The sequence below is a fragment of the Flavobacterium defluvii genome, assembly GCF_900129555.1.
Taxonomy (GTDB): domain Bacteria; phylum Bacteroidota; class Bacteroidia; order Flavobacteriales; family Flavobacteriaceae; genus Flavobacterium; species Flavobacterium defluvii.
Map to the genome: position 1 here is coordinate 115,343 of NZ_FQWC01000008.1, position 56,149 is coordinate 171,491.

Genomic DNA, 56,149 nt, shown 5'->3' on the forward strand with positions numbered 1-56,149 from the left:
ACCTACTTTTTCGAGAATAGCAGTTGTTCTTTTTGCCAGTCTTAAAAAATAATCTTTTACTTCTCTGTATTTTTCAGGAGCCACATCTTCAAAAATCAAAATACTATCCTGATCTGTCAATAAAAGCTGTTCTTTACGCCCTTGACTACCAATGCTTAGCCATGCAAATCTGGCAGGAGGAGAGCCTAGATCTAAAATTGACAATTCTACGGCACGTTTTATAATAGCCAGATTAATTTCGCTGGCAATATTACTAACATGAGAAATTGGTATGTTTTTTTGAATCGAATTCTGAATCAAATCTGATAAACGATCGCGAATTTGTTTTAAATCTTTCGGAAGCTGAGAACGCTTAATTTCTTTAATTAAGACACCAGGGTTACTGGCTTGAGCTACAATAAGATCGTGTTCAGATATAATTCCTTTTACAGAAGATTTACTGGTTCCGTCTTTGGTTACGCACAAATGCGAAACATTATGTTTCAGCATAAGAAGCTGGGCTTCGGCTAAAGAAACATTTTCAATAACTGTTACAACCGGCGAAGACATAATTTTGTCTATCGTTTCAGTAATAGGATAGCGCCCGGTCGCAATTTTTGAAGATAAATCGGCGTGCGTAACAATTCCAATCGGATTATTTTTTTCACAGATAACAATATTATCAACCATCGATTCTGTCATCAAAATCGCAACATCTTTTACAATATGATGGGATTCAGTTGTTAATGGTGAATTGTTATAAGATAAAGACTGAATGTATTGCATTTCAGACTGTTGATCGATAAAATTACTGTCAGGGTCTAATTTTGCACTAGAACGTGAATTATCTCTCGTATGTCTTGAATTTACAGCAAAACTTTCTAATAAAAAGTTTAAAACATCTGAATTATTTGCTACAAATGGGCGGAATACAGCAATTGGAATAGCGTAAATAATGCTTTCTTCCCGTGCTTTTGCTGTCATCATATAGTTATTTTTGGCAAAAAACGGGCGTAAACCAAAAATATCACCTTCGTGGCATTTATTAATAATAGTTTCCTCAGCATCGGCAATTGTTGTCAAATTAATAACACCAGAAGCCACAACATAAAAACTGTCATGCAGCGGATCGTTGTTTTGAAACAATACTGCATGTTTTTCTAAATTGATAACACGAATATTTGTAGCAATATCTGATAATTCCTGAAAAGTCAAATTATCAAACGGCGGGTATTCTTTTAAAAAATCTGCAATATGCTCAGCAATTGTATTCATATATGGGAGAATATTTTTTGAAATATCAAATGTAAAAATAATAAAATAAACTCTTACAATGAAAGCATCTTAAGGAGAATCTGGATATTTTAAAGAAATGTTAAGAATTAATGAATACAAGGCTTTAAAATGCTTTTTTATGAATTCAATTTAAATAATTAAGTGATATTCATTGTTTTAAATTAAATGAATTAATTGTTTGAAATGCATCGTATTAAAAATGTTCTGTTTGAAGTGAGTGGCAGAATGTTATATTATAATAATCTAAAAGAGGAATTGGAAATGTATTCAGTATTTCATAATTTTCTATTTTACATAATATAAATTATAGTTCAAAATGAATAACCCTTAAAAAGGGCTTTATTCGTATAATTTCTTTAAAATTAGTTCTTTCGGCACCAAATCATTGCCACCGCGTTTTGTAAATTGTAATACTCCATCTTCGAATATTAAATATGCTCCAAAACTTGATCCGTCTTTTTCTATTAGTTTTATTTGTGCTCTGTCGCTTAATGAATAAACATATCCGGTTACATCTAAAACTCCAGAATTTAATTCTTTATCATTGCTTGTAACTTCTGCAGTTCCTGTAATCATATAATTTGACTGTGCAATTGTAATTCTAAAAAAATAATCTTTTTTGCAGCCTTTACATTTTTCTGCACCCCAGGTTCCGGTAAAATTATTGATTTGCGAATAAGATTGAAAATTTACAAAAATCAGAAATAAAAGGATTTTTTTCATAGAATTAAAAATGTGCAAAACTATGATTCAAATATAAACGAAAAAAAGCATCACAGAATTGCGATGCTTTATATTTCTCGTATTTGAAAAAATTATTTTATTGTTGTCAAATAAACCGATTTTCCGTTTAGTGAAACTTCGATTTGATTTGTTTTTTCTGAGAATGTTGTTCTTAAAACATTTCCTTTAAAAATCGAAACGTCACCATAAACTTTTCCGGTTTCATCAGAAACATATTCAAATAATAATTTTTTATTATCAGGTTCAATTCCTAATTTATAACTTGAAAATTTAGTCCCTTTTAAATCAAATTGCTGCTGCGAATCGATAATTTTTCCGTCGGCATAAAAATTTGTAATTGTTTTATTAAGCGTAATGTCCGGATAATACTGGTTAACTTTTGTTAGCAGCGCATATTGCTCAACATTTGCATCTTCTTGTTTAGAAGTAATGTTTTGTGCAAAAGAAACTGTTGTAAAAATTAGGGCTAATACTGATAGATACTTTCTCATATTTTTAATTTTTAAATTATAAATGTTACGTTTTTGATATTAAATTCGTTTCATATCTACTACAAGGTATGAAATCTTTACCTTTGCAAAAAATTATAAGCCTTTTTTTAAGAAAATGACAACAAAAAAATATATACAACTTATTCTCATATTAGGTTCTTTAACAGCACTTGGCCCTTTCTCAATCGACATGTATCTGCCTGGTTTTTCAGATATTGCAAAGGATTTGAACACATCTGTTGCTAAGGTCTCGATGAGTTTATCAAGCTATTTTATCGGAATTTCTGCCGGGCAATTGCTTTACGGACCATTATTAGATCGTTTCGGACGTAAAAAACCTTTATTTATTGGTTTGATGGTTTACATTTTAGCTTCGTTAGGCTGCGTATATGTTGCTGATATTGATATTTTTATATTCTTGCGTTTTATTCAGGCAATCGGAAGCTGTGCTGCAACTGTTGCTTCTGTTGCGATGGTTCGTGATTTATTTCCTGTAAAAGATATTCCAAAAGTTTTTTCTCTTTTGATGCTTGTTTTAGGACTTTCTCCGATGCTGGCACCCACAATTGGCGGTTACGTAACTCAGGATTTTGGCTGGCACATTGTGTTTCTTATACTATTTTGTATGGGGATTGCTATATTAATTGCATCACAGCTTGGTCTGCCAAATAGCTATAAACCAGACACTTCAATTTCGTTAAAGCCCAAACCTATTATTTCTAACTTTTTAAAAGTTATAAAAGAACCGCAATTTTATACTTACGCATTTACAGGTGCAATCGCATTCTCTGGATTGTTTACTTATGTTGCGGCATCACCTATCATTTTTATGGACATTTACCATGTAGATGCCAAAACATATGGATGGATTTTTGCCTTTATGTCGGTTAGTTTTATTGGTTCGAGTCAGTTAAATTCGGTTTTGTTAAAGAAATTTTCGAGTGAACAAATGATTTTTACAGCTTTAATTCTACAGTCAATCATTAGTATTACGTTTTTAATATTGTCGGTAAATAATCTGTTAGGGTTATATACAACAATTGTTATGCTTTTTCTGTTTTTAGGATGTTTAGGAATTTCAAACCCCAATACAGCTGGGTTAACGATGGCACCTTTTGCTAAAAATGCCGGAAGCGCATCTGCTTTAATGGGCGCAATTCAATTAGGTTTAGGAGCTTTGGCTTCATTTGCTGTTGGCGTTTTTGTGAAAGAATCTGTAGCACCTATGGTACTTATTATGACTGTAACAACCATTATTGCTTTTATAGTTCTAAATATAGGTAAACGCTTTATCAAAAATAAAGCTGAAATATCTGAAAATGATGATGTTATTGCTGGACATTAAGCAATAATTCCATTTTTTAATATTTTAAATTTTTGCTTTACATAATATTTTTATTTAAAAAGACATAAAAAAGCCAGAATCATTAGATTCTGGCTTTTTTAATATTCTGATAAATTCGAAATTTAAAACTTAAGATCTCTTATCAGGTCTAATTATCATTCTAAGAGACTGATCTCTTGCGAAATATGCAACCATCCAATTCCAAAATGTATTTAACCTGTTTCGATATGTAATTAATGAGATTAAGTGAATAAACAACCAAATAATCCAGGCGAAAAATCCTTTAAAGTGCCATTTTGGACTTGGCAAATCTACCACTGCTTTTGCTTTTCCAATAATAGCCATAGAACCTTTGTCTTTGTACATGAAAGGTTTAAGCTGTTTATTTTTAGCCATTGCTTTAAAGTTTTTTGCCAGATTTAATCCTTGCTGAATAGCAACCTGCGCTACCTGTGGATGTCCGTCTGGAAAATTTTTATCTCCGGCTAAAATCGCGGTATCACCAATCGCATATACATTATTTAATCCGTTTACTTTATTAAACTGATCTGTGGCCATTCTTCTTCCGCGTCCGTAGCTTTCTTTCGGAATTCCATCAAAAAGCTTTGCCGAAACTCCGGCTGCCCAAATTAGGTTTTTGGTTTTTATAGTTTCGCCGTTTTCAAAAAATACAGTATCATCTACATAATCAACGACTTTAGTATTTAATTTTACAACAACGCCTAGTTTTGTTAAAGCTTCTAAAGTATCTTTTTGAGATTCCTTGCTCATTGGAGATAAAAGTGCATCGCCGCCATCGACTAAATAAACATTACTTGCAGATGTATCTAATTCAGGGTATTCCTTTAAAAGAATACTTTTTCGCATTTCGGCAAACATTCCCGAAACTTCCACTCCGGTTGGTCCACCTCCGGCAACCACAATCGTTAATAATTTGCGGCGTTTGCGCATTTCTTTGCAAATTGCTGCTTTTTCAAGATTTTTAAGCAGTGTATTTCTCATTTCGATAGCATCGTTTAGAGTTTTCATCGGAATGGCGTTTTTCATAACATTTTCCATTCCAAAATAACTCGTTTCTGCACCCGTTGCAAAAACCAAATGATCGTATGATAATTCGCCGTTACTTAAAATAATTTTATTTTCGGCCGGAACAACAGAAAGTAGTTCGCCTAAACGAAACTGCAGGTTTTTTTTGCCTGCAAAGAATTTTCTAAAAGGATAACTGATGCTTGACGGCTCTAAAAAAGCGGTGGCAACCTGATATATAAGCGGAGGAAAAAAATTATAATTGTTTTTATCGACAAGGGTTACTTGTATATCTGGGTGGTTTACGAGTTCTTTTGCAAGGTTAATTCCTGCAAAACCACCTCCTATTATGACTATGTTCATATATATTGTGTGTTTAAGTGGTATTTATGAGTAAAAACTCTCTGTATAAATTTAACATTATAATTCCAAATAAAAAATCCATTTAGGGTTTTCTTTTGATTATTACTTAATTAATTTATAAGCTTAAGTTTCATCATAATATCGGTCTGTTCATCATTTCCTAACCTAAAAATATGTTTGTCAAATTCGACAAATCCATTCTTTTTATAAAAGCTTAAAGCTCTGTGGTTTTCTTCCCAGACACCTAACCAAACATAGTCTGTGTTTTTTTCTTTTGCTATTTGAATTGCCTTTTCATAAAGCAATTGCCCTACTTTTTTTCCATGAAATTCTTTTGCAACATAAATACGCTCAATTTCAAGAGATTTTTTATCCTGCAATTCGGTCTGCGATTCTCCGAAGTTTATTTTTAAATAGCCAATTGCTTTATTTTCAAGATTTGCAAAATAGAATTCAGAATTTTTATTAGTTAATTCGTCAGTTAATTTTTCTGTCGAAAAACTTTTTTCCAAATACTCTTTCATATTTTCTTCAGAATTAAATTCTGAAAAAGTTTCCTGAAAAGTCTGTCGGCCAATTCTTTGTAATTGTTCTATTTCGGTCAGTGAAATTTTCTTTATCTGAATATCTTCCATTATAATTTATTGCTGTATTTGGGATTAAAATTCCTTATAAAAATACAACATAAACCACCAATTTCATTAGCCTTAAGTACTACTTTTTGAATTTTTTAACAGGCTTTTCTGTTACTTCAATTTTGTTTTGCAAAACATAATTAGCCAGCAATTTTTCAATCAGTTCGTCTTTTGTAAGATGATGAAAGACGGTTTTTACTTTTGTTTTTAAATCAGCTGAAATGTCATGATTGGGTTTGGTTTTGAAGATTTGTTTTGCCCACAAAAGTGTGTTATTTTCTTCGATGCTCAAAGCAGATGGTTTTTGGAATTTCGTAAATGTAAGACCTAACTCCCTTTCAAAATCGGCAATTTCAAAAACCTCTTCTTCTTGTAAAACAGTCAAAGAAAGCCCCTTTGCCCCTGCTCTGGCTGTTCTTCCGCTTCGGTGAACATACGTTTCATAAGTATCTGGTAAATGATAATTTACAACATAAGAGATTTCTTTTACATCGATTCCTCTAGCTGCTAAATCGGTGGCAACCAAAATATTAATATGACCTTCGCGAAATTGTTCCATAATTCTGTCACGAATTCCCTGAGTTAAACTTCCGTGAATTGCTCCGGAAGAAAAACGATTTATAGCCAGATTTTTAGCCAGTTTATTAACAGCTGCTTTAGTTTTACAGAAAATAATACCACGTTCTCCATCTTTTGAGTTTAAAAAATGCATTAAAACATCTAGTTTTTCAATGGGGTCAACTACAATATATTCGTGATCAATTCCTTTGTTTCCGGTTATCTCCATGCTGGCACTTACCTGAACTGCATTTTTGTTTAGGTAATTTTGAACTAATTGCTTAATTGTTCCCGGTAAAGTTGCTGAGAATAATAAAGTGCGGTGTTTTTTTGGAATTTCAGCCAGAATTTCATCAAGGCTTTCTTTTAAAATCGAAACCATTTCATCGGCTTCATCTAAAACTAAATATTGAGTTTGTTTTAAATCAACTGTATTTCTCTGAATCAAATCGACCAAACGTCCAGGAGTGGCGACAATAATGTGTGTTGGAGCTGTAAGGCGCTCAATTTGAGGTTTTATTGGAATTCCTCCACAAGTTGATGCAATCGAAATATTAGGAATATATTTTGAAAAATCTTCCAGATTTCTAAAAATCTGATGTCCTAATTCTCTTGTTGGGACTAAAATAACCGCCTGAACATAATCTAGTTTAGTGTCAATTAATTGCAATAATGGCAATCCGAAAGCCGCTGTTTTTCCTGTTCCGGTTTTGGCTAAACCAACAACATCGTGATTTTCAGATAATAAAAGCGGAATTGTTTTTTGTTGAATTTCAGTTGGTTCAAGAATATTTAATTCGCTTAAAGCTTTTAAAATTGGTTCTGAAAGTCCTAATGTTGAGAATTGTTTAGACATATTTTTATTTTTTTGTTTCAGGTTTCATGTTTCAAGTTGCACAGAAACCCGATAAGTTTGACAAAAGGAGAAACTACATTAAAAATGCTATTTCTCCTTTTTAAATTTATTAATACTATTTTAGGTTCCAACAACTTGAAACATGAAACCTGAAACCTGAAACAAATAAAACCTTTAATTATCAATCCGGTTCGTTCATGATTTTTTCGCGGTATTTTTTACCTATTAATAAGGTCAGTCTTTGCTTGTAATCCTCAAGAAGCCATTCACGGTAATTTTTACTGCATTGGCTTAAGCATTTTGCAAAACGTTTTATACGATCTTCAATATCGTCTTCCAACTCTTTTGAAAGAGCCTTTGCTTCCGGTAGTAACTCAGTATTATCTACACACATTGCTGCGTGTTGTTCCAGTGATTTATCCAGTACGATTTTCGAACGTAAGTTTTGTTTAATCGCTTGTTTGTGTTCTTCATCTACATCAAAAGTAACATCAGCTGTTTTACTGAATTTTGCTCGTAATTCAGGCGGCATGCTGTACTTGAAATACATTTCGATTTCGGTATCATCTCTTAAATTTTCAAGATAAAACTCCGGAGATTTAAAAATGTGCTGCCAGTTTACAGGATCGCTCCATAAACCAAAACGAGCGGCATTATTACCTAAATCGATAACCGTAAACTCATCTTTTCCAGGTAATTTACGAGACCCGCGGCCAATCATCTGGAAATATAAAGTTAATGATTTTGTAGCTCTGTTTAAGATAATGGTTTCAACAGTCGGCTCATCAAAACCGGTTGTTAAGATTCCAACAGAAGTCAAAATCGCATCCGGTGTTTTCTTAAACCATTGTAAAATATCTTTACGTTCTTCAGAACTGCTTGTGTTATCAAGGTGTCTGATGTCGTAACCTGCTTCTCTAAAAGTATCATAAACATACAATGAAGTATGGATACCGTTATTGAAAATCAAAGTCTTTTTACCCAAAGAACGTTCTGTATAGGCATGAAGCAGCTTTTCCTGCATCATAGAATTGGTATACAAATCATCAGATGATTTTACGGTATAATCTCCGTTGATACCTACTTTTAATGAAGTCAAACCAACATCGTAACTGTACGTTGTTGCTCTGGCAAGGAATCCTTTGTCAATCAATGAACCAATAGTGTCTCCTACGATAAGCTCGTCGTAACTTTGGTGCATTGGTAATTTTATATTTGAACTCAAAGGCGTTGCCGTTACTCCAAGAATAAAAGCATTTTTAAACGAGTTCAATAATTTTCTGAATGAATTATAATGTGCCTCGTCGATAATAACCAAACCAATATTATCAAGGTGTAACTTTTCGTCGTTGATACGGTTTTTTAAAGTTTCAACCATGGCAACGAAACATGAATAATCATTTTGGTCTGGTAACTCTTTTACCTTACTGTTGATTATTTTATTGCTTACGCCAAAACCCTTCAGCATTTTTGAAGTTTGTTTGCAAAGCTCGATACGGTGTGTTAATACCACCACTTTTTTGTCATTATTAGATAAATAACGACGTACAATTTCTGAGAATATCACTGTTTTCCCGCCTCCAGTGGGCAATTGATATAACAAATGATGTTTTGGAGGAGCATTATCTAAGCGGTCAAAAATGGCATCAATATCGCCTTTTTGGTATGCATAAAGTTCTTTTTTCTCTTCTCTTTCTATTTCTAAAGTGTTTTGAGACATTGTTTATTTTTGGATTTTTGCAAAAATACATCGAAAAAACAGTTATTCATCTTATTTTAACCTAAAATAAATGTTTTTTTATAAATAAGATTTTTTATAGGAAATGTTTTTAAATATCAATTTTATCCAGAATTGCTTCAAAATCATACCTGTTTTTCCATTTTTGCTGCAAAGTCTGTTGGTAAACTGCCTCAATTCTTGCTTTAAATTCAGCGAAAATTCCATTAGAAATAACAAAATTTACTGCCTGTTCAAATGAATTAAATATACTTTTGTAAAACAATTCCTGCTTAATATAATTGTTTGCCGAATATGTTTGCGCAATTTCGATGTTGTAAAACATCAAATCGGCAATAATAAATGGGTCAACCCCCAGCATTATAAAATGTTTTATAATTTTTTGAGCAACAGAACGGCGCATTTTTGCTCTCGGACGCCATTTTGCATTCGGTTTTTTTACCGGAAAATATTCATGCGAAATTTTAACCTTAGATTCCTGTAAAAGTTTGTCTTCTTTCGGATTAAAAACAAAATCATAATATACTTTTACAGGGCTGAACTTTTCGTAAAGTTCGATTAGTTGTTCTTCGAGTTGTCCCTTAGTTAATTCTGTTAAATATTTTTTTAGATCGCGTTTGCTCATTATCAAAGTTTAAGAATACAAAAGTAAATTACTTTCCTGAGACATAACTTAAAAACCAATCCTAATACTTAATTTTGCTTATAATCTCAAAAAAATACATACATGCTCAAAATTTTTAAAGTTACTGCTATTTTAGAAGGAATCTCATATTTAGTTTTATTTGCCAATATGCTTATTATCAAAACTAATAATCCTGAACTTTATCATACATTACTGAGACCGTTAGGGATGACACACGGTGTTTTATTTATTGGTTATATCGTTTTGGCTTTCTTATTAAAAAAATCTCAAAACTGGGATTTAAAAACTTTTGCTATTATACTAATCGCTTCTCTTATTCCGTTTGGAACGTTTTATGTAGAGAAAAAATATTTAGAAAATAAAGCAAATGCTTAACCTTTTGGATAAAATATTCAATTTTTTATACCCACTTTTCAGACATTGGGGAATGAATCGCAATTTTGCGTCTTATATCAGTCTGATTTTTAATATAGCCATTATGGTGGCGATGGCGTATGCCATTTATTATATCGCAAAATTTGTTTTAGTTACGCTTACGGCGATTTTTGCACAGCGAACAAAAACTAAGTTCGACGATTATTTAATTCACAACAAAACCACAAAATATACTGCGTATTTAATTCCGTTTTTCTTTATTTATAAAGCGGTTCCTATTATCCTGGACAAGTACGAATATTGGGAGTTACTTTTCGGAAAAATCGTTGGTATTTATATCGTTCTTATTAGTTTATGGATTATTAGAACCATTTTTAATGCTTTACGGGATTATCTAAAGCAAAAACCGGAATATAGCGACAAACCAATCGACAGTTTCGTTCAGGTTATTATGATTGTGCTTTGGATTTTTGGGGTTGCGATGATTATTTCGACTTTATTCGGAATAAAGCAAAGTGAATTATTAACTATTTTAGGAACACTTTCTGCGATTATCATCTTGATTTTCAGAGATACTATTCTTGGATTTGTTTCGAGTGTTCAGGTTGCCATAAATGATATGGTTCGAATTGGCGACTGGATTACGATGGATAAATTTGGTGCCGATGGTGATGTTATCGAAATTAATTTAACGACGGTAAAAGTTCGAAATTTTGATAATACCATTACGACAATTCCAACCTATGCTTTGAGTTCAGATTCTTTTCAGAACTGGCGCGGGATGCAGAAGTCTGACGGAAGACGTATTAAAAGGCACGTTTTAATAAAAAGCAGTAGTATTCGTTTTCTTAACAATGACGATTTGAATCATATGAAAGGAATTCAGCTTATTACTTCTTATATAGAAACGCGTCAGGCCGAAATTGAAAAGTACAACAGCCTTAGAGGAATTGATAAATCACTTTTGCTTAACGGACGTAATATGACCAACTTAGGTTTGTTTCGAAAGTATATTATGCAGTATTTATTAGATCATCCAGGGTTAAATAAAAATATGCACATTATGTGCCGTCAGCTGCAGTCTACTGCACACGGAGTTCCTTTAGAAATTTATGTTTTTTCGAGCGATAAGCGCTGGGCAAATTACGAATATATAATGTCTGATATTTTTGATCATATTATGGCCTCGGTAATATATTTTGATCTCGAAATTTTTGAACTTCCTTCGCAGATTGGAAGATTGGATAGATAATTTTTGTTTCAGGTTTAAAGTTTTAAGTTATTGAAACGTGTTTAACCGCAAAGAGCGCTAAGGTTTACGCAAGGTTCGCAAAGTTTTTTTACAAAGCTTTGCGAACTTTGCATTTTATATTAAACCTCACAAATAAAACATTTTAGTGTTCTTTGCGTAAACCTTAGCGCTCTTTGCGGTTTAAATTAAGCGTAACGCAAATAAAAACTATTTCTTCACTTTTACAAAAACAAACTTCGGATCTTTATAATTCAATGTTCCCTGAATAAAACATGGCAGACTCATATAAGTGCCAATTACGCCGTTTCCTAAAATGAGTTTGTTATCTTTTTTAAGCAAAGCTAAAGGGATTCTTTTCCAGCTCCCTCCATTTGAGATAAAATGAAAATCGCCTCTAAAAGTGTCTTTCTTTATATCCCCTCTTACATCACCTGAATCTTTTCCAACTCCATAATACGAAATTTCATAACGTCCATAGAAACGTTTGTCGTTTATGTTGATGTCTAAAATTGCCGTGTCTTTATTATTTACGGCGCGATATAAAATGCGATTGTATTTGTCTTTTTCTTCTTTAGAATTACAGGAAACAACTACAGTTAAAATTAAAAAAGAGAAAAGAATAGATTTTAAGTTCATTTAAAATGTATATAGATATTTTTTACTGTTTAGTTTTTATCAGCAGAAATATTTGAACCAAGAGAACGCCAAACAGCACACCAATAGCAAAAATAGAAAGGAAATCGACATTGCGAATATTTGCTGCGGAATTGTTTCTAAAATAATTTCCCGAAGCAATAATCAAAAGAATAACAGTGAGTATAATTGATTTGTTTTTCATAATGTTGATTTTTAGTGAATTAAATTTTAATAAATGTATAAAAATTATTAAAAGATTTTTTCTAAATTTAAAGAAAAAACATGGCAGATAGAGACACTTTTTTAAGAGAATTCAGAGGCGAAACTTTAGGAACCGTAAGTGCTCAATCTTCTTCAGATGAGATCTTTCAAAACCAGACGATTAGACCTATTTTAAAACTTCAAAACGATTTGTTTATAGCGGTTTTTATAAACTATGTAAATAAAAATAAGCCCGATTTTTTCTCTTATTCAGTTGAGAAGAAATTATTGGCTATTGAAAATTCCATTCAAAAAGATATTAAATTCAGAAATTCATTAAAAGGAATTGTAATGGCGCTTTTTACACTTGAAGAATACGAAACTTATATTCAGAATTCATCAAGCTTAAACAAACGAATGATGAATTTATTGATTGAAAGATTGAAAAGTCAGGTACAGTTGTTTGAGGTTGAGTCAGATTCGAAGTAATTTTAAGGAAAAATAAATGGATAATAACTTTAGTAAAGTAATGTCTGTTAAAACAGACGAAGAATTAATTAAGATTGTAACTATAAATAGAAGCAAATATCAACAATTAGCCATTGAAGCTGCAGATCAAGAAATTGAAAGTAGAAAAATTGATATTTCAAGATTTGAAGAAGTAAGAACCAAATTTGAGGAAGAAAAAGAGTTGACTAAAAAAATCGAGAACAACTCAGTTCGTTCCAGAATAAGATTTATAAATTTTGTAATTGATTTTACGGTAATTTTTATTCTTTTTTTCTTACTTGTTCCAGTAGTTGAACAGTTTTTACCACTTGTAAACAGAATACAATTTTCAATTTACAGAATTGGTTCTTTATTATCTTTTATTGCTTTTTATTATATTCTTTTAGAATATAAAACTCAAAAAACTCTTGGAAAAATTATAACCAAAACTAAGGTTGTTAATTTTGAAGGAAACAAACCTGATCTTACAGATATAATAAGCAGGACTTTTTGCAGATTAATTCCTTTTGATCGTTTTTCATTTTTATTTTCTAGAAATGGATTTCATGATGCTATTTCGCGTACCAAAGTAATCAAAGATGTTTAATCAACTTCGAAATAAATTCCCTTTAACTGACGAAAAATGGAACGAATATACCAGTTATTTCAATCGTATTGAAGTTCCGTCTAAAACCGTTTTGATTGAAGAAGGTGAAGTTTCTAAAAAGCTTTTTGTAATCGAAAAAGGCTGTATCAGGGTTTGGTTTAATAATAATGGAAAAGATTTGACTTCGCAGTTTTTCTTCGAAAACCAAAGTGTGGCTTCTATAGAAAGTTTTATGAAAAAATTTCCCAGTCCGGTCGTGGTTGAAACAATCGAACCTTCTGTTTTATGGTGGATTTCTAAAAAAGATATCGACAAAATTCTGGAAGAAATAAAGGAAATCCCGGAGCTTCGGGATCGATTAATCAATATGCTTTTTCAGAGGACATTTGATTATATGAAACATTTTTTCTCTTTTATAAAAGACTCTCCTACTCAGCGTTATCTTAATTTAATTGAAGAAAAACCTCAAATTGTTCAGCGTGTTCCTCAACATTATATTGCTTCTTATCTTGGCGTAAGCACAGTTCATTTAAGCCGAATAAAAAGTAAATTATTGCACGAAAAATAATTAAAATTTCACCATATAAGTCATATAACAAATTATAAGCTAGGCTTAAATTAACTTATATGACTTATATGGTTTAAAAAAATCTTTAAAAACTTAATAATTGTTTCTTATTTCATTTGATAACAAATGTTATCGTATGCCCATAAGCGGCGCTCTAATTTTGCTTCATAAAATTTAATATTTATAAAAATTATGAAAGCAGCAGTAGTTTATAAAAAAGGTGAATCACCAAAATATGCAGAATTTCAAGAACCAATTTCTACTAATGAAAATGAAGTTTTAATTTCGGTTCAGGCCGTTGCCATTACCAATCTAGATAAAGGAATTGCAAGCGGAGATCATTATTCTTCTGAAAATGAAAATCAAAACGGATTTATTGTAGGCAGCGATGCAGTTGGATCACTTGAAGATGGAACGTTAGTCTATGCTCGTGGTATTTCGGGAACAATTGCAGAAAAAGCAATAGTTGAGAAAAACAGAATGGTAAAATTGCCGGTTGGTATTGACAGCGCTGTGGCGGCCGCATTGCCTAATGCTGTCGCAGGGTCTGCAATGGCACTTCGTTTTAGAGCCGGAATACAACCCGGAGAAACTGTTTTAATAAATGGTGCAACAGGATTTACAGGACAAATGGCCATTCAGATTGCTAAGCATTACGGAGCAAAGAAAATAATTGTTACAGGAAGAAATGTAAAAACGCTTCAAAGTCTTCTTGAATTAGGTGCTGACGAAATTGTTTCTTTAAAACAAAATGATGAATCGTTCATTTCCCAATTAAAAGAAATTCACCAAAATACACCTATTGATATTGTAATAGATTATTTATGGGGACATTCTGCAGAGTTGATTCTTTCGGTTTTAAAAGGTAACGGAAATTTTACGCCTAAAACGCGTTATGTTTCTGTTGGTTCGATGTCTGGAGATACAATTCAATTATCAGCACAAATTTTGAGAAGCGTTGATTTACAATTATCAGGTTCTGGTTTAGGAAGCTGGACAAAAGACGAAGTGAAATTGTTATTTTCTGAAATACTTCCAGAAATGTTTCTTTTGGTTTCTCAAAACAAATTAAAAGTAAATATCGAAAAAGTAAATTTAATCGATATTGAAAAAATGTGGAATGCAGAAGTTCCAGACGGGAAACGATTAGTTGCGATAATTTAATTGTTTTAAACACATAGAAGCATAGATATATTTCTATATATAAGAATACTAAAAGAAACTAGTTTCTAACACATAGCTATGGGTGTTTATAAAAAGTGAAACGCCTTTTACGGTTTCTAAAAACTATGTTTCTATGTGTTTAAATATTATTTATTTTGTATTAATATTTCAATAATTCAAGTAACGATTCCTCGAAACGATCTTTCGCTAAAAACTGATCTTCAAGAGCTTTTGTGAAAGGAATTGGCGAATCTAAACTTGCAACTCTTTTTACAGGAGCATCCAGATATTCAAAACAGTTTTCCATAATCAAAGCCGAAATATCACTTGCGATTCCACCAAATAGTGTGTCTTCCTGATAGATAATAGCTTTTCCTGTCTTTTTAACCGAAGCAAAAATGGTTTCGGTATCAAGAGGCTGCAGTGTTCTTAAATCAATTAAATCAGCTTCAATTTCCGGATGTTTTGCTAATGTTTCTAAAGCCCAGTGAACCGGAGCTCCAAAAGAGATAATCGTAACGGCATTTCCTTCTTTAATTAAAGAAGCTTTTCCAAATTGAATCGTGTAATAATCAGTTGGAACTTCCTGATAAACACTTCTGTATAATTGTTTATGTTCAAAAAATAATACCGGATTCGGATCGTTGATTGACGTATTTAATAAACCTTTTGCATCATACGGAAATGCCGGATAAACCACTTTTAAACCCGGAGTTTTGGTAAACCACGCTTCATTTGTCTGCGAATGGAACGGTCCAGCCTGAGTTCCGCCACCGCAAGGCATACGCACCACAACATCCGCTTTTTCGCCCCAGCGGTAATGCGATTTAGCTAATAAATTTACGATTGGATTAAAACCTGTTGAAACGAAATCAGCAAACTGCATTTCTACAATTGCTTTATATCCATTTATAGATAGTCCCATTCCAGTAGAAACAACAGCACTTTCACAGATTGGTGTATTTCGTATTCTGCCTTTTCCAAAAGCGTCAACAAAACCATCAGTGATTTTAAAAGCGCCGCCATATTCTGCAATGTCCTGCCCCATGATAACCAGGTTTTTATGACGCCACATAGATTGCTCTAAACTGTTGCGAATGGCATCAATAAATCGGATATTGGTTGTTTCAGAATTATGTGTATATTCATCATATTGAAATGGTTTATAAACATCATCTAATTCTCCGCTGTAAGTAGGCTCTATCTCTGGTTCGGCATTTGCCATTGCCCAGTTTTCATCAATTTCCTGTTTTATTTCACTGCGTAATTTTTCGTCAAGTTCATCAGTAAGAATACCAAGTTCAGTTAGGTATTTTTTATAATTATTTACAGGATCTTTGGCTTCCCATTCATCCATTAATTCCTGCGGAACATATTTTGTACCACTCGCCTCTTCGTGACCGCGCATTCTAAAAGTTTTAAATTCTAATAAAACAGGATGCGGATCAGCAATCATTTCTTCTTTTAAACGCGAAAGTTTGTTGTATACTTCAACAATATTATTTCCGTCGATAATCCAGCTTTCAATGCCGTAACCAATTCCTTTATCGGCTAGGTTTTCGCATAAATACTGCTCATTTGTAGGTGTAGAAAGTCCATAACCGTTATTTTCAATAATAAACATAACCGGAAGTTTCCAGACTGCGGCAATGTTTAAAGCTTCATGAAAATCGCCTTCACTTGTTGCGCCTTCTCCGGTAAAAACAGCGGTAATTTTTTTATTATCCTGAAGTTTATCAGCCAATGCAATTCCGTCTGCAATTCCTAACTGCGGACCTAAATGCGAAATCATTCCTATAATATTATATTCCTGAGTTCCGAAATGAAAACTTCTGTCGCGCCCTTTAGTAAAACCATTCGCTTTTCCCTGCCATTGCGAAAAAAGTCTGTGAAGCGGAATATTTCTTGTGGTAAAGACACCAAGATTTCTGTGCATTGGCAGCACATATTCTGATTTGTCCAAAACAGACGTTACTCCTACGGCAATAGCTTCCTGCCCTATTCCTGAGAACCATTTTGAAACTTTTCCTTGACGGATTAAAATGAGCATTTTTTCCTCGATTAAACGAGGTTTCAGAATTTTTTTATATAAATCTAATAATTTTTCGTCGCTAAGGTTTTGTCTATAGAAGATCATTGAAATATAATTTTTTATTCAAATATATAAAAATATAACAATTTTAACAGTATTTGTTAAATTATTAAAATTAAGATTGCATTAATAGATTCATAAAAATAGAAAAATAATTACATCATTTTATTTTTTAAAAAATCGAAAGCAAATATAACATCAAATATTGATCTATCTTTAAATATTTGTATTATTTTAGCTACAAAAATAAATATAATGATTTTTGAATATTTAAAAATTAATCTTCATTTTTTGTATTAAAAATTGCGTATACGCTAAATTATTTATCAAAACATTAAATTCAAATCTAAAATATTATCTACCTTTGTTATTGAAAGGTTTAGTGCCTTTTATTCTTATAATAAAAATGTAAAGTATGCAAAACATTCCTAGTGTAGACTTACGTGATTTCCTTTCGGACGACCCGAAACGTAAACAAAAATTTGTAAATGAAATCGGCAGTGCATTTGAAAACATTGGCTTCGTTGCCTTAAAAGGTCATTTCTTAGATGACAAATTGGTAGACGAACTTTATGGTGAAATTAGAAAATTTTTCGCCTTGCCAGTAGAAACTAAGCATAATTATGAAATTCCCGGAATTGGAGGACAAAGAGGTTATGTTTCTTTTGGAAAAGAACATGCTAAAGGACGCAAAGAAGGAGATTTAAAAGAATTTTGGCATTTTGGCCAGTATGTTGACAAAGATTCAAGATGGGCATCGGAATATCCTGACAATGTACAAGTTAAGGAACTGCCTCGTTTTAATGAAGTAGGAAAAGAAGCTTACCAAATGCTTGAAAAAACAGGTGTTTATGTTTTAAGAGCTTTGGCTCTGCACCTTGGTTTAGATGAGTTTTATTTTGATAAATATGCAAAAGAAGGAAACTCAATTTTAAGACCAATTCATTATCCTCCAATTACTTCTGAACCGGAAAATGCAATTCGTGCAGCGGCTCACGGAGATATCAATTTGATTACTTTATTAATGGGAGCGCAAGGAAAAGGGCTTCAGGTTCAAAACCACAACGGCGACTGGATTGATGCCATTGCTGAAGATGATGAATTAGTAATTAATGTTGGAGATATGTTGTCCAGACATACAAATAACAAATTAAAATCTACAATTCATCAGGTTGTAAACCCTCCAAGAGAATTATGGGGAACTTCTCGCTACTCTGTTCCATTTTTTATGCATCCGGTAAGCGATATGCGCCTGGATTGTTTAGAAAATTGTATAGATGAAGAAAACCCTAAAAAATATGAAGATATTACAGCGGGAGAATTTTTACACGAACGTTTAGTAGAATTAGGTTTAATCAAGAAATAACCTTTTTTACTTCAATATTATAAATTCCAAATTCCAAAACTATTTTTTTGGAATTTGGAATTTAATTTTTATGTATTTTTAAATATTGGAATTTAATAAAAATATGGACTTAAAAGATCAATTAAAAAACTTATTTCCTGATCATGTAGAATCAAACGAGTCTGAGGAAGTTCAGGAACAGGATCACGTTCTGTATGTACAGAAAGAACCAATGATCTGCAAATTTGAAAAGCGAAAAGGAAAACCTACAACCATTATTGAAGGTTACGAAGGAAGTGACGAAGATTTTAAAATACTGGCAAAAGAAATAAAAACAAAACTAAGCGTTGGCGGTACTTTTAAAGATGATTCGATCATTATACAAGGCGATTATCGCGACAAAATTATGACTATTTTAAAAGAAAAAGGATTTAAAACTAAAAGAGTTGGCGGGTAAAATAGTTTAAAGTTTCAGGTTTAAAGTTTCAAGTTACACAACATGAAACGTGAAACGTGAAACAAAAAAACTCAGAACCTCAGTATCTCAGAACCTTAGCAGCTTAAAAAAAATGATAAAAGAATCAGAATTAATACTTAACCCAGACGGAAGTGTTTACCACTTAAACCTTCGTCCTGAACATATTGCCAACGATATTATTTTTGTTGGAGACCAAAATCGAGTTGAAAAAATCACACAGTTTTTTGATTCAATAGAATATTCAACACAAAAAAGAGAGTTTAAAACCCAAACCGGAATTTATAAAGGAAAAAGAATTTCTGTAATGTCAACCGGAATTGGTCCTGACAACATTGATATTGTTTTAAACGAACTGGATGCACTTGTAAATATTGATTTAAAAACACGTAAGCCAAAAGAAAATTTAACGTCTTTAAATATTATCCGAATCGGAACTTCAGGGTCTTTACAGGAAGATATTCCGGTAGACAGTTTTGTAATGTCTAAATTCGGGCTTGGATTGGATAATATGCTTCGCTCCTATTTAATTGATGAAGTTTCGAATACAGCTCTCGAAGACGCTTTTGTTACACACACAAACTGGGATATTCGTAAAGGAAGACCTTATGCAATCCCTTGTTCTGAAAAACTGGAAAAAATTATAGAATCAGATAAAATATTCAAAGGAATTACGGCAACTGCAGGAGGTTTTTATGGACCACAAGGACGTGTTTTACGTTTGAATATCCAGGATGAAGAATTAAACAATAAAATGGATAATTTTGATTTTAATGAAAGCCGAATCACAAATTTAGAGATGGAAACTGCAGCAATCTACGGACTTTCTTCGCTTTTAGGGCATAATGCATTATCTTTAAATGCAATTATTGCCAATCGTGCATCTGGAACTTTTAGTGAAGATCCTTATAAAGCCGTAGATGCATTAATTACGTATACTTTAAATAAACTGGCTGGTGCTAAATAATGAAAACGGCTATTCTTAAATTTGAAAAATTACTGAGTGAAAACGTCGACTTATTTTCAAAAATAAATAGTGATGTTTTTACAGCGAAAGTTTCTGACAAGTGGTCTAAAAAAGAAATACTGGGTCATTTGACAGATTCAGCAATTCATAATTTAGTTCGTTTTACAGAAATTAATTATGTTGAAAAACCATATCATCACAGGCCATATAATCAAATAGATTTAGTAAATTTAAATCAATATCAGGAAATGGATATTGGCGAATTAATACAACTATGGTTTGTTATTAATAAACAGATCGTTAGAGTCATGAAATCTGTTGATGAAAAAGCTTTAGATTATAAAATAATTTTGAGTGATCAGTCTGAAATTGATTTAAGATTTCTCATGACTGATTATGTCGAACATTTAGAACACCATATTAACCAAATAAAGTCTTAAATTATGTTTTTAAGGGTTGCGAGACACACAAATGATTTAAAGAAAATCGAAGATTTTTATGTTGATATTCTTGGTTTTGAGCAATTGGGAGGTTTTGAAAAACATAATAACTACGATGGCATTTTTATTGGAAAATCAGGTTTAGACTGGCATTTTGAATTTACAAAATCAGATACAGAAGCCAGTCATTCATTTGATGAAGACGATGTAATTGTACTTTACCCTAAAACAATTTCAGATTATAACGAATTAATAAATAAGCTTATACTCCATAATATTGCAACAATAACTGCAGCTAATCCTTTTTGGAATGAAAACGGAAAAATGATTCAGGATCCAGACGGTTATCGTATTGTAATATCGCCTCTAAAAGCCATAATAAACGAAATAGAATAATGCAGGAAACACATAAAAAAATATTATTTAAATATTATAGCGATTATTTAGAAGAAACAGTTTCAGAAACCATGTGGGCCGAAATTGTAGATCTTGAAAAAGGGCTTTTTAAATTAGATAATATTCCATTTTTTGGACCTTTGATTGCTACAGATGATTTATTTTACGCCGAATTTGATGAAGCCGAAGGACGTTTGGTTTACAAAGAAACAATAGAAAATTCAGGTAATTCAATTGTTCAGGTTATCATATTAGAAAAAGAATTTGATAAAGAAATTATCAGAGAAAAATTAAAAGCAATAAACTGTTTATCAGAAGGCTTAAACGATAATTTTGTTTCTGTTGAAGTAGTTCGTGATGTGGATTATTCTATTGTGAGAAGCGTTTTAAACGAGTACGAATCTCAGGAAATAATTCAATATGCTGAACCTTGTCTTTCAGACAAACACAGGGCAGATTTATTAAAAAACTAAAACTTACAAACTTAAGAATACGCATACCAAACTTAACTTAAACTTAAACTATAATGAAAACTGTAAAAATTGCGGGTGTTCCTGAACACTTCAATTTGCCATGGCATTTATGCATTGAAAATGGCGAATTTGAAGCAGAAAATATTGATTTGCAATGGAAAAATATTCCTGAAGGTACCGGAAAAATGTGTCAGATGCTGCGTGATGGCGAAACTGATATGGCCGTAATCCTTACAGAAGGAATTGTAAAAGATATTACCGCAGGAAACCCAAGTAAAATTGTTCAGATTTATGTTCAGTCACCTTTAATTTGGGGAATTCACGTGGCTGCAAAATCAAATTTTGAAACGGTAAAAGATTTAGAAAATAAAAAAGCAGCTATATCAAGAATTGGTTCGGGGTCGCAATTAATGGCTTATGTAAATGCAAACGAACAAGGCTGGAACAGTGATACTCTACAATTTGAAATTATAAACACAATCGATGGTGCGGTCGAAGCACTTACAAACGGAACTGCAGATTATTTTATGTGGGAACGATTTATGACAAAACCCCTTGTAGATCAGGGAATTTTCAGGCGTGTTGGCGACTGCCCTACTCCATGGCCATCATTTGTCATTACAGTTCGCGATGAATTCCTGAAAAAAAATCCAAAAGTAGTCGAAAAAGTGTTGGGAATTATCAATAAAACCACACACGATTTTGCGCAGATTCCTGATATTGACAAAACTTTGGCTGATTTATTTAATCAAAAAGTTGAAGATATCCAGGAATGGCTTAAACTGACTCAGTGGTCTCAAAAACATTTAAGTGAAAAAGCATTTATCAAAATTCAGAATCAATTATTTGATCTGGGAATTATTGATAAAAAAAGTACTTTTGTTGAAACGGTAAAAGCGCTGTAAAAATACTGCTTTTTGATTCTTATGATAAATTTTCCTAAAATTGACCTTCCGCAATTAAAATCCAAATTACAGGTGAAATCACCTTGGGATAGGATTATTATTTCGCTGTTGAGTCTGTTGATAACGATTCCGATATTTATCATTTTGCATCAAAACCTGATAGATTTAGAATGGGCTTTTAACCTTGACAGGGTTTTTATATTCATTTTTGTATTTTCTGCGATTTTCTTCTTGCTAATGTATCTGCGAACCATAATTATTTTATGTGTTGCAGTATATTTATTGGTTTTATTTTATGGATCAGTAATAGGAAATTATGGTTTCAGCGAAATTTCCGAAGATTATAATTCGATGATTTATACCATGTCGGACAATCCGTATCCGCAGGATATAGTGGTTGCAAAACTGCTTCCGTTTCCAAATAAATCAAAAATTATAAGTGCGATTGAATATCAAAACCCGAAAGTGCGCAATTTTGCTATTATGGCAACAACAAAGCATTTTAAGGGAATAAAAGGCTACTCAAACTACAGAACCATTATTCAGTGTTTTGCTGTTTTTAAAGAAATAAACGGCCGCTGGAATTATGTAAACGACCCCAAAGACGGTGACTACATTGCCACTGCCAGCGAATCTCTTGAATATTTTTCGGGAGACTGCGACGATCATTCTATCTTGATGGCGGCAGCAATTCGTTCTATTGGCGGAACTCCAAGACTTATTCATACAAAAGGCCATATTTATCCGGAAATATTAATTGGTTCAATGATAGATCTTGAAAAAGTAAATTATCTCATCAAAAATGTACTTTTTATAAGAGAAAGTTATGGTAAAAAACTTCATTACCATATAGATGAGCGTGGTCAGGTCTGGATGAATCTTGATTACACAGCTACTTATCCGGGCGGACCCTTTATGTATGAGGAAATTCTTGGAGCATTAACTTTGAATTAATTTGTCAGAGTATTTTATTTGATATTTTGTTTAAAATATTAGAAATCAGTTACATTAAATTAACTTTCTGTGGCTATAATGTAAGAGTAATACTTTTTTTTTGTATCTTTTCCTATCTAATTTTTAATCACATAACCATGAAAAATTCTAAATTACTTATCTTCGGGCTTGCGTTGGCAGCAGTTTTAATGATTTCATGTTCTAAGGGTAGAAATAAATTGGTAAACTCTTGGAAAATAACAGCGGTAGAACCGAAAATTCCCATGTCGGATTCTCTAAAAACCGTTATTTTAACCGATGGAACTCTTACGTTTACAAAAGACGGACATGTTACCGGATATTTGACAAGAGAGATAACAAATGGGACTTATGCATTGACAAAAGGTGGAAAAAGTTTGGTGATTAAAGATGAAGTTGGAACTCCTTATCCTTGCGAAAGTACTATTACAAGCGATCAGTTAATTCTGGATAGTAAAGAATTAAAATTGACACTCAAGAAAATAGAATAACACAAAAATTTAGATCAAAAGCCGTTTTTTTTAAGTAAAAAAACGGCTTTTTTTGGCTCAACATACTTGAAACAATCAAGTTTTTAAATTTTAATATACCAATTATGAAATTGAAAAATAAATTATCAGCAGCTTTGGCTTTTTTGTGTATTTTACTTTTTTCTGAAAAGGTAAATCCATGTACACGAATAGTTTACGAAGGTTTGAACGGTACAATTATTACAGCGCGTTCTATGGACTGGCGAGGTGAAATTCCGGCAAATTTGTGGCTTTTTCCCAGAGGGATTGAACGATTTGGAGAAGCCGGAAATAATTCTGTAAAATGGAAGTCAAAATACGGAAGCGTTATAACCAGTTCATGGGATATAGCTTCATCTGACGGAATGAACGAAAAAGGACTTGTTGGAAATCTTTTATGGCTGGTAGAATCTACATATCCTAAGTTTGTAAAAGACAGTCAGCAAAAAGGACTCGCGGTTTCATTATGGCTGCAATATGTTTTAGATAATTTTTCAACTGTTTCTGAGGCTGTAAGCGCTTTAGAGAAAAAGGATTTTGTAGTAGCATCATCTCATATTCCGGGAACAGATATTTTTGCAACCGTTCATTTATCATTATCAGATGCTTCGGGCGATAATGCTATTTTTGAATATATCAACGGAAATCTCGTTATTCACCATGACAGAAAATATGTAGCCATGACCAACTCTCCTATTTTTGAGCATCAGCTGGCGATAAATACATATTGGCAGAGTATTCCGGGAACTATTATGCTTCCTGGTACAAATCGCGCGGCAGACCGTTTTGTAAGAGCTTCATATTATATAGATGCAATTCCAAAAACAGATAATATAAGAACGGCACTTTCCAGTGTTTTTGGTGTAATTAGAAATTGCTCTGTTCCGCTTGGTATTTCTTCTGAAACTGAACCTAATATTTCATCAACTCGCTGGAGAACCGTTGCAGACCAAAAAAATCTGGTTTATTATTTTGATAATGTTTTAAATCCAAATGTGGTTTGGGTAGAATTTAGTAAACTGGATTTTAGTGAAAAAGGTAAAGTGAAAAAACTGAGTCTGGCAAACAACGAAAATTATTCCGGAGAATCTTCTATGAATTTTAAACCTACGCCGCCATTTAAATTTGCAGGTTTAGATTAAATCTCAAAACAATAAAAAACAAACCCTCAAAAATTTCATTTGAGGGTTTGTTTTTATTCTCTTAAAATCTTTTCCATTTTTTTCCCTTTTGCCAATTCATCAACAAGTTTGTCCATATAGCGAATTTTTTGCATCAGCGGATCTTCTATATCTTCTATTCTGTATCCGCAGATTACTCCCGTAATTTTAGAAGCATTCGGATTTAGTTTTGGTGCTTCGGCAAAAAAAGTTTGTAAATCAGCTTTCTTTTCTATTTGATTTCTAAATTCTTTATCTGTATAACCTGTAAGCCAGAGAATCACTGTATCTACTTCTTCTGCAGTACGGCCTTTTTTTTCTGCTTTTTCCTTATATAATCGATAAATACTCGCAAATGAGTATTCAAAAACCTTCGTATTATTCATCTTCACTTTGATTTATATAGATTTAAAATTATAAAAAATAACCTGTATTTTCTAAGGATTTAAAAAAATATAAAATAATTCGTAAAAAATATTGCGCAGTCAAATAACTGCATTATATTTGCAGTCAAATAACTGCACAATGGAAATACGTAGAGATGTTTTTCAGGCAATTGCCGATCCAACGCGAAGAGCGATTTTAAATTTAGTTGCAATTCAGGCTATGACACCTGGTACAATAGCCGACAATTTTGATTCGTCGAGACAAACTATTTCAAAACATATTAAAATTCTGACCGAATGCGAACTACTTGACCAGCAGCAAAATGGCAGAGAGATTTATTATTATATAAATCCAAAAAAAATTAAAGAAGTGGCTGATTTTATTGAACCGTTCCGACAAATGTGGGAAGAACGTTTTAATAAATTAGAAAGTATAATGAAGAACTATAAACCAAAAAAATAATGGAAAAGAAAACTAAAATTAGTGCCCAGGAGGGCCAGCAGGAAATTCTGATTACAAGAGAATTTGATCTTCCGCTGGAATTACTTTTTAAGGCTTACGCCGAAGCCGAAATTGTAGAACAATGGATGGGAACGAAAGTTTTGAAATTAGAAAACAAAAAATCTGGCAGCTGGCAGTTTGAAACCAAAGATCAAAACGGAAATATCATATTTAGTGCCAATGGTGTTATTCATGATTTTGTTCCCGAAAAAAGAATTGTGAGAACATTTGAAATGGACAATGTCAATTTTGCACCTCAATTAGAGTTTTTAGAATTCGAAAAACTGACTGATGATAAGAGCAAATTAACCATTCAAACCATCTATAAATCGGTTGAACATCGAGATTTTCAGCTAAAATTACCATTTGCACAAGGTCTGAATATGGCGCACAACCGCTTAGAAGAAATCGTAAAACAATTAAAATAAATTATCATGAGCAAAAGAAACAAAATTATCTACTGGATTGCGACGCTTTGGCTTGCATTAGGAATGACTTCAACAGGAATAGTACAGGTTTTAAAAATCAAAGAAGAAGCCGATATGATGACACATTTAGGTTATCCGCTTTACTTTTTAACTATTCTGGGCGTTTGGAAAATATTAGGCGTAATCGCTATTTTAATTCCGAAATTTCCTTTATTGAAAGAATGGACTTATGCGGGTTTCTTTTTTGCTATGAGCGGTGCTATTTTTTCTCATTTTGCAGTTGGAGATTCAGGAATCGAGTATTTTGGCCCATCATTATTGTTGGTTTTAACAATACTCTCATGGTATTTTAGACCTGCTGAAAGAAAATTTTAGTTTATAGTCGCAGTCTCAGTTTGCAGTTTTTTTAAGACTGAAAACTGAGACTGAATGCTGAGACTGAATGCTGCGACTGAATAATTCAATTTAAATAACTTCTTTAAAAAAATCCAATAAAAGTTTTAAATTATTTTCATCATGCATTGCTTCGGTTTGCTGAAGTGTAATTTCTGTAATTTCAGAAGTTCTGGCGCACATTTTTTTCTCGAAGAAACCTATTGCATCTTCCATGTTTGCAAATAAATCAGAAGTTAGTATTTCGTATAATTCCAGCGCGTCTGCCAAAGCCTGATTTGCTCCTTCTCCTGTGTACGGCGGCATACGATGTGCTGCATCACCAATCATTGTTAAATTTGATAAAGGCTTCCAGTATTGGTCTAATGGAAAATGATACATTGGACGCGGAATTATGGAAATTTCATTTGACTGAAAAAGTTCTTCGTATTTGGAACTCCAGTTTTTAAATTCTTCTTTGAACCATTCAGAAACAGATGTTTTATTTTTAAAATCAATTCCTGAATTTTTAACCCAGTTTTGTTCAGTTTTCATTCCAATTAAAACTGTAAGTGTGCCATCCCCTTTTGTACTAAATAAAATTGTTTTTCCGTGTTCCAAAGCAAAAACTTTTCCGTCATTTACCAATTTCCATAAATTTGACGCATTCTTTTCAGCATTATAAATATTAATTTCAATTGCTGTAACACCTGAAAATATGGGCTCAATATCTGTAATATATTTTCTAATTTTTGAATTTGCTCCATCAGAAGCAATTACAAAATCAGCATAAGCAGTTGTACCATTTTCAAAAAAAATTTCCCAGCCCTTTCCAGAAGATTTCATTTCTGTAAATTTTGAATTCCAAACCACATTATCTTCTTTTAGTGAAGCAATCAATAAATCGCGTAAAGGGCCTCGATCTATTTCCGGACGAAAATGTTCATTTCCAAAATCTTCTTGAGGTTTTTCAGTGTGATCGTTAAATACAACATTCAAATTACGATCTACTATTTTCATTTTGTCTGCACCGGGACGATAATATTTTTTAAATTCATCCATTAAACCGGCTTCCTGCATCGCTTTTAAACCCGTATCTTCATGTAAATCAAGTGTTGAACCCTGCTGACGAATGTTTTTATTCTCGTCTCTTTCATATACTTTTACATCTACACCTTTTTCCTGTAATAATCTGGCAAGAGTTAATCCGCCAGGACCGCCACCTATAATGGCTATTTTTTTATTATCTAATAACATAATTTTTTCTTTTTTTGTTTGTTTAAATTTTCATTACAAAATTATATTTACCTTTATAGATAAAATACCCATTTTTGATATTAAAATAGTCGTAAATGAAAATTGAAGTTGTAGATAAAAACGGTTCAGGAATACTTCAAAAATTTGCAGATGCAATTGGAGCTTCTGTTCGGGGGCGTTTTATTGACATTCCAAAAAATCTTGGCGAAGGCTATATGACCGGTTTTACCTGGGGAAATGATTTGCGTATGATGATTCGGAATTATTATTTGAAAGAAGAAATTGTTCTCGAACGCAAAAATGAAATCCCTGAAGGTCAGGAAAATGTAATCTTTTTTCTCAGCGGAATCTTCGATTCTGCAGCGAAACAAAATGAAACCCTAAAAGCAGAACAACCAAATGTTTTTATTGCCATGCAGTCAGTTTCATCTGTAATTGCAATGCAGCAGAATACTTTTTTTAGAAGTATAACTATTTCAGCATCAAGAGAATATTTAAAGCATACATTTGGAGAGTTAAAACATTCAATAGTTTCAAATATACTTTCTTCAAAAGATACTTTTGTTTACGAAATAGGAATTTCTCAGGCAATGATCACAGCAGCGAGCGAAATGATTCATCAATCTGTTCCCGAAGGTTTAGATAATCATTTTCATAAATTAAAATGCGAGGAATTGTTGTGTCATATTTTTGCTTTGCTTTTGCAGCGCGAAGAAAGTCCGGCGAGCGGTATTCACATTAATGATATTAAAGCTTTGTATGCCATAAAATATCATTTACAGTCTAATCTTGATAAAGCTCCGGATATTGCTACACTGGCCAAAAAAGCCGGAATGAGTGAACCCAAACTTAGAAAATTATTCAGGCAGACTTTTGGAAAAGGCGTTTTTGAATATTATCAATCTATGCGAATGCAGGAAGCTGCCAGACTTTTAAGAGAAAGCCATTTATCAGTTTCAGAAGTGGGTTATCAACTTGGATTTTCTAATTTAAGCCATTTTTCAAGGGTTTTTGAACAATATATTGGTTTGAAACCAAAGAAATATTCTGTTCTCTAATAGTAATATTCACGTTTATAAAACAATTTCTGAAAGAAGTAAAATCTAATCTAAATTCTATGTTTCTATGTGTTTAAAATTAATTTTACAGAAATATTCTAGAAAATGAGCTTAATAATTCAATCAGCCTTACCTGATGATTCGATTTCGCATTTTGTGCACAGCTTTTGGATGCTTGAAAACAATACCGGAAAAGATATTCTGTCGACTATTTTACCAAACGGAATGGTCGATTTGGCTGTAATGAAAATTGATTCAGATAATTGGACAAAAACAATCAGAGGTTTAGATACAATTCCGAGTCAGATTACTATTCCTGCTGGAACCAAGATGTTTTCTATTGGTTTTAAATTGCTTGCCGTTGAATATTTATTTGGAGATTCTATAAAAGACGTTTTAAATACCGGAAAGGTTATTTCTGATGAAATCTGGTATTTTGAAAAAACTGATTTAAGGACTTTTGAGAATTTTTGCAAAAGAGCTTTTCAAATCATAAGAGGTATTTCTATTGAAAATATTGACAGCCGGAAAAAGAAATTATTTGATCTTGTTTATTCTTTCGAAGGTTCGATCACAGTAAAACAACTCTCTGAAAATGTGTTTTGGAGCAGCCGCCAAATCAATCGTTACTTTAATCAGCAATTTGGTATTTCGTTAAAAACATATTGTAATATTCTGCGTTTTGGCTCATCTTTCAAACATATAAGCGAAGGAAATCTTTTTCCGGAGCAAAACTTCACAGACCAAAACCATTTTATTAAAGAAATTAAAAAATATTCGGGCGTAACGCCAAAAGAATTAAGTAAAAATAAAGACAATCGTTTTATGGATATTGCAGCTATTAAAAAAAGTAATCCAAAAAACGACTGATTTTTACTATTCTGCATTCCCGCTGTTTTCCAATTTTGTAACATAATTTAAAGAATAAATATATGTTACTTACAAATAAAAAAACAGCCATTATAGGCGCCGGTCCAGTTGGTTTAACGATGGCAAAATTATTACAGCAAAAAGGCGTTGATGTCACTGTTTATGAGAGAGACAAAGATCCTCAAGCCAGAATTTGGGGCGGAACACTTGACTTGCATAAAGGTTCCGGCCAGGATGCTATGCAAAAAGCAGGATTACTGGAAAAATATTATGAAAAGGCTATCCCGATGGGAAGAATTATGACCGATTATCTTGGAAATGTTTTATTTAGTAAAGAAACTTCTGTGGAAGAGCAATATGATGCTCCTGAAATTAATAGAAATGATTTAAGAACATTATTAATCAATAGCTTAGAAAAAGATACAATTGTCTGGAACAGAAAACTGAACGAGATAAAAGAACAAAATGGAAAATGGATTTTATATTTTGAAAATGAAAGTATCGAAAAAGCTGATTTTGTTATTGGTGCAAATGGCGGAATGACTTCGATTAGAAAATATATTACACATTCAGCAGTAGAACTTACAGGAACATATATAATTCAGGGAGAAGTTTCTGAACCTGAAATAAAATGCCCTGATTTCCTAAAGTTGTGTGATGAAAAAATACTTATGACTTCAAATAATGGAAATTTATTGGTTTCAAATCCTAAAAACACTAATGTTTTAAGTTATAATGTGATTTTTAAAATGCCTGAAAATCTGGAATTAGATTTTAAAGATGCAGAAAATATTATTGATTTTTTGATGAATAAATTTTCAGATTGGGCCGAGTCCTATAAACAATTATTTCGTGCAACATCTTTCTTTACAGGATTGCCAGCTAAAAAAATAGCTGTTGATAAACCGTGGAAAAATGATCGTCCCTTACCTCTTACACTTATTGGCGATGCAGCGCATTTAATGCCTCCTTTTGCCGGACAAGGTGCAAATATCGGACTTCTGGATGCTTTAATTTTATCTGAAAATCTATTAAACGGAGATTTTGAAACCATAGAATCAGCAATTTTTGATTATGAAAAACAAATGTTGATTTATGCTCAGGAAGCGCAGAAACAAACGAGAGAAAATGAAATAGAAATGCTTAAACCAGATTTTTCTTTTTTACGATTTGTTGATTAATTTTTACTGTTTTGTGAGGAAAATAATTCTATCTTAGTAACAAAAAAAGAACCCGATTATTTATATCAAAATATGGAAAACTCACAAAATCAATCAGATGATTCAATTCCGAAAGTGACAGGAATTGGCGGTATTTTCTTTTTTCTTGAAAATCCGAAGGAAACTAAAGAATGGTATGCCAGGAATTTAGGATTAGAAATTAACGAATGGGGTTCTGCAAGTTTTGAATCTAGAAATCTTGACAAACCAGACCAGATAGAATCTACGCAATGGTGTCCTTTTAAGAAAGGAGATGAATATTTTTCGCCCTCAAAAAAAGATTTTATGGTCAATTATCGTGTTCAGAATATAGAAGCTCTTTTAGAAAAACTGCGAGCAAACGGAGTTACGATTCTTGATGATATTGAAACATATGAATACGGAAAATTTGTTCATATTATGGATACCGAAGGCAATAAAATAGAGCTTTGGGAACCTGTTTACTAACGATAATTAATAAATTAAATGAAAACAAAAGTTCAAATATTGAGAGAAGAAAAACATCTTACTCAGACTGAACTTGCCGAAAAATCGGGACTTTCATTACGAACTATACAAAGAATTGAAGCAGGAAATATTCCGAAAGGTTTTACGCTTAAAGCTTTGGCTAAATCATTTGAAGTTGAACCTGAAAATTTAATTTTAAATTCAGAAATCGATCCTGAAATTAAACGTGCCAAACTGATTAATTTTTCTGCTTTGTCTTCTCTCATTATTCCTTTCGGCAATATAATTTTCCCTTCTATACTTACTTATAAATCAACAGAACCAAAAGCAAAAGAATTAGGTAAAAGTATCTTGACAGTCCAGATTATTTACACTTTTGTTTTAGGAATATTGATGATAATAAGTCCGTTTATTCAGAAAGCATTTGCTATAAAATTCCCTTTATTTATTATCTTTTTAGTATTGCTAAAGATTATAAATATCTTCATAATCTTTAAAAATGCATTTAACTTAACTCACAAATCAGATTTATATATAAAACTGAAATACAGTATTTTATAAGCTTTGTCATCATATTGACGTAAAAATGTCATATCGTTTTTAAAGCCAGAATGCATAACAATTCTCAATATTGCACAAAAAAATTGTAATGAGAATAATTAAAAAAATTGTATTGGCTTTTTTAGCAGTTATTGTGCTGTCTTTAGCGGGAGGTTATTTTTATTTTGATAAGAATTTTTCGCCTCCAAAAAACTATCTTACAGTAAAAGGAAACGTTGATAATGTTTCTATAAAATGGATTTCGGATGGAGGAAATCCTTATTCAGCTCTGCTTCTGCCTATTCAGATTCAGGGAATTGAAAAAACATTTTATATGCAGCTGGATTTTGGTTCTCCTGTAACGGTTTTCTATAAAAATTCACTTGAATCTTTTGGCGGATTTTTTTTAAAACAAATTCAATTTGATACAAAAGATGAAAATGTTTCATTAGACTTCAAAATTGAAAATTTAAATATTTCTTCAAAGAATTTTCAATTATTAAATTATGGGAAGAAAGTTGATTTTGAAAATCCGGATTCTGTGGATATTATTGGAACAATTGGAACCGATTTGCTTGAAAAAAGAACTGTTTTTCTGGATTTTAAAAATAATACAGTTTCATTTACTGAAAATGAAATTGGCAGCAGATTTCAAAAATTTGAATTCAAAAAACGAAAACTTTTATTTACGGCAAAAGTTGACAAACAGACTTTAAAATTGCTTTATGATTCGGGTACAAGCGGTTATGAACTGATTGTCAATGAAGAAGAATGGCAAAAATATAGAATCAAAAACAGTAAAATTAAAACCGAAAAAGGAAATTCCTGGGGAAATGTTCTAAAAGTAATTTCGGCACCAGCCAATACAAAAATGAAATTTGGAAATTCAGAGCTTAAAATTTCTGAAATAACCTATATAGAAGGAATTTCAAAAATGCAGGTTTTCCTCATGAAACGCTCTGGAATGCAGGGAATGATTGGAAATAAAATATTTTTAAATCATAAACTGATTATTGATTGTAAAAATGAGAGGTTCAAGGTGGAATAAATATTTCTATCTTAGCTGTAAAATCAATCAAAAAAACAAAGATGGCAAATCAATACGAAGATTTAATTCATAAAGCTTATTCTGCTTTTAATGAAAGAAATATTGATAAGGCATTATCAACAATGCAAAAAGATGTTCAATGGTCTAAAGCCTGGGAAGGCGGATATATAATTGGACACGATGAAATTAAACAATACTGGACAAGACAATGGACAGAAATAAATCCGAAAGTTGAGCCGGTTGGTTTTGAAAAAAGAGAAAACGGAAGTCTTGAAGTTAAAGTGCATCAAAATGTAAAAGATTTGCAAGGCGGTTTAATTTTTGACGGTTTGGTAAAACATGTTTATACTTTTGAAGATGGTTTAATAAAAACTATGGATATTGAATTGATTGAGAATTAAGGAATCAGAAAAATAAAATGAATAATAAAATAATTCATAAAAAAAGCTCTATTATTTCTATAGAGCTTTTTTTTACATTCCCGGCCAATATAAAAAATTGAATTTATGTCCGTCTGGATCGGCAAAACCAAAAGTATAGCCTTTTTCAAAATTTTCAGGTTCAGAAAAAATAGTACCGCCGGCTTTTTTAACCTTTTCAAGCCAAAGATCTACTTCTTCCCTACTGTCTGCAGATAAAGAAAAGATAGATTCGTTTTCGGTTTTCGTATTCGCCAGTTTTCCTCTCATAGCATTTTCAAATCTTTTGGCAGTAAAAAAATTGATTATAAAATGATTTTCTGCAAAAATGAAACTTACCAGTTCATCTGTTTCTTTTCCATTTTGCTTAAAACCTAAATCGGTATAAAATTGTATTGTTTTTTGTATATCGTGTGTGACGAGGTTTCCCCATATTAATCTAGTTTTCATAACTTTAATTTTTGAATTAACTAAAGTTAATGAATTAATTTTTGTTTTTTAGTTCTCAGTTTTTAAATCGACAAATTTAAAATAGCAAAAAAAAGCTGTTTCAATCCTGAAACAGCTTCTTCTTTATCGTATAATTTTAAGATATGCACTATAAACGTTATCCTTAATCGAAGTTCGCATATAGTATAAATCTTCATCTTTAGTGCTTAAATCAAATTTAATTAAACCGGCATCGCAGTAATAGAAAATAGTATCATCAACAGGAAATTCAATATTCGAAATAGGCTGTGTGGTTAGTTTTATTTCCATTGCAATTTCACCATTGTTTATATCAATTTGAAAAAGTTTTGCTTTACGTGTATATCCCCAAATATTGTCATCAGCTTCGGTAATGTATTCGATATTATCGCCGCCGCTAAAATCTCTTTTCCAAAGCTGAGTTCCTGTTTTTGAATCAACTGCATATAAAGATGAAACGGCATCTCCTTGTGCTGCAAAATATATTTTTTTGTCTTTGGTAAATATGCGTTCTTTAATATTATATTGATTTTCGTCTAATTTAAATTGCCATACAATATCCAGTTTGTCAGGAGTTAAGGCAAAAAGTATGTCTTTTTCGCTGGCAATAAATACATTTTCGCCATCAGTTACAGGCTTTGTCTGCATGTTTTGCTCAAACGTCTTTTGGCTCAGAACTTTTCCTGTATTGGCATCAAAGCTGTAAAAACTGGATGCACTAGGAACAAAAATTTTGTTATTAAAATAAAGAGGCTGAATATCATTATTTACAGAATCAAGTTTATAATTCCATGCTAAACTGCCATCTTTTGTATCAAGTGCATAAATATTACTATTCCCATTTTGATTTTGAGCAATTATATACAGCTTTCCATTGTTTACAACAGGAACCTGATCTTTTAAAACAATTTGATCTGTAATATTCCCCAATCTTGATTTCCAAAAAACATCACCGCTTTGGTTATCGACTGCAATAATTTCACCATTTACAAACGGAATATATACTACTCCATTGTTTATTGTTACTTTATTTGCGCACATTTCAGTTTTAGGGTCAGCAGCTTTTACAGTCCACCCAATTGTTTCCGATTCTAAATCATAAGAAAAAAGAGCGCCGTCATAATCATAAATTAAGATAGATGCTTCATCTAACGGAATTTTTTTAAGCGCACTTACCACTTTATTAGTCACCATTTCGCTTGGCGGTAAAGCTTTGTTGTTTGAATTGGCAGTAGTAGGTTTGGGTGTTACCGGCGCTTGTCCAAACATATTTATAATGGCAGATATAAATAAAAGGGTTAATAATTTTGTTTTCATTTTTGAGATTTGGGTTTAAATAAATGAATTTATCGCTGCAAATGAGGATATTTAAGCAGGTAATAAAGATAAACGTTTATTTGATATTAGAAATAGACAATTTTAAATCAATAAAGATTAAACATTTTATCTATTTATTAAAACTTAAAAGTCAGCAAAAAATTATTTTTCAATGATTTTTTTTCGATGCTCAATCCCCCACTCAGTCAAATTATTTATAATAGTTTGTAATGTTTTGCCGTGGTCAGTAAGAGTATAATGAACTGTTACAGGCTGTGTATCAATAACAGATCTTTTAATGAGCTTATTTATCTCCAATTCTTTCAGTTCTTTACTGAGCATTTTGTTTGAAATACCAACTACATCATTCAAAATATCAGAAAATCGTCTTTGGTTATAATAGCAGATAGATGACAGAATAGAAATTTTCCATTTTCCGCTCAATACGTCCATAGAATCCTGTACTGCCATCATATTTTTTTTGCGCTGTTCTTTTTCAAAAGGAGTACATTCCATAAGGTTACTTTGTTACTTGAAGATTACTGTTACTTTTAGTTACAAAGTTACTAAAATAAATAAAACCATCATAAATTTGCTGTTCTAACAAATTAAAAAATATAGAAAAATGAGTAAACTAAATAATAAAGTTGCAATCGTTACAGGAGCTTCAAAAGGAATTGGCGCTTCTATAGCTGTTTTTTTTGCTGCAGAAGGCGCAAAAGTGGTCGTTAATTATGCATCAAGCAAAGAGGACGCTGATAAAGTTGTAAAAACTATAACAAATAAAGGCGGAACAGCAATTGCGGTACAAGGTGATGTTTCAAAAAAATCAGATGTAATCAGACTTTTTGAAGAAACAAAAAAAGCATATGGAACATTAGATGTTTTGGTAAACAATGCCGGGATTTATCAGTATTCCCCAATTGAAGAATTAACAGAAGAATCTTTTCATTCTCAATTTAATATTAATGTTTTAGGTTCTTTATTTTCTATTCAGGAAGCCTTAAAATTGTTTGATAAAAAAGGCGGTAACATTATCAATATAAGCTCCGGAGCAAGTAATACGCCACTGCCGACAGGATCTGTATATTCCTCAACAAAAGCAGCTCTTGATGCTATTACAATTGCACTTTCAAAAGAATTCAGCGGAAGAAATATTAGAATCAATTCTATTTTACCTGGAGTTGTTGAAACTGAAGGTTCGCATAGTGCAGGATTTATCGGTAGTGAATTCGAAGCAAAACTAGTTCAAACTACACCACTTGGGCGTACTGGACAGCCTGAAGATATTGCCAAAGTAGCAGTTTTTCTTGCCTCTGAAGATGGAGGATGGATAAATGGAGAGAAAATAACTGTATCAGGTGGTATTTATGGTATATAATTGTATGAGTATTTTTTAACTTGACAATTTTGTAAATTAAAAATAAACAATAGTAATTTTCTAATAAAAAAACTCCAAAATCAAGTGATTTTGGAGTTTTTGGATTTGTGGGCGATGAGGGGTTCGAATCCCCGACCACTTCCGATGGAATCGGAATGCTCTGAACCAGCAGAGCCTAACTTTTGCTTTTGATTAATTCTTGTATTTTAATCCGGCTTTTCCAAGATTTGATTTGCAGTTCTCTATGATGTGCAAGTTCCTTTGTCTCATATTTCTCGGTATATACAACTTTCCAATCACTGACATTTCCTGTAAAACCTTTACTTTTTTGATTATGACGAATTAATCTCTCTTCTAAGTTAGAAGTAAACCCGATGTAGAATTTGTTTTTGCTTTCGCTGAATAGAATGTAAACAATGTAATTCATAAATGTTTAAAAACAAAAAACTCCAAAATCAATTGACTTTGGAGTTTTTGGATTTTTGTGGGCGATGAGGGGTTCGAACCCCCGACCACTTCCGATGGAATCGGAATGCTCTGAACCAACTGAGCCTAACTTTTGCTTTTGATTAATTCTTGTATTTTAATCCGGCTTTTCCAAGATTTTATTTGCAGTTCTCTTTGATGTGCAAGTTCCTTTGTCTCGTATTTCTCGGTATATACAACTTTCCAGTCACTGACATTTCCTGTAAAACCTTTACTTTTTTGATTATGACGAATTAATCTCTCTTCTAAGTTAGAAGTAAACCCGATGTAGAATTTGTTTTTGCTTTCGCTGAATAGAATGTAAACAATGTAATTCATAAATGTTTAAAAACAAAAAAACTCCAAAATCAAGTGACTTTGGAGTTTTTGGATTTGTGGGCGATGAGGGGTTCGAACCCCCGACCCCCTCGGTGTAAACGAGGTGCTCTGAACCAGCTGAGCTAATCGCCCTATTTTTTTGCTATCATTTCGTGATTGCGAGTGCAAATATACAGCTAGAATTTGGAATTGCAAGTATATTTTAAAAAAAATCAAATATTTTTTTCGGGCTTTTATTTAGCAACCTATTTTTCAGCTTTTTAAAAAATAAATATTTTTTATTGTTTTCTTATAATTTAGTTAAAAAATAAAATCTGAGTGTGTAATTCTTAATATTCCTTTGTATTCATTTGCTATAGTTATACATTTGCATACCTAAAAACAGTATATTCTAATGGCTAGATATAAAGAAAACGATTTACCAAAATCAAAAATAACTGCTACTTCATTAAATAAGGCAAAAACAATATTTACATACGCAGGAAATCACAAATGGAAATTTTTTATTGGATTAATTTTTCTGCTTTTAACAGGTGCTACTGCCCTTGCCTTTCCGAAATTAATGGGAATGCTGGTAGACTGTGTAAAAAACAAGGATTTTAGCGAAGCAAATACGATTGCTTTGGGATTAATTGCAATTTTGTTTTTGCAATCTTTCTTTTCATTTTTCAGGTTATCATTATTCGTAAATTTTACCGAAAACACCTTAGCTAATCTTCGTTTAGCTTTGTACACAAATTTAGTAAAATTGCCAATGACATTCTTTTCCCAAAAAAGAGTTGGAGAATTAAACAGCCGTATTAGCGCAGACATTACGCAGATTCAGGATACATTAACTACTACAATTGCTGAATTTTTACGTCAGTTTATACTAATTGTTGGAGGCGTAATTTTATTGGCTACAGAAAGTTTTAAATTAACTTTGTTAATGCTTTCAGTAGTTCCTTTGGTTGCTGTTGCTGCAGTAGTTTTTGGAAGATTTATTAGAAAATATTCAAAAAAAGTACAAGATCAGGTTGCCGAAAGCCAGGTTATTGTAGAAGAAACCATGCAGGGAATTAGTATTGTAAAAGCTTTTGCAAACGAATGGTATGAGATTGCACGCTACAAAGGAAAAATTAATGAGGTTGTAAAACTGGCAATTAAAGGCGGTCAATACCGTGGTTATTTTGCTTCATTTATTATATTTTGTTTATTTGGAGCCATTGTAGCTGTGGTTTGGTTTGGTGTTCGTTTGAGTATTGCCGGTGAAATGAGCGTTGGGCAGTTAATTTCGTTTGTGTTGTATTCAACTTTTGTTGGTGCTTCTTTTGGAGGAATTGCCGAATTATATGCGCAAATTCAAAAAGCTATTGGAGCAACTGAAAGAGTTTTTGAATTACTTGACGAAAGTCCGGAGAAAATCAATTCAGATTCAAATAAAATCCACGAGAAAATAAAAGGAAATGTAACATTTAATAATGTTGCTTTTAGTTACCCTACCCGTCAGGAAATTGAAGTTTTAAAAGATGTGAACTTCTCGGCAGAATTTGGTCAAAAAATAGCGATTGTAGGTCCGAGTGGTGCTGGAAAATCTACTATTTCGTCACTTCTGTTACGTTTTTACGATATTACTTCGGGAGAAATTACAGTTGATGGAAAAAATATTTACGACTATGATTTAGAAGATCTTCGCGGGAATATGAGTATTGTTCCTCAGGATGTTATTCTTTTTGGAGGAACAATTAGAGAAAACATTGCTTACGGAAAGCCAGATGCAACTGATGAAGAAATTATACAAGCAGCAAAACAAGCAAATGCCTTTAATTTTGTAGATGGTTTTCCTGAAAAATTCGAAACTTTGGTTGGAGAACGTGGTGTGAAATTATCTGGCGGACAGCGTCAGCGTATTGCCATTGCAAGAGCGCTGCTTAAAAATCCAAGTATATTGATATTAGACGAAGCTACTTCGTCTTTAGACAGTGAAAGCGAAAAACTGGTTCAGGAAGCTCTGGAAGTTTTAATGGAAGGAAGAACAAGCATAATTATTGCTCACCGCCTTTCTACGATTAGAAATGCAGATAAAATTTTAGTTCTGGATAACGGAAAAATTTCAGAAGAGGGAACACATCAGGAATTGATAAACTTAGAGAACGGAATTTATAAAAACTTAAGCAACCTGCAGTTTAGTAATTCTTAAATAAATCTCAATTTTATAAATTCCAAATTCCAATAAAAAAGTCCATTGCTTTGCAAATGGGCTTTTTTGGTAAATCAAAATCTATTTAAACTGGACTGAAGTCCAGCTCTACAATATAATTTGTTCCTTCGGAACGAAAAAGAGCCAGAGGCTCGATACATATTGTAGGGCTGGACTTCAGTCCCGTTTATAATAAACAAAAAAAAGCTCCAATTTTTAATTGAAGCTTTATATATATCTGTAAACTGAGACAGAAAACTGAAAAATTATTTCCCTTTTCTACGTTTACGTTCAGCTTTAATCATTGATAGTTCACGGCTTGTTTGTCCGGCAACTGAAGTATTTTCTTCAGCACGACGAATCAGGTACGGCATAACATCTTTAACAGGTCCAAAAGGAAGATATTTTGCAACATTATAACCATTTTCTGCCAGGTTATAGCTAATGTTATCGCTCATACCGTATAATTGCCCAAACCAAATTCTTTTATCATTTTTTGCAATTCCTTTTTGAGCCATCATTTCCATTAATTTATAAGAACTTAATTCGTTATGAGTTCCCGCAAAAATGGCCATCGTTTCTAAATGTTCTAACATATAATGAACGGCTGCGTCATAATTTTCATCGGTTGCCTGTTTAGAAACACAAATTGGAGAAACATATCCTTTTTCTTCTGCACGTTTGTTTTCTTTTTCCATGTAAGCACCACGAACCAATTTCATTCCAATAAAGAAACCTTCTTTTTTAGCGATTTCGTGAAGATTTTTAAGATAATCCAAACGATCCCAGCGGTACATTTGTAATGTATTGAAGATAATTGCTTTTTCTTTATTGTATTTACGCATCATGTCAGTAACTAAGTCATCAGCAGCATCCTGCATCCAGCTTTCTTCACCATCAATCAATAATGCAACATCTTTTTTATAAGCTTCACTGCAAACCTGATCAAAACGAGCTACTACTCTATTCCATTCTTCTTGTTCAGATGGAGTCAACGTCTGTTTTTCTCCTAATTTTTCATACAATTCAAAACGCCCTAAACCAGTTGGTTTAAATACCGCAAACGGAATTGCTAAACGTTCTTTTGCAAATTCAATAGTCTTTAATGTCATTTCTAAAGCTGCATCAAACTGCTCTTCTTCTTCTTTTCCTTCTACAGAATAATCCAAAACAGATGAAACACCTTTGGTAAACATTTTATCTACTACAGTTAAACAGTCATTTTCGTTTACTCCACCACAAAAATGATCAAAAACTGTGGCACGAATCAAACCTTCAACCGGAAGATGCGCTTTAATTGCAAAATTGGTAACAGCAGTTCCAATACGTACTAAAGGCTCACTATCAATCATTTTAAAAAGAAAGTAAGCTCTGTCAAGTTCAGTATCGCTCTTTAGCGAAAATGCAACTTGAGTATTATCGAATATTTTTTCCATTAAGTTTAGTTTTTGTGCAAAGATAGAGACTGTTTTGAATATTATTTACGAAATTGTGTGATTTTTTTTGAAATTATCAACGTGATTGTTGCTATAATTATTTTTAAAGAGTAAAATTTTACGTCGTTTTAAAAAATTGAATTTAAAATCAAAAAAGATTAATTTAGAATGATTCGTTTTTAAACAAATTAGGGCTAAAATTTGAATATATTTTACTTAAAAATGCCTTATTTTGCGGTTTCAATTAACCGAAGAATTATGCAATCTATTCAAGCAAACAATTATTTCGTACATTTTAACCAGAATGCCTACGAAGCTTTAAATAAACATTTAAAAGAAAATAAATATTCTAATATTTTTATAATTGTTGATACTCAGACTAATGAATATTGTCTTCCAAAACTTTTACCAATAATTGAAACGGATTTAAACATTGAAATTATTGAATTTGAAGCTGGAGAAGAAAATAAAAACATTGATACCTGTATACAAATCTGGCATGTGTTAACAGAACTTGGTGCCGATAGAAAATCGCTTATTATTAACCTTGGAGGAGGTGTTGTTACTGATCTTGGTGGATTTGTAGCTTCGACTTTTAAAAGAGGCGTTGACTTTATCAATATTCCAACAACCTTATTATCAATGGTCGATGCTTCTGTTGGAGGAAAAACCGGTGTTGATTTAGGAAATCTGAAAAATCAGATAGGTGTAATTAATGTGCCGCAAATGGTTTTAATTGATACTCAATATCTTGAAACTTTATCACAAAGCGAAATGCGATCAGGACTGGCAGAGATGTTAAAGCATGGCTTAATATACGATGCAGCATACTGGAGAGAATTCCTTGATATTTCATCTATAGATTATAATTGTCTTGATGAATTAATTTATCGTTCGGTTGAGATTAAGAATGAAATAGTAATGCAGGATCCAACAGAAAAAAGTATTCGTAAAGCACTTAATTTCGGACATACTTTAGGTCATGCAATTGAAAGTTATTTTCTGGAAAGCGAAGATAAACAGACATTATTACACGGTGAGGCAATTGCTGTTGGAATGATTCTGGAAAGTTATATTTCACTTCATAAAAATTTAATTTCCAAAGAAGAATATATCGAAATCAAAACAGCAATTCAATCTATTTACGATCATGTAAATTTTGAGGAAAATGACATAAATCCTATTTTGGAATTGCTTATTCATGACAAAAAAAATGAATACGGTTTAATTCAATTTGCTTTGATTGAAGGAATCGGAAAAATAAAAATTAACCAATCTGTTGAAAATAAATTGATTCTGGAAGCGTTTCAAGATTATAAATCTTAAATATTTTTTAATCAAAAGCATTGCTTTTGGTATATATTATTTTTTACATTTGCCACGATGAAAACAAACAGTAAACAAAGACAATTCAGCTCTTACAGAAACCGTCTCAACAGTTCTTTATTAAGAATGTTGAATCGTTTTTATAATAGCAAAAGTCCATTTTGTTTTGATGTTTTCCAATGCTCAAAAGCAGAACACGAAAAACTGCCAATTATATTCGCCAATATTAGAGTTTGAATTTTAAATTTAGCATAAAATCACTAAATTTAATAACAACTTAAAATATTGAAATATAAATGAATACAAAATATTCTGATCTAATTAATCAAACATATTACTTTCCACAGGAAGAATTTAAACTAAATAAAGACAACCTTCAGTTTCATAATATCGATTTAATGAAACTTGTAGAACAATATGGTACACCATTAAAGTTTACTTACCTGCCTCAAATTTCTGAAAACATTAATAAGGCTAAGGCCTGGTTCAGAAAAGCAATGGAAAAAAACAAATACGAAGCCAAGTATTATTATTGTTATTGCACAAAAAGCTCTCATTTTGAATACATTATGAATGAAGCTTTTAAAAATAACATTCATATCGAAACATCATCTGCTTTTGATATCAATATTGTTGAAAATTTACTAGAAAACGGTAAAATTAACAAAAGTACTTACGTAATATGTAATGGTTTTAAAAGAGACGAATATATTACAAACATTGCAAGGTTAATCAACAATGGGCACAAAAACACTATTCCTATTATTGATAACTACGAAGAACTTGATTTACTTCAGGGAGAAATTAAAGGTAAATTCAAAATTGGTATTCGTATTGCAGCAGAAGAAGAACCTAAATTCGAGTTTTATACTTCAAGATTAGGAATTGGGTATAAAAACATCGTTTCTTTTTATAAAAAACAAATTCAGGAAAATGATAAACTAGAGCTTAAAATGCTTCACTTTTTTATCAATACCGGAATTAACGATACGTCATACTATTGGAATGAGCTTGTAAAATGTATAAAAGTATACATCGCACTTAAAAGAGAATGCCCTACCCTTGATGGTTTGAACATTGGCGGCGGTTTCCCGATTAAAAATTCGCTTGCATTCGAATATGATTATCAATACATGATTGATGAAATTATCAATCAGATTAAAATTGCCTGTGATGAAGCTGAAGTTGACGTGCCAAACATTTTTACAGAATTTGGTTCGTTTACTGTAGGTGAAAGTGGTGGTGCAATTTATCAGATTTTGTATCAAAAACAGCAAAACGACAGAGAAAAATGGAATATGATCGACTCATCTTTCATTACAACTCTGCCAGATACATGGGCAATAAACAAACGTTTTATTATGCTAGCCATAAATCGCTGGAATGATACTTATGAACGAGTTCTGTTAGGAGGATTAACTTGTGATAGTGATGATTATTACAACTCCGAACAAAATATGAATGCTATTTATCTGCCTAAATATAATAAAGAAAAACCACTGTATATTGGTTTCTTTAATACAGGAGCATATCAGGAAACTATTGGAGGATATGGAGGTTTACACCACTGTTTAATTCCACAGCCAAAACATATTTTAATAGATCGTGATGAAAATGGAATACTGGCAACAGAGGTTTTCTCTGAACAGCAGACTTCTGAGGATGTATTAAAGATTTTAGGATACAAGAAAAAATTGTAAAAAAAAACTGTAAATTAATTAAGGTTGATAATTATAAAATTATTAATTTGCATATAAACAAAAGGTTAAAAACTTTTAATTCAAAAAAAACAAAAAAACAAAAAACAAATGAAAGGACCAATCAGTCAGTTTATTCAAAAACATTATTTACACTTTAATTCTGCTTCTCTTGTTGATGCTGCTAAAGAATATGAACAACAATTAGCAAATGGTGCTAAAATGTTAGTAAGTATGGCTGGAGCTATGAGTACAGCTGAAATAGGTAAAATTTTTGCTGAAGTAATTAGACAAGATAAAGTACAAATTATTTCATGTACTGGAGCCAATCTAGAAGAAGACATCATGAATTTAGTAGCACACTCTCACTACGAAAGAGTTCCTAACTATCGTGATTTGACACCAGAAGACGAATGGGCTTTACTTGAAAGAGGACTAAATCGTGTTACAGATACTTGTATTCCAGAACACGAAGCTTTTAGACGTTTACAAAAACATATCTATAAAATCTGGAAAGATGCTGATGATAAGGGAGAACGTTATTTTCCACATGAATTCATGTATAAAATGTTATTATCAGGCGTTTTAGAAGAATATTATGAAATTGATTTAAAAGACAGCTGGATGTATGCTGCTGCTGAGAAAAATTTACCAATTATTGTTCCTGGATGGGAAGATAGTACAATGGGTAACATTTTTGCATCTTATGTTATTAAAGGTGAATTGAAAGCATCAACAATGAAATCTGGTATTGAATACATGACTTTCCTTGCCGACTGGTACACAAAAAACAGCCAAAACGGTATTGGATTTTTTCAAATTGGCGGTGGTATCGCAGGGGACTTCCCTATTTGTGTTGTGCCAATGCTTTATCAGGATATGGAAATGCATGATGTTCCGTTCTGGAGCTATTTCTGCCAAATTTCAGATTCTACAACAAGTTACGGTTCTTACTCTGGAGCTGTTCCTAATGAGAAAATCACTTGGGGTAAATTGGATATCAAAACTCCAAAATTCATTATTGAGTCGGATGCCACAATTGTTGCTCCATTAATTTTTGCATATTTATTAGATTTATAGGATATTTTTATGAAAAGAGTTATAGTAGACTACGCCAAACTGACAAATGAAATTTTAAACCTTTTGGTTGAAAAATTTCCTGATGGTTATGATGATTCGGATGTTATCCGTTTTAGAAACGCTAAAAACGAATTAGTAGAAGCTGTTGAAGTTCGTACAGAAGACACTATTTATTTAGTAAAAATTAGTACTAAACTTGCTGACAGAATCGAAAATTATGAAGATGATGACGATATAGATCTTGATGTTGATACAATCGAACCAGTAAAAGGTCTTGATCTTGATGATGAAGCAGCAGACGATGATGACGATGACGACAATCAGGATAAACCAGATAATGATGGAGGTGATGACGATGATGAGGATGATGACGATGACAGAGATATCGCTGACGATGATGATGATGAAGACGACGAAGATTAATCATTTTCTTAAAAAAAAATAAAGCATAAGGAACTCTAAACTGAGTTCCTTTTTTATTACCATCTTCAAATTAAATAATAAGAAAAATACTATATTTATTATTTTAAAGCATAATTTTTAAAGCAATAAATATCCGCCAATATGACATCAGAATTACTACACGCCAAACTGAAAGAAAATTTCGGATTTGAAAAATTCAGGCCCAATCAGGAAACAATTATAAAAACAGTTTTATCAGGACAGGACACATTCGCAATTATGCCTACAGGAGGAGGAAAATCGATATGTTTTCAATTACCTGCATTAGTACTGCCAGGAATTACGATAGTTATTTCGCCTTTGATAGCTCTGATGAAAGATCAGGTTGATAGTTTAAAAACAAACGGAATTTCAGCTTGTTATATAAACAGCAGTCAATCATCAGAAGAACAGCAATTTTATATAGATAATTTAAAATCGAATAATTTTAAACTCGTTTATATTGCTCCCGAAAGTTTATCATATTTAGATAATATTTTTAATGAACTGACAATCAGTTTAATTACAATTGACGAAGCACATTGTATTTCGTCTTGGGGACATGACTTTAGACCTGCATATACAAATTTAGGATATTTAAAAAACCGCTTTCCCTCTACTCCTGTTCTTGCTTTGACAGCAACGGCTGATAAAGCTACTCGTGTAGATATAGCAAAACAGCTCAATTTAAAAAATCCTAAAACTTTTGTAGCTTCTTTTGATAGAAAAAATTTAAGTCTTGAAGTCCGTCCGGCATTAGATCGTGTCAAACAAATTATAGATTTTATAGAAAATAAACCCAATGAATCTGGTATAATTTATTGTTTAAGCCGCAAAACTACCGAAGAACTTGCTGAAAAATTAATTAAAAATGGAATTTCTGCAAAGGCTTACCATGCGGGTTTAGACAACATAACCCGTGCAAAAACGCAAGATGAGTTCATTAACGATGATTGTCAGGTTGTATGTGCAACCATAGCATTTGGAATGGGAATTGACAAATCGAATGTTCGCTGGGTTATACACTACAATTTACCTAAAAATATTGAAGGCTATTATCAGGAAATCGGACGTGCCGGGCGCGACGGACTGCCGGCAGAAACTGTTTTGTTTGAAAGCTACGCTGATGTAATACAACTTCAGAAATTTGCTTCTGAAGGTTTGAATTCAGATGTACAGCTGGCAAAATTAGAAAGAATGAAACAATACGCCGATGCAGTAAGCTGCAGGAGAAAAATTCTTCTTTCTTATTTTGGTGAATTGGTTACTGAAAATTGTGGAAACTGTGATATTTGTAAAAATCCGCCAACATTTTTTGATGGGACGATTCTGGCTCAAAAAGCGCTTTCGGCAATTACAAGATTACAACAATCCGAACCTTTGGCTGTTATTGTTGATTTTCTAAGAGGTTCGAGAAACGCATATATCTACGAAAAAAATTATCAGGAGCTAAAAACGTATGGAATTGGCGCTGACATTTCGTGGTACGACTGGAACCAATATTTAATTCAGCTAATTAATTTGGGATATTGCGAAATTGCATTTCATCAGCATAATAAAATTTTGCTCACGCCTTTTGCCAAAAAAGTTTTATTTGAAGGTGAAAAAGTAAAATTAACAACAGTAGTCAAAAAAACAATTGATAAAAATGAAGTAAAACAGGAAAAAGCAAAAACTACCAAAAATTCTCTGTTTGAAACTCTAAGGAAATTACGTTACGAAATTGCTAAGGAAGAAGAAGTTCCGGCCTATGTGATTTTTAGTGATGCAGCCTTAAGGCAAATGGAAATTTTAAGACCAATGAGTGATGAAGAATTTCTTGCTGTAGAAGGTGTTGGAAAAGCAAAACTTGAAAAATACGGTTCAGATTTTATTAATACCATTATAGAATTTGAAAGAAATAAATCAGTTGTCAAAAAAGAGAAAAAAGATAATACGTATAAAAAAACGCTTGAATTATTTGAAGCCGGAATTTCTATAAAGGAAATTGCAGAAAGAAGAAGTTTAAGTGAAACTACTATAATTTCTCATTTGGCAAAATTATATGTCGATGGACATGATTTGGATTTAAGTCAATTTGTGAGTGATTCAGAAATAATTGAAATTGAAAAAGCACAAAAAGAACTAGAATATCCAAATGCTTTAAAACCTTATTTTGATTACTTCGAAGAAAAGATGTCTTATGATAAAATTAGATTTGGATTAGCTTACCTAGAACGAAAATTAGTAACCAACAAATAAAATCATATCGAAACAAAAAAATCCTGTGAAAGAATTCACAGGATTTTTGTTTTCATTTTCAATTTTACAAATATCTTTCCTGAAAAACTTTTTGATGATGCTTTTGATGCCCAATCATAACAAAACCTAAAGCGCGAACAGAAATTTGATTGCCCGAAGCAGTTCCAATTCGTTTGAGCTGTTCTTCAGATAAGCTTTTATAAAATAATAAAGTTGAATGTCTTACGGCAGAAAACTCAGTTAATAAATCCTGAATACTTCTACTTCCTGCATCGGTATTTTTTGCATAATCCTCTTCTTCGAAATTTGGCAGAGGAGTTTGATCATTTCTTGAAAATCTCAAAGCACGATAAGCAAATATTCTTTCAGTATCAATAACATGCTGAATAATATCTTTAATTGTCCACTTCCCTTCTGCATAACGATAATCGAATTTATCCATTGGAATATCCTGAACAAATCGAATAAATGCATGAAGAGAAATTTCTAATTCTTCAATTAATTGTCCATCTCCGGCTTCTTTAATATAAGTACCGAAATGACCTGAATATTCGTTTTCTAATAACTGACTTGCAATCATTTTTTACAATTTTAAAGTTTACAAATAAAATTATGCTGAATTTCTACTTGCATTTGTGTTTCCAAAAAGAGATCTTGTTACAATTTTTTCATATACTTTGATAAGATCTTCGTTAGGAGAATTTTCTTTGTTTAATTCATTGATTTTTAATAATGCATATTGCTGAATTGTTAACAATGGCAATACGATTCGTTCTCTTATTTGAATAGAAGCTATACCATCAGGGTAATTTTCCATCAGAGTTTTGTGTCCGGCAATTTTTAATAAAAGACGTTTTGTTTCAGAGAATTCATCGTAGATAATCTGCCAGAATTCACCAAACTCAGGATCTTTTCTCATGTATGCTGTTAATGGTAAAAATGATTTTGCCAATGACATCATACTGTTCTCCAACAATGTTTTGAAAAATAACGAGTTGTGATATAGATCCTGTACTCTGTCCCACTGTCCGCTTTCTTCAAAATGTTTTAAAGCAGTTCCTACTCCAAAAAATCCCGGTACGTTTTGCTTTAACTGGCTCCACGAACCTACAAACGGAATTGCTCTTAAATCTGCAAAATCTAATGATTCAGATTTGCTTCTTTTTGAAGGACGACTTCCAATATTTGTTTTAGAGTAATATTTCAGTGTACTCATTTTTTCCAAATATGGAATAAACTTTGGATGATTTTTAAAGCTTAAATATTTATCGTAACCCAGATTTGCCAGTTGTGTCAAAATTTGAGTTTCTTCTTCAGTTAATTCGTTTTTTTCTTTACCAAAAACCTGATTAGTAATTCCGGCACTTAATAAGTTTTCAATATTATAACGGCAAGAATCCAAAGTTCCGAAATTAGAACTAATTGTTTGGCCCTGAACAGTTATCTGTATTTCCTGATTTTCAATTTTTGGTCCTAAAGAGGCATAGAATTTATGCGTTTTTCCACCACCACGTGCAGGTGGTCCGCCGCGTCCATCAAAGAAAATAGCTTTAATTCCGTATTTTCTTGAGATTTCAGTCAACGAAACTTTAGCCTGATAAATACTCCAGTTTGCCATTAAATATCCGCCATCTTTTGTTCCGTCAGAGAAACCAAGCATGATAGTCTGCTCATTTCCTCTGGACTTTAAATGCTTAGAATATTCTGGGTTTGTATACAACTGCTCCATAATTTGATGCGCATTTTGTAAATCGTCAACAGATTCAAAAAGCGGAATAATATCTACTGTTGGATTTTCCCAATTATTCAAACGAATCATGGCAAAAGTTTCCATTACATTTAATGCGCTTTCGTTATTACTTATAATATAACGATTAGCTCCTTCTTCACCATTATTTTTCTGAATCGTTTTAATAGCCTGAACAGATTCTAAAGTCGATCTTGTAATTTCGTTTTCAAAATCGGCAGGATTTAAATCTCCTTTAATTTTTGATAAAACATCGATTTTTTGATCTTCTGTCAATTCATAATAATTTTTAGGAAAAATATCAGAACCGGAATTCAAATAATAATTCACTACATCTTTAAATACCGCATTATGAATCTTGCTGTTTTGACGAATATCTAAAGTTGCAAAATGGAATCCGAATAGATTTATTTTTACTAAAAGAGCTTCTAAATCGTCAAGATATAAAGACTGATGTTTTTCTATAATTATAGTTCTGATTTTGTTTAACTGCTCTAATAATTCCTCCAAAGTGATGAAAATTTCACCTTTAGAATAAAAAACAGAACGGTAAAGTTTATGTTCAAGATCAGCTACCAAAGTATCTACACCTGAGAAAGTTAGCTTTCTTTTTAAATTTCTCATTTCAACATAATAACACTTTAAAATCGAAGTTCTTAAACGATCTGCAACTTTAAGCGTAATTTCTGTAGTAACAAATGGATTTCCATCACGGTCACCTCCCGGCCAGAAACCTAATTTTATTAATTGATTCTTTATTGGATTTCCTTCATGAAGATTTTTTTGAAGGTAATGCACAATTTCTCCGGCAGTAGCATAAAATACATTTTCAAGATACCAGATCAAGCTTACTGCTTCATCATAAGGATTTGGTTTTTCATGCTGAATAAAAGGCGTTTTCCCTAACTGAGCCAGTAATTGCTTGATTTGTAACAAATCGTTTTGACGAATTGCTTCAGTCAAATCGTTTATAATTCCTAAAACCGGACCAGGATAAAACTGTGTTGGATGCGCAGTTAAAACCGTACGAACATTAAAATTTTCGAGAAAATGAACAAGTTCATCATCTTTTTCCTTTGCATCTGATTTTTCTTTAATATCTCTTAAAGATCCACGTCCTTCCATATTGTTAACTTCCGGAAAAGCAGCATCTTCAATCGCATCAAATAATACAATTTGACGTTCTATATATTGAATAAATCGAAACATAAGATCGATTTTCTCAGTTTCTGAAGCATTGTTTAGAAACTTATTCGAAAAGAAATCAAAAATTTCTTTTGGAGTTTCCTGTTTTTTAAATCCCGTTTCGCATGTTTCTGTAAATAATGGCAGTAAAACTCCCGTATTATCTATAGAATCAAATGGTAATGTTATGAAAACACTATTGTAAATGTGGTATTTAGAGAGAACGTCTTTGTTAAAACGTTCTATTTTTGGCAACGTGTACATAAATTCTTTATAGTTGGTTGGTTAATTGGTCATAAAAAAACCCCAAGAATAAACTTGAGGTATATTTTAATATAGCATTCAAGAAGAGTTATTACATATTTTTGAAAATAGTATGCATCAAACGCTTCTTATCGTTAATACTTTCTTCTAATGAAATCATTGTTTCAGTTCTGTAAACACCATCGATATCATCAATCATGAAAATAACTTCTTTTGCATGTTTTGTATCTTTTGCTCTGATTTTGCAAAAGATATTAAATTTTCCTGTCGTTACAGAAGCTACTGTTACGAATGGAATTTGATTGATACGCTCTAGTACAAATTTAGTTTGAGATGTATTATTAAGAAACACCCCAACATAAGCAATAAATGAATAACCTAATTTATCGTAATCCAAGGCTAATGAAGACCCCATGATGATACCGGCATCCTCCATCTTTTTTACTCTAACGTGTACTGTACCAGCAGAAATCAATAGTTTTTTTGCAATGTCAGTAAACGGTACTCTCGTATTGTCTATTAACATATCTAAAATCTGGTGATCTACTTCATCTAAACGAAATTTACTCATAATTCTTTAATTAATATTACTAATTGCTATTACAAAGTATAAAAATATATATAAAAAATAACAAATTCACATAAAAATTAACTTTTTATCAACCCGTTAACAAATTTAATGTTTTTATTTAAATAAAAATTTGCTTTTTGGTTCATTTTCGGAATATTAGAATAATCATCAGAATAAACAGCTTCTTTTCCGTCATATTCGTAATGACCAAAATAATTTTCCAATTCGCCAGCTTCTACTATATAAGCATTAAAATGAATCTTATTTTCAATCAATTCTTCTTTGTATTGTGCGACAAAATTCGTAATAATTTCGATACCATCATAATTTATTTTGATATTTTTATACATAAAATCATAAAAAACCACTTTATTTTGTGAAATATTCAAATAATCAGAATTTCTATTGACAACTAAATCGTTTTCGTTTATGAGTTTAAACGCCGAAATTAGTGAGAAAAATATGTATTTTCGGGTAACTTCTCTATCGTAATCATTTGGAAAATGTCCGGCTTCAAACAAAATAGTAGGAACTCCTAAAAACTGAAAAGTATCTCCTATACAGTTTATATTAAATGAATCATCAAATCGCCCAACTTGTCCGGGAATATATTTCTGTAAAACATCATTAATTCCTGTAATCAAATTAATTGCTTTTTGTCTGTTTTCATTCACTTCTCTTTCTTCATTATAAGATGGAGCCAGAAAAGAAACCGTTGCAGGCTTTCCTGTATCTCCTGCGCCAAAAATTGTACGTTGATCGTGAAGATTAAAACAAAAATGAGGTTTAAAATCCTCAAAAACGGCTCTTAAAACATTACTTTCTGGTTGAGTAAGGTTTTGAGAGTCACGATTTAAGTCAATTTTATTGGCATTTTCGCGCGTATATAGTCTTGCTCCATCCGGATTTAAAATCGGAATCATATAAAAGGTAAACGCAGAAAGCATTTCCTGTGCAAAATCAGATTTGCTGTTTAAGACGTTTATGAAATCAAAAAGTGCTTTTGTAGTGGTGCTTTCGTTTCCGTGCATTTGCGACCATAAATAAATGCGTGTTTTTCCCGTACCAATTTCGTAACTATATATAGGTTCTCCTAAAACAGATTTTCCAATAATCTTAACCTGATTATTAGTATTTAACTTATCTAATAAAGGTTGGATATGATCTAAATTGAGATAACGGCCTTCAATTGACTGCTCTTTGTTTTGGTTAAATAATTCTTCTAAATTCATTGCGTTTTGATTAGTTTACAAAAGTAAACATCTTTATTTTTACAATTGTAAACTTTTAAAATAACTTCTAATTGATATTTGTAAACAGTAATTTGTATAGTTTAAGGCCATATTTTACAAATTAAATTAACATATGTAATTACTTTATATATAAATGAGTAAAATGCTTGTTTTCAATAAATTAAAATATATTATATAAAGTTATAATTGGGTATATTATGTGATAAATAGTGTAATTATTAAACTAGAATTGGTTTATCGAATCTTTTTAGTTACATTTGTAAACATGTCTAATTTGAATTAAAATTTACAATGGTAAACATAGATGATTTTGTAAAAAGATTAGAAATAATACTCGATTATTATGGACTAAATGCTTCTTCGTTTGCAGACAAAATTGGAGTACAGCGTTCGAGTATGTCGCACCTTCTCTCTGGCAGAAACAAACCAAGTCTTGATTTTGTAATGAAAATTCTAGATGTTTTTCCAGAAGTCGATTTATACTGGATTTTAATTGGCAAAGGCAATTTTCCAAAATTAGAAAACGAAAAGATTTCTGATTTTAAAATTTCTGACTCTCCTATTCTATCAAAAGAAAATTATTCTGGTGATAATTTATTTTCTCAATTAAACGATCATGCAGAAAAAACAATAAAAAATTTAAAAGAAACAAAAAGCTCCAATTTTGGTTCTGAAGAAGACGAAATTGAAAAAATTGTAATTTTCTATAAAAACGGAACTTTTAAAGCGTATGTACCATAGCTCAAAAATTTCGCGTATTTGAAAATTTTTAAAAATATTTTTCATTTAAGCGATTCTCACGAATCGAAAAAAATATCGAAAATTTAGACTTGAATTCCGTTTTCAGGAATTTTTCCCAAAACACCTTTATAATGTTGTTTTAAAATTTCCCAGTCAGCCTCATAATTTCCTGTTGGATAAAATGGCTTACCTAAATTAACTTCTTTTTTACCCCAGTCAAAAGCTACTGGAACAATTGGCACATTTGCTTTAAGCGCGATATAATAAAAACCGGTTTTAATTTCTTTTACCTCTTTTCGCGTTCCTTCTGGAGCAACTGCCAAACGAAAAACTTCTTTACGATCAAAAATGGCTGCGATAGAATCTACTTTATTTAACCTGCTGGAACGATCTATTGGTTCGCCGCCTACATTTCTGAAATAATAACCAAACGGAAATCTAAACAATTCCTTTTTTCCAACCCAATTCATTTGCAAGCCAGAAATTCCGCGTGTCAACAATCCAATATAAAAATCATGATTGCTCGTATGAGGCATTACCATTAATATACATTTTTTCACTTCAGCGTTCTCTATTCCCACTATTTTCCAGCCCATTAGCTTAAAAAAGATGAATTTGTATAATATTTTCTTCATTAAAATTTGATATTTCTTGCAAAATAAAAGATTTAAAATGGTATTTTTGAGTAAAAGCACTACAAAAATGATTCAAAAATTGTTCAGTTATCTTTACCCAATTAAAATCTTCAAAAAAAAATCGGCCCGAAGCAAAGTCATCGAAGTTACCTGGGCAAATGGAGAGCTGGTCTTAGATTCTGAAAACACAAATTACTCATACGGAAGCTTACAGCGTATATTAAGGTATGGTCTTCGAAATATTGGCTATGATAAAGTTTTAGAAATGAATCATATTCTGGTTCTTGGAGTTGCCGGCGGAAGTGTCATCAAAACCTTAGTTGACGAAATTGATTATAAAGGTAAAATTACCGGAGTAGAAATTGATCCGGATATGATTCAAATTGCCAATCAATATTTTAACCTCAATAAAATAAAACAACTTGATATCGTTATTGATGATGCTTTTGAATTTGTTTTAAAAACAAAAGATTGCTATGATTTAATAATTATTGATATTTTTGAAGATACCAATATGCCAAACTTTTTATTTGAAAAGTTTTTTAGCGAACGAGTTTGTTACCTTTTAAAAGAGCATGGCTTCATTTTATTTAATACCATGATTCTTGATGAAGCACATAATGTTCGAAACAGAAAATATATAACCGAAATAAATCCAAAATTATTTACTTCAAAAATGCTTCCGCGTATTGAAGTTCATAATGAATTAATAATAATCGAAAAAGTAGCCTAAACTGTAATTTATGAAATCCCTTATATCAATATTAAAAGCCTTACCACCTACTAAAATTATCGATTCCTCAATTGATTTTTCAAAATACCTTCCTTTAGATTTATCTATTACCAATGCAGAATTAGTTGAAAGTAAACCCGAAACATCTGATGAATTTGAGCGTTTTATTTTTGGCTATTTAGCAAATAACAATGCAGAAGTTGCTTATGGCGGTTATATAGAAGGGCGTAACTTATATAAAAGGAGTACAATTTTTAAAAACGATTCTGTTCCCGAAAGGAATATCCATATTGGTCTGGATTTATGGGCAAAAGCCGGAACTGCTGTTTTAGCACCTTTGGATGGAAAAGTTCACAGTTTTCAAAATAATGAAGGTCTTGGAGATTATGGTCCTACTATAATATTAGAACATGAAGCCGAAAATGAAAAATTTTATACTTTATACGGACATTTATCGTTAGAAAGTATAGAGAACCTTAGTGTAGGAGCAGTTTTTAAAAAAGGAGAACAAATTGCAACCCTTGGAAATTCAGAGGTTAACGGAGATTATGCACCGCATGTTCACTTTCAGATTATAAAAAATATGGAAGACAAATGGGGAGATTATCCCGGAGTCTGCAACACAAATGATTTGAATTTTTATATAGAAAACTGCCCCGACCCAAACTTATTATTAAAAATAACTTAAATGATTATGAAGAAAGCGGGATTGATTATATGTTTGTTGTTATTAATTGGATGTAAATCGAAAACTGTAAGCAGAGATACAGAAGATTTAAAAATAAAGAAAGTTTCTAGTACCGATGTTAATTCTGAACAGCAGCGAAAAGCTTATGAATTAGGTAAAAGAGTTTTAGAAACCTGTAATACGTCAAAATTTAAACCTTTTAATGAAACCGAAGTTACTCAGTCTGTTAGAGAAAATACAACCGAAGAACGATTGACTAAAACCTGTACAAGATTTAGACAATATTATGGAAGTTTCATAGATTTGAAATTAGATGGAGTTTATAAAACCAAAAATGAAGTTATTTACCGCTATCATGCTTTGTACAGCAAAAAAATAGCAAACAAAGAACTTCGTGTTTTTGTAAACGAAGAAAATTTAATATCTGCCATTAAGTCAATGGATTGGGATGAAAAATTTGATGCAAAATTAGCCGACCAATAAAGTAAACTATATGAAATTAAAATTGCCGCTGTTTTTATTACTGTTTATTTCGACTTTTACAAATGCTCAGGAAAAAATGAGTGTAAAAGGTTCTCAGCCATTTCCGGCAACACAGAACTATACTTTTATCTGCGAAAAATATGCTTATACTGGTGAAACCGAAATTCAGATTGCAAAAACAGATAAAGGCGGCATTTTAAAAATTTCAATAGCAACTTCAAACGATCAG

Annotated in this window: 63 protein-coding genes and 1 tRNA gene (2 of these 64 cut by a window edge); 39 read left to right on the forward strand and 25 right to left on the reverse strand. The window is 31.8% G+C overall.

Annotated features, from left to right (window positions below):
• From BUC29_RS16735 to BUC29_RS16745, 3 genes are all read right to left on the reverse strand, one after another.
• Positions 1-1,254, reverse strand: partial view of a DUF294 nucleotidyltransferase-like domain-containing protein gene (locus BUC29_RS16735; protein ID WP_073417323.1) — the 5' portion only. 660 nt of this gene lie to the left of the window's left edge; 1,254 of the gene's 1,914 nt are visible here — the first part of the coding sequence; its start codon is at positions 1,252-1,254; the stop codon falls past the left edge of the window.
• A gap of 360 nt (positions 1,255-1,614) precedes the next feature.
• Positions 1,615-1,998, reverse strand: a complete 384-nt coding sequence (locus tag BUC29_RS16740; RefSeq protein ID WP_073417324.1) for a hypothetical protein — start codon at positions 1,996-1,998, stop codon at positions 1,615-1,617.
• Between the two features lie 92 nt (positions 1,999-2,090).
• Positions 2,091-2,510: a hypothetical protein gene (locus tag BUC29_RS16745; RefSeq protein ID WP_073417325.1), complete on the reverse strand. Its 420-nt coding sequence runs from the start codon at positions 2,508-2,510 to the stop codon at positions 2,091-2,093.
• Positions 2,511-2,625: 115 nt separating this feature from the next.
• On the opposite strand from BUC29_RS16745, the gene BUC29_RS16750 reads away from it, so the two are divergent.
• On the forward strand, positions 2,626-3,855 hold the full coding sequence (locus tag BUC29_RS16750) for a multidrug effflux MFS transporter (RefSeq protein WP_073417326.1): 1,230 nt from the start codon (positions 2,626-2,628) through the stop codon (positions 3,853-3,855).
• A gap of 129 nt (positions 3,856-3,984) precedes the next feature.
• On the opposite strand, the gene BUC29_RS16755 is transcribed toward BUC29_RS16750, so the two are convergent.
• The 5 genes from BUC29_RS16755 to BUC29_RS16775 form a co-directional block, all read right to left on the reverse strand.
• Positions 3,985-5,244 (reverse strand): NAD(P)/FAD-dependent oxidoreductase, encoded by a 1,260-nt coding sequence (locus tag BUC29_RS16755; protein WP_073417327.1) that lies wholly within the window; start codon positions 5,242-5,244, stop codon positions 3,985-3,987.
• A 110-nt stretch (positions 5,245-5,354) separates the two neighbouring features.
• The gene (locus BUC29_RS16760) at positions 5,355-5,879 is read right to left on the reverse strand and encodes a GNAT family N-acetyltransferase (protein ID WP_073417328.1); all 525 of its coding nucleotides are present in this window, start codon (positions 5,877-5,879) and stop codon (positions 5,355-5,357) included.
• A gap of 79 nt (positions 5,880-5,958) precedes the next feature.
• Positions 5,959-7,293 carry a DEAD/DEAH box helicase gene (locus BUC29_RS16765; protein ID WP_073417329.1) on the reverse strand — a complete coding sequence of 445 codons (1,335 nt, stop codon included), beginning with the start codon at positions 7,291-7,293 and terminating at the stop codon, positions 5,959-5,961.
• 181 nt (positions 7,294-7,474) lie between these two features.
• Positions 7,475-9,013: a DEAD/DEAH box helicase gene (locus BUC29_RS16770; RefSeq protein WP_073417330.1), complete on the reverse strand. Its 1,539-nt coding sequence runs from the start codon at positions 9,011-9,013 to the stop codon at positions 7,475-7,477.
• Positions 9,014-9,122: 109 nt separating this feature from the next.
• Positions 9,123-9,656, reverse strand: a complete 534-nt coding sequence (locus tag BUC29_RS16775; RefSeq protein ID WP_073417331.1) for a DUF6155 family protein — start codon at positions 9,654-9,656, stop codon at positions 9,123-9,125.
• Between the two features lie 102 nt (positions 9,657-9,758).
• Between BUC29_RS16775 and BUC29_RS16780 the strand changes: the two genes are divergently transcribed.
• Together BUC29_RS16780 and BUC29_RS16785 are read left to right on the forward strand one after the other, a co-directional pair.
• Complete coding sequence (locus BUC29_RS16780) at positions 9,759-10,052, forward strand: DUF3817 domain-containing protein (protein WP_073417332.1); 294 nt, start codon at positions 9,759-9,761, stop codon at positions 10,050-10,052.
• Positions 10,045-11,304 (forward strand): mechanosensitive ion channel family protein, encoded by a 1,260-nt coding sequence (locus BUC29_RS16785; protein WP_073417333.1) that lies wholly within the window; start codon positions 10,045-10,047, stop codon positions 11,302-11,304. The genes BUC29_RS16780 and BUC29_RS16785 overlap by 8 nt, the downstream gene beginning before the upstream one ends.
• Positions 11,305-11,511: 207 nt before the next feature.
• Here the strand turns inward: BUC29_RS16785 and BUC29_RS16790 are convergent, their stop codons facing one another.
• Entirely contained in the window at positions 11,512-11,940 is a 429-nt protein-coding gene (locus BUC29_RS16790) for a hypothetical protein (RefSeq protein WP_073417334.1), read from the reverse strand.
• A gap of 22 nt (positions 11,941-11,962) precedes the next feature.
• On the reverse strand, positions 11,963-12,142 hold the full coding sequence (locus BUC29_RS16795; RefSeq protein WP_073417335.1) for a hypothetical protein: 180 nt from the start codon (positions 12,140-12,142) through the stop codon (positions 11,963-11,965).
• 80 nt (positions 12,143-12,222) lie between these two features.
• Here BUC29_RS16795 and BUC29_RS16800 point away from each other — a divergent pair, with 80 nt between their 5' ends.
• From BUC29_RS16800 to BUC29_RS16815, 4 genes are all read left to right on the forward strand, one after another.
• Positions 12,223-12,630 (forward strand): glyoxalase, encoded by a 408-nt coding sequence (locus tag BUC29_RS16800; protein ID WP_073417336.1) that lies wholly within the window; start codon positions 12,223-12,225, stop codon positions 12,628-12,630.
• A 16-nt stretch (positions 12,631-12,646) separates the two neighbouring features.
• Complete coding sequence (locus BUC29_RS16805; RefSeq protein ID WP_073417337.1) at positions 12,647-13,237, forward strand: RDD family protein; 591 nt, start codon at positions 12,647-12,649, stop codon at positions 13,235-13,237.
• A complete protein-coding gene (locus tag BUC29_RS16810) occupies positions 13,230-13,805 on the forward strand; it encodes a Crp/Fnr family transcriptional regulator (protein WP_073417338.1) in 576 nt (191 codons plus the stop codon). The genes BUC29_RS16805 and BUC29_RS16810 overlap by 8 nt, the downstream gene beginning before the upstream one ends.
• Positions 13,806-13,997: 192 nt before the next feature.
• The gene (locus BUC29_RS16815; RefSeq protein WP_073417339.1) at positions 13,998-14,969 is read left to right on the forward strand and encodes a quinone oxidoreductase family protein; all 972 of its coding nucleotides are present in this window, start codon (positions 13,998-14,000) and stop codon (positions 14,967-14,969) included.
• A gap of 160 nt (positions 14,970-15,129) precedes the next feature.
• Here the strand turns inward: BUC29_RS16815 and BUC29_RS16820 are convergent, their stop codons facing one another.
• Positions 15,130-17,106 (reverse strand): alpha-ketoacid dehydrogenase subunit alpha/beta, encoded by a 1,977-nt coding sequence (locus tag BUC29_RS16820; RefSeq protein ID WP_073417340.1) that lies wholly within the window; start codon positions 17,104-17,106, stop codon positions 15,130-15,132.
• A gap of 370 nt (positions 17,107-17,476) precedes the next feature.
• Between BUC29_RS16820 and BUC29_RS16825 the strand changes: the two genes are divergently transcribed.
• The 10 genes from BUC29_RS16825 (at position 17,477) to BUC29_RS16870 (ending at position 24,685) form a co-directional block, all read left to right on the forward strand.
• Positions 17,477-18,427 (forward strand): isopenicillin N synthase family dioxygenase, encoded by a 951-nt coding sequence (locus BUC29_RS16825; RefSeq protein WP_073417341.1) that lies wholly within the window; start codon positions 17,477-17,479, stop codon positions 18,425-18,427.
• Positions 18,428-18,530: 103 nt separating this feature from the next.
• Entirely contained in the window at positions 18,531-18,863 is a 333-nt protein-coding gene (locus BUC29_RS16830) for a translation initiation factor (protein ID WP_073417342.1), read from the forward strand.
• A 112-nt stretch (positions 18,864-18,975) separates the two neighbouring features.
• Positions 18,976-19,848 carry a nucleoside phosphorylase gene (locus BUC29_RS16835; RefSeq protein ID WP_073417460.1) on the forward strand — a complete coding sequence of 291 codons (873 nt, stop codon included), beginning with the start codon at positions 18,976-18,978 and terminating at the stop codon, positions 19,846-19,848.
• Positions 19,848-20,288: a DinB family protein gene (locus tag BUC29_RS16840; protein WP_073417343.1), complete on the forward strand. Its 441-nt coding sequence runs from the start codon at positions 19,848-19,850 to the stop codon at positions 20,286-20,288. The genes BUC29_RS16835 and BUC29_RS16840 overlap by 1 nt, the downstream gene beginning before the upstream one ends.
• Before the next feature lie 3 nt (positions 20,289-20,291).
• On the forward strand, positions 20,292-20,684 hold the full coding sequence (locus BUC29_RS16845) for a VOC family protein (protein WP_073417344.1): 393 nt from the start codon (positions 20,292-20,294) through the stop codon (positions 20,682-20,684).
• Complete coding sequence (locus BUC29_RS16850) at positions 20,684-21,157, forward strand: DUF4265 domain-containing protein (RefSeq protein WP_073417345.1); 474 nt, start codon at positions 20,684-20,686, stop codon at positions 21,155-21,157. Before BUC29_RS16845 ends, BUC29_RS16850 begins: the two co-directional genes overlap by 1 nt.
• 53 nt (positions 21,158-21,210) lie before the next feature.
• Positions 21,211-22,062 (forward strand): substrate-binding domain-containing protein, encoded by an 852-nt coding sequence (locus tag BUC29_RS16855; protein ID WP_073417346.1) that lies wholly within the window; start codon positions 21,211-21,213, stop codon positions 22,060-22,062.
• 21 nt (positions 22,063-22,083) lie between these two features.
• A complete protein-coding gene (locus BUC29_RS16860; protein ID WP_073417347.1) occupies positions 22,084-23,016 on the forward strand; it encodes a transglutaminase-like domain-containing protein in 933 nt (310 codons plus the stop codon).
• 137 nt (positions 23,017-23,153) lie between these two features.
• A complete protein-coding gene (locus tag BUC29_RS16865) occupies positions 23,154-23,525 on the forward strand; it encodes a hypothetical protein (RefSeq protein WP_073417348.1) in 372 nt (123 codons plus the stop codon).
• 104 nt (positions 23,526-23,629) lie between these two features.
• The gene (locus tag BUC29_RS16870) at positions 23,630-24,685 is read left to right on the forward strand and encodes a linear amide C-N hydrolase (protein ID WP_073417349.1); all 1,056 of its coding nucleotides are present in this window, start codon (positions 23,630-23,632) and stop codon (positions 24,683-24,685) included.
• A gap of 53 nt (positions 24,686-24,738) precedes the next feature.
• On the opposite strand, the gene BUC29_RS16875 is transcribed toward BUC29_RS16870, so the two are convergent.
• Positions 24,739-25,089, reverse strand: coding sequence for a DUF2200 domain-containing protein (locus BUC29_RS16875; protein WP_073417350.1), 351 nt, complete (start codon positions 25,087-25,089; stop codon positions 24,739-24,741).
• Between the two features lie 139 nt (positions 25,090-25,228).
• Between BUC29_RS16875 and BUC29_RS16880 the strand changes: the two genes are divergently transcribed.
• The 3 genes from BUC29_RS16880 to BUC29_RS16890 are packed head-to-tail and all read left to right on the forward strand — an operon-like array spanning position 25,229 to position 26,394.
• Positions 25,229-25,552, forward strand: a complete 324-nt coding sequence (locus tag BUC29_RS16880) for an ArsR/SmtB family transcription factor (protein ID WP_073417351.1) — start codon at positions 25,229-25,231, stop codon at positions 25,550-25,552.
• Positions 25,552-26,019: an SRPBCC domain-containing protein gene (locus tag BUC29_RS16885; protein WP_073417352.1), complete on the forward strand. Its 468-nt coding sequence runs from the start codon at positions 25,552-25,554 to the stop codon at positions 26,017-26,019. The genes BUC29_RS16880 and BUC29_RS16885 overlap by 1 nt, the downstream gene beginning before the upstream one ends.
• 6 nt (positions 26,020-26,025) lie before the next feature.
• Positions 26,026-26,394: a DoxX family protein gene (locus BUC29_RS16890; RefSeq protein WP_073417353.1), complete on the forward strand. Its 369-nt coding sequence runs from the start codon at positions 26,026-26,028 to the stop codon at positions 26,392-26,394.
• Between the two features lie 90 nt (positions 26,395-26,484).
• On the opposite strand, the gene BUC29_RS16895 is transcribed toward BUC29_RS16890, so the two are convergent.
• A complete protein-coding gene (locus BUC29_RS16895) occupies positions 26,485-27,648 on the reverse strand; it encodes an FAD-dependent oxidoreductase (protein ID WP_073417354.1) in 1,164 nt (387 codons plus the stop codon).
• 95 nt (positions 27,649-27,743) lie between these two features.
• Here BUC29_RS16895 and BUC29_RS16900 point away from each other — a divergent pair, with 95 nt between their 5' ends.
• From BUC29_RS16900 to BUC29_RS16930, 7 genes are all read left to right on the forward strand, one after another.
• Complete coding sequence (locus BUC29_RS16900; protein WP_073417355.1) at positions 27,744-28,706, forward strand: helix-turn-helix transcriptional regulator; 963 nt, start codon at positions 27,744-27,746, stop codon at positions 28,704-28,706.
• Between the two features lie 105 nt (positions 28,707-28,811).
• Positions 28,812-29,576 (forward strand): helix-turn-helix domain-containing protein, encoded by a 765-nt coding sequence (locus BUC29_RS16905; protein ID WP_073417356.1) that lies wholly within the window; start codon positions 28,812-28,814, stop codon positions 29,574-29,576.
• 62 nt (positions 29,577-29,638) lie between these two features.
• Complete coding sequence (locus tag BUC29_RS16910; protein ID WP_073417357.1) at positions 29,639-30,757, forward strand: FAD-dependent oxidoreductase; 1,119 nt, start codon at positions 29,639-29,641, stop codon at positions 30,755-30,757.
• Between the two features lie 72 nt (positions 30,758-30,829).
• A complete protein-coding gene (locus BUC29_RS16915; protein ID WP_073417358.1) occupies positions 30,830-31,243 on the forward strand; it encodes a VOC family protein in 414 nt (137 codons plus the stop codon).
• A gap of 18 nt (positions 31,244-31,261) precedes the next feature.
• Complete coding sequence (locus tag BUC29_RS16920; protein ID WP_073417359.1) at positions 31,262-31,804, forward strand: helix-turn-helix domain-containing protein; 543 nt, start codon at positions 31,262-31,264, stop codon at positions 31,802-31,804.
• 88 nt (positions 31,805-31,892) lie between these two features.
• On the forward strand, positions 31,893-32,831 hold the full coding sequence (locus tag BUC29_RS16925; protein ID WP_073417461.1) for a hypothetical protein: 939 nt from the start codon (positions 31,893-31,895) through the stop codon (positions 32,829-32,831).
• Between the two features lie 41 nt (positions 32,832-32,872).
• The gene (locus BUC29_RS16930) at positions 32,873-33,232 is read left to right on the forward strand and encodes a nuclear transport factor 2 family protein (RefSeq protein WP_073417360.1); all 360 of its coding nucleotides are present in this window, start codon (positions 32,873-32,875) and stop codon (positions 33,230-33,232) included.
• Between the two features lie 72 nt (positions 33,233-33,304).
• Here the strand turns inward: BUC29_RS16930 and BUC29_RS16935 are convergent, their stop codons facing one another.
• From BUC29_RS16935 to BUC29_RS16945, 3 genes are all read right to left on the reverse strand, one after another.
• Positions 33,305-33,700 carry a VOC family protein gene (locus BUC29_RS16935; protein ID WP_073417361.1) on the reverse strand — a complete coding sequence of 132 codons (396 nt, stop codon included), beginning with the start codon at positions 33,698-33,700 and terminating at the stop codon, positions 33,305-33,307.
• 123 nt (positions 33,701-33,823) lie between these two features.
• Complete coding sequence (locus BUC29_RS16940) at positions 33,824-35,035, reverse strand: outer membrane protein assembly factor BamB family protein (RefSeq protein WP_073417362.1); 1,212 nt, start codon at positions 35,033-35,035, stop codon at positions 33,824-33,826.
• A gap of 162 nt (positions 35,036-35,197) precedes the next feature.
• Complete coding sequence (locus tag BUC29_RS16945; protein ID WP_073417363.1) at positions 35,198-35,551, reverse strand: winged helix-turn-helix transcriptional regulator; 354 nt, start codon at positions 35,549-35,551, stop codon at positions 35,198-35,200.
• Between the two features lie 109 nt (positions 35,552-35,660).
• Here BUC29_RS16945 and BUC29_RS16950 point away from each other — a divergent pair, with 109 nt between their 5' ends.
• Positions 35,661-36,416, forward strand: coding sequence for an SDR family NAD(P)-dependent oxidoreductase (locus BUC29_RS16950; RefSeq protein ID WP_073417364.1), 756 nt, complete (start codon positions 35,661-35,663; stop codon positions 36,414-36,416).
• Positions 36,417-36,591: 175 nt separating this feature from the next.
• On the opposite strand, the gene BUC29_RS16955 is transcribed toward BUC29_RS16950, so the two are convergent.
• The 3 genes from BUC29_RS16955 to BUC29_RS16970 all read right to left on the reverse strand — a co-directional run bounded on the left by BUC29_RS16955 (position 36,592) and on the right by BUC29_RS16970 (position 37,352).
• A complete protein-coding gene (locus BUC29_RS16955) occupies positions 36,592-36,843 on the reverse strand; it encodes a GIY-YIG nuclease family protein (protein WP_073417365.1) in 252 nt (83 codons plus the stop codon).
• A 125-nt stretch (positions 36,844-36,968) separates the two neighbouring features.
• Positions 36,969-37,220, reverse strand: a complete 252-nt coding sequence (locus BUC29_RS16965) for a GIY-YIG nuclease family protein (RefSeq protein WP_073417366.1) — start codon at positions 37,218-37,220, stop codon at positions 36,969-36,971.
• A gap of 57 nt (positions 37,221-37,277) precedes the next feature.
• Positions 37,278-37,352 (reverse strand) — tRNA-Val (locus BUC29_RS16970).
• 262 nt (positions 37,353-37,614) lie between these two features.
• Here BUC29_RS16970 and BUC29_RS16975 point away from each other — a divergent pair.
• Positions 37,615-39,399, forward strand: coding sequence for an ABC transporter ATP-binding protein (locus BUC29_RS16975; RefSeq protein ID WP_073417367.1), 1,785 nt, complete (start codon positions 37,615-37,617; stop codon positions 39,397-39,399).
• A 266-nt stretch (positions 39,400-39,665) separates the two neighbouring features.
• On the opposite strand, the gene BUC29_RS16980 is transcribed toward BUC29_RS16975, so the two are convergent.
• Positions 39,666-40,835, reverse strand: a complete 1,170-nt coding sequence (locus tag BUC29_RS16980) for a proline dehydrogenase family protein (RefSeq protein ID WP_073417368.1) — start codon at positions 40,833-40,835, stop codon at positions 39,666-39,668.
• Positions 40,836-41,093: 258 nt separating this feature from the next.
• On the opposite strand from BUC29_RS16980, the gene aroB reads away from it, so the two are divergent.
• The 5 genes from aroB to recQ all read left to right on the forward strand — a co-directional run bounded on the left by aroB (position 41,094) and on the right by recQ (position 47,620).
• Entirely contained in the window at positions 41,094-42,161 is a 1,068-nt protein-coding gene (gene aroB / locus BUC29_RS16985) for a 3-dehydroquinate synthase (RefSeq protein ID WP_073417462.1), read from the forward strand.
• A 296-nt stretch (positions 42,162-42,457) separates the two neighbouring features.
• Positions 42,458-43,861 carry a type III PLP-dependent enzyme domain-containing protein gene (locus tag BUC29_RS16995; protein WP_073417370.1) on the forward strand — a complete coding sequence of 468 codons (1,404 nt, stop codon included), beginning with the start codon at positions 42,458-42,460 and terminating at the stop codon, positions 43,859-43,861.
• 108 nt (positions 43,862-43,969) lie between these two features.
• Positions 43,970-44,938: a deoxyhypusine synthase family protein gene (locus BUC29_RS17000; RefSeq protein ID WP_073417371.1), complete on the forward strand. Its 969-nt coding sequence runs from the start codon at positions 43,970-43,972 to the stop codon at positions 44,936-44,938.
• Between the two features lie 9 nt (positions 44,939-44,947).
• Positions 44,948-45,361: a DNA primase gene (locus tag BUC29_RS17005; RefSeq protein WP_073417372.1), complete on the forward strand. Its 414-nt coding sequence runs from the start codon at positions 44,948-44,950 to the stop codon at positions 45,359-45,361.
• 141 nt (positions 45,362-45,502) lie between these two features.
• The gene (gene recQ / locus BUC29_RS17010) at positions 45,503-47,620 is read left to right on the forward strand and encodes a DNA helicase RecQ (RefSeq protein WP_073417373.1); all 2,118 of its coding nucleotides are present in this window, start codon (positions 45,503-45,505) and stop codon (positions 47,618-47,620) included.
• A 64-nt stretch (positions 47,621-47,684) separates the two neighbouring features.
• Here recQ and BUC29_RS17015 read toward each other — a convergent pair whose 3' ends face one another.
• The 4 genes from BUC29_RS17015 to BUC29_RS17030 form a co-directional block, all read right to left on the reverse strand.
• Positions 47,685-48,200 carry a DinB family protein gene (locus tag BUC29_RS17015; protein ID WP_073417374.1) on the reverse strand — a complete coding sequence of 172 codons (516 nt, stop codon included), beginning with the start codon at positions 48,198-48,200 and terminating at the stop codon, positions 47,685-47,687.
• A 30-nt stretch (positions 48,201-48,230) separates the two neighbouring features.
• Complete coding sequence (locus BUC29_RS17020; protein WP_073417375.1) at positions 48,231-50,816, reverse strand: phosphoenolpyruvate carboxylase; 2,586 nt, start codon at positions 50,814-50,816, stop codon at positions 48,231-48,233.
• Between the two features lie 91 nt (positions 50,817-50,907).
• Positions 50,908-51,387, reverse strand: a complete 480-nt coding sequence (locus BUC29_RS17025; RefSeq protein ID WP_008468989.1) for an Lrp/AsnC family transcriptional regulator — start codon at positions 51,385-51,387, stop codon at positions 50,908-50,910.
• Between the two features lie 77 nt (positions 51,388-51,464).
• Positions 51,465-52,619, reverse strand: a complete 1,155-nt coding sequence (locus BUC29_RS17030) for a M14 family metallopeptidase (RefSeq protein ID WP_073417376.1) — start codon at positions 52,617-52,619, stop codon at positions 51,465-51,467.
• Between the two features lie 312 nt (positions 52,620-52,931).
• Between BUC29_RS17030 and BUC29_RS17035 the strand changes: the two genes are divergently transcribed.
• Entirely contained in the window at positions 52,932-53,381 is a 450-nt protein-coding gene (locus BUC29_RS17035; protein ID WP_073417377.1) for a helix-turn-helix domain-containing protein, read from the forward strand.
• A gap of 83 nt (positions 53,382-53,464) precedes the next feature.
• On the opposite strand, the gene BUC29_RS17040 is transcribed toward BUC29_RS17035, so the two are convergent.
• Positions 53,465-54,016, reverse strand: coding sequence for a 1-acyl-sn-glycerol-3-phosphate acyltransferase (locus BUC29_RS17040; protein WP_073417378.1), 552 nt, complete (start codon positions 54,014-54,016; stop codon positions 53,465-53,467).
• Positions 54,017-54,083: 67 nt separating this feature from the next.
• Between BUC29_RS17040 and BUC29_RS17045 the strand changes: the two genes are divergently transcribed.
• The 4 genes in view from BUC29_RS17045 to BUC29_RS17060 are tightly spaced (at most 10 nt apart) and all read left to right on the forward strand, a layout consistent with a single transcriptional unit that may run on beyond the window.
• Entirely contained in the window at positions 54,084-54,749 is a 666-nt protein-coding gene (locus BUC29_RS17045; protein WP_073417463.1) for a spermidine synthase, read from the forward strand.
• A 10-nt stretch (positions 54,750-54,759) separates the two neighbouring features.
• Positions 54,760-55,437, forward strand: a complete 678-nt coding sequence (locus BUC29_RS17050) for a peptidoglycan DD-metalloendopeptidase family protein (protein WP_073417379.1) — start codon at positions 54,760-54,762, stop codon at positions 55,435-55,437.
• 6 nt (positions 55,438-55,443) lie between these two features.
• On the forward strand, positions 55,444-55,920 hold the full coding sequence (locus BUC29_RS17055; protein ID WP_073417464.1) for a hypothetical protein: 477 nt from the start codon (positions 55,444-55,446) through the stop codon (positions 55,918-55,920).
• 10 nt (positions 55,921-55,930) lie between these two features.
• Positions 55,931-56,149 carry the 5' end (the start) of a hypothetical protein gene (locus BUC29_RS17060; RefSeq protein ID WP_073417380.1) on the forward strand. It continues 306 nt past the right edge of the window, so the window shows 219 of its 525 coding nt (coding positions 1-219); the start codon lies at positions 55,931-55,933; its stop codon lies off the right edge, out of view.

What these genes read in the sequence shown, in the direction of transcription:
- BUC29_RS16920 (WP_073417359.1), top strand. Translation starts at nt 31,262, where the DNA reads ATGAAAACAAAAGTTCAAATATTGAGAGAAGAAAAACATCTTACTCAG.
- BUC29_RS17030 (WP_073417376.1), bottom strand. Translation starts at nt 52,619, where the DNA reads ATGAATTTAGAAGAATTATTTAACCAAAACAAAGAGCAGTCAATTGAA.
- BUC29_RS16965 (WP_073417366.1), bottom strand. Translation starts at nt 37,220, where the DNA reads ATGAATTACATTGTTTACATTCTATTCAGCGAAAGCAAAAACAAATTC.
- BUC29_RS16875 (WP_073417350.1), bottom strand. Translation starts at nt 25,089, where the DNA reads ATGAATAATACGAAGGTTTTTGAATACTCATTTGCGAGTATTTATCGA.
- BUC29_RS16935 (WP_073417361.1), bottom strand. Translation starts at nt 33,700, where the DNA reads ATGAAAACTAGATTAATATGGGGAAACCTCGTCACACACGATATACAA.
- BUC29_RS16820 (WP_073417340.1), bottom strand. Translation starts at nt 17,106, where the DNA reads ATGATCTTCTATAGACAAAACCTTAGCGACGAAAAATTATTAGATTTA.
- BUC29_RS17040 (WP_073417378.1), bottom strand. Translation starts at nt 54,016, where the DNA reads ATGAAGAAAATATTATACAAATTCATCTTTTTTAAGCTAATGGGCTGG.
- BUC29_RS16765 (WP_073417329.1), bottom strand. Translation starts at nt 7,293, where the DNA reads ATGTCTAAACAATTCTCAACATTAGGACTTTCAGAACCAATTTTAAAA.
- BUC29_RS16850 (WP_073417345.1), top strand. Translation starts at nt 20,684, where the DNA reads ATGCAGGAAACACATAAAAAAATATTATTTAAATATTATAGCGATTAT.
- BUC29_RS17020 (WP_073417375.1), bottom strand. Translation starts at nt 50,816, where the DNA reads ATGTACACGTTGCCAAAAATAGAACGTTTTAACAAAGACGTTCTCTCT.
- BUC29_RS16900 (WP_073417355.1), top strand. Translation starts at nt 27,744, where the DNA reads ATGAAAATTGAAGTTGTAGATAAAAACGGTTCAGGAATACTTCAAAAA.
- BUC29_RS16980 (WP_073417368.1), bottom strand. Translation starts at nt 40,835, where the DNA reads ATGGAAAAAATATTCGATAATACTCAAGTTGCATTTTCGCTAAAGAGC.
- BUC29_RS16830 (WP_073417342.1), top strand. Translation starts at nt 18,531, where the DNA reads ATGGACTTAAAAGATCAATTAAAAAACTTATTTCCTGATCATGTAGAA.
- BUC29_RS16860 (WP_073417347.1), top strand. Translation starts at nt 22,084, where the DNA reads ATGATAAATTTTCCTAAAATTGACCTTCCGCAATTAAAATCCAAATTA.
- BUC29_RS16780 (WP_073417332.1), top strand. Translation starts at nt 9,759, where the DNA reads ATGCTCAAAATTTTTAAAGTTACTGCTATTTTAGAAGGAATCTCATAT.
- BUC29_RS16795 (WP_073417335.1), bottom strand. Translation starts at nt 12,142, where the DNA reads ATGAAAAACAAATCAATTATACTCACTGTTATTCTTTTGATTATTGCT.
- aroB (WP_073417462.1), top strand. Translation starts at nt 41,094, where the DNA reads ATGCAATCTATTCAAGCAAACAATTATTTCGTACATTTTAACCAGAAT.
- BUC29_RS16745 (WP_073417325.1), bottom strand. Translation starts at nt 2,510, where the DNA reads ATGAGAAAGTATCTATCAGTATTAGCCCTAATTTTTACAACAGTTTCT.
- BUC29_RS16840 (WP_073417343.1), top strand. Translation starts at nt 19,848, where the DNA reads ATGAAAACGGCTATTCTTAAATTTGAAAAATTACTGAGTGAAAACGTC.
- BUC29_RS16755 (WP_073417327.1), bottom strand. Translation starts at nt 5,244, where the DNA reads ATGAACATAGTCATAATAGGAGGTGGTTTTGCAGGAATTAACCTTGCA.
- BUC29_RS17045 (WP_073417463.1), top strand. Translation starts at nt 54,084, where the DNA reads ATGATTCAAAAATTGTTCAGTTATCTTTACCCAATTAAAATCTTCAAA.
- BUC29_RS16955 (WP_073417365.1), bottom strand. Translation starts at nt 36,843, where the DNA reads ATGAATTACATTGTTTACATTCTATTCAGCGAAAGCAAAAACAAATTC.
- BUC29_RS16845 (WP_073417344.1), top strand. Translation starts at nt 20,292, where the DNA reads ATGTTTTTAAGGGTTGCGAGACACACAAATGATTTAAAGAAAATCGAA.
- BUC29_RS16825 (WP_073417341.1), top strand. Translation starts at nt 17,477, where the DNA reads ATGCAAAACATTCCTAGTGTAGACTTACGTGATTTCCTTTCGGACGAC.
- BUC29_RS16870 (WP_073417349.1), top strand. Translation starts at nt 23,630, where the DNA reads ATGAAATTGAAAAATAAATTATCAGCAGCTTTGGCTTTTTTGTGTATT.
- BUC29_RS16930 (WP_073417360.1), top strand. Translation starts at nt 32,873, where the DNA reads ATGGCAAATCAATACGAAGATTTAATTCATAAAGCTTATTCTGCTTTT.
- BUC29_RS17050 (WP_073417379.1), top strand. Translation starts at nt 54,760, where the DNA reads ATGAAATCCCTTATATCAATATTAAAAGCCTTACCACCTACTAAAATT.
- BUC29_RS17000 (WP_073417371.1), top strand. Translation starts at nt 43,970, where the DNA reads ATGAAAGGACCAATCAGTCAGTTTATTCAAAAACATTATTTACACTTT.
- BUC29_RS16750 (WP_073417326.1), top strand. Translation starts at nt 2,626, where the DNA reads ATGACAACAAAAAAATATATACAACTTATTCTCATATTAGGTTCTTTA.
- BUC29_RS17015 (WP_073417374.1), bottom strand. Translation starts at nt 48,200, where the DNA reads ATGATTGCAAGTCAGTTATTAGAAAACGAATATTCAGGTCATTTCGGT.
- BUC29_RS16775 (WP_073417331.1), bottom strand. Translation starts at nt 9,656, where the DNA reads ATGAGCAAACGCGATCTAAAAAAATATTTAACAGAATTAACTAAGGGA.
- BUC29_RS16915 (WP_073417358.1), top strand. Translation starts at nt 30,830, where the DNA reads ATGGAAAACTCACAAAATCAATCAGATGATTCAATTCCGAAAGTGACA.
- BUC29_RS16880 (WP_073417351.1), top strand. Translation starts at nt 25,229, where the DNA reads ATGGAAATACGTAGAGATGTTTTTCAGGCAATTGCCGATCCAACGCGA.
- BUC29_RS16885 (WP_073417352.1), top strand. Translation starts at nt 25,552, where the DNA reads ATGGAAAAGAAAACTAAAATTAGTGCCCAGGAGGGCCAGCAGGAAATT.
- BUC29_RS16865 (WP_073417348.1), top strand. Translation starts at nt 23,154, where the DNA reads ATGAAAAATTCTAAATTACTTATCTTCGGGCTTGCGTTGGCAGCAGTT.
- BUC29_RS16925 (WP_073417461.1), top strand. Translation starts at nt 31,893, where the DNA reads ATGAGAATAATTAAAAAAATTGTATTGGCTTTTTTAGCAGTTATTGTG.
- BUC29_RS16905 (WP_073417356.1), top strand. Translation starts at nt 28,812, where the DNA reads ATGAGCTTAATAATTCAATCAGCCTTACCTGATGATTCGATTTCGCAT.
- BUC29_RS17005 (WP_073417372.1), top strand. Translation starts at nt 44,948, where the DNA reads ATGAAAAGAGTTATAGTAGACTACGCCAAACTGACAAATGAAATTTTA.
- BUC29_RS16855 (WP_073417346.1), top strand. Translation starts at nt 21,211, where the DNA reads ATGAAAACTGTAAAAATTGCGGGTGTTCCTGAACACTTCAATTTGCCA.
- BUC29_RS17025 (WP_008468989.1), bottom strand. Translation starts at nt 51,387, where the DNA reads ATGAGTAAATTTCGTTTAGATGAAGTAGATCACCAGATTTTAGATATG.
- BUC29_RS16815 (WP_073417339.1), top strand. Translation starts at nt 13,998, where the DNA reads ATGAAAGCAGCAGTAGTTTATAAAAAAGGTGAATCACCAAAATATGCA.
- BUC29_RS16895 (WP_073417354.1), bottom strand. Translation starts at nt 27,648, where the DNA reads ATGTTATTAGATAATAAAAAAATAGCCATTATAGGTGGCGGTCCTGGC.
- BUC29_RS16790 (WP_073417334.1), bottom strand. Translation starts at nt 11,940, where the DNA reads ATGAACTTAAAATCTATTCTTTTCTCTTTTTTAATTTTAACTGTAGTT.
- BUC29_RS16760 (WP_073417328.1), bottom strand. Translation starts at nt 5,879, where the DNA reads ATGGAAGATATTCAGATAAAGAAAATTTCACTGACCGAAATAGAACAA.
- BUC29_RS16800 (WP_073417336.1), top strand. Translation starts at nt 12,223, where the DNA reads ATGGCAGATAGAGACACTTTTTTAAGAGAATTCAGAGGCGAAACTTTA.
- BUC29_RS16740 (WP_073417324.1), bottom strand. Translation starts at nt 1,998, where the DNA reads ATGAAAAAAATCCTTTTATTTCTGATTTTTGTAAATTTTCAATCTTAT.
- BUC29_RS16910 (WP_073417357.1), top strand. Translation starts at nt 29,639, where the DNA reads ATGTTACTTACAAATAAAAAAACAGCCATTATAGGCGCCGGTCCAGTT.
- BUC29_RS16950 (WP_073417364.1), top strand. Translation starts at nt 35,661, where the DNA reads ATGAGTAAACTAAATAATAAAGTTGCAATCGTTACAGGAGCTTCAAAA.
- BUC29_RS16785 (WP_073417333.1), top strand. Translation starts at nt 10,045, where the DNA reads ATGCTTAACCTTTTGGATAAAATATTCAATTTTTTATACCCACTTTTC.
- BUC29_RS16945 (WP_073417363.1), bottom strand. Translation starts at nt 35,551, where the DNA reads ATGGAATGTACTCCTTTTGAAAAAGAACAGCGCAAAAAAAATATGATG.
- BUC29_RS16835 (WP_073417460.1), top strand. Translation starts at nt 18,976, where the DNA reads ATGATAAAAGAATCAGAATTAATACTTAACCCAGACGGAAGTGTTTAC.
- BUC29_RS16810 (WP_073417338.1), top strand. Translation starts at nt 13,230, where the DNA reads ATGTTTAATCAACTTCGAAATAAATTCCCTTTAACTGACGAAAAATGG.
- BUC29_RS16890 (WP_073417353.1), top strand. Translation starts at nt 26,026, where the DNA reads ATGAGCAAAAGAAACAAAATTATCTACTGGATTGCGACGCTTTGGCTT.
- BUC29_RS16995 (WP_073417370.1), top strand. Translation starts at nt 42,458, where the DNA reads ATGAATACAAAATATTCTGATCTAATTAATCAAACATATTACTTTCCA.
- BUC29_RS16940 (WP_073417362.1), bottom strand. Translation starts at nt 35,035, where the DNA reads ATGAAAACAAAATTATTAACCCTTTTATTTATATCTGCCATTATAAAT.
- BUC29_RS16805 (WP_073417337.1), top strand. Translation starts at nt 12,647, where the DNA reads ATGGATAATAACTTTAGTAAAGTAATGTCTGTTAAAACAGACGAAGAA.
- BUC29_RS16770 (WP_073417330.1), bottom strand. Translation starts at nt 9,013, where the DNA reads ATGTCTCAAAACACTTTAGAAATAGAAAGAGAAGAGAAAAAAGAACTT.
- BUC29_RS17035 (WP_073417377.1), top strand. Translation starts at nt 52,932, where the DNA reads ATGGTAAACATAGATGATTTTGTAAAAAGATTAGAAATAATACTCGAT.
- BUC29_RS16975 (WP_073417367.1), top strand. Translation starts at nt 37,615, where the DNA reads ATGGCTAGATATAAAGAAAACGATTTACCAAAATCAAAAATAACTGCT.
- BUC29_RS17055 (WP_073417464.1), top strand. Translation starts at nt 55,444, where the DNA reads ATGAAGAAAGCGGGATTGATTATATGTTTGTTGTTATTAATTGGATGT.
- recQ (WP_073417373.1), top strand. Translation starts at nt 45,503, where the DNA reads ATGACATCAGAATTACTACACGCCAAACTGAAAGAAAATTTCGGATTT.